Source organism: Azospirillum endophyticum (assembly GCF_016595245.1).
GTDB lineage: Bacteria > Pseudomonadota > Alphaproteobacteria > Azospirillales > Azospirillaceae > Azospirillum > Azospirillum endophyticum.
Window position 1 is genome coordinate 1 of the sequence record NZ_JAENHM010000049.1, and the last position, 55841, is coordinate 55841.

The window sequence follows — 55841 nt, forward strand, 5'->3', positions numbered from 1 at the left end:
CGGCAAAACGCCGTTGGCGTTTGGCCGATCCCGCCCCGCAAGGGGAGAAGGGCTATTCACCGCCAGAGGTTGTGCTTTCTTCGCGGATGCGAGATCTGTGCATGCCGTAGCCCCCTTGAGGAGAGGGTTGGGTGAGGGGGGTAGCGCGGTCGGAACGACCGCGCCAGGGGATTGCCAAGGGGCAGTATGCCCCTTGGCGGCGCGCAGAGCGCGCCGGCCCCCTCACCCTCCCCACGCCTTCGGCGCGGGTCCCCTCCCTCTCCCGGGGGGAGAGAGGGCGATCTGCATGCGACCGTGACCTGACTTCGTTGCCTTGGCCTAGCGGCGCCGCGAGAAGGGGCCGGCAGCGCGGCCGTTTGCCGGCCCGGCGGCGAGGCTGGGATAGGGATCGTCGGGGTTGACGGTCCAGGGATAGACGCCCTTCGGGCCTTCGGCTTCCGGCCGGGCGAGGATCGCGGCGACGGCGCGCGGATCGGGTGGCGTGCGCTCACGCAGGGCGCCGGGGAGGTCGTCGTCGAGTTCGGGGACGGTGACGGCGGGAGGATCTTCGGGCCTGGGTGCTTGCGGCTTGGCATCCGGTGCGATCCGGGCGTCGAGCCCGTCGAAAAGGCCGAGCCGGTCGGCCAGCCAGCGGACGATGGAGGGGTCGCCGGCGGCGACCAGCCGCTCGATCTGTTCGGCCACCAGGATCCGCAGCGAGGACAGCCGCAGCTCGGCCTCACGGTTCAGCGCCTGCCGCTCCCACCACACCCTATGACGAAAGTCCTTGGAGCCGTAATAGGCCCGCCACAGCGTGGTGCGGCTGCAGCCCATGGCGCGGGAGACCTGGAGGAAGGAACTGCCGCGGGACAGCATGCCGGCGGCCATGATCCACTGCTCCTCATGGAACTGGGAACCAGGGACCAGCGCGCCTTCGGCAGGCACCGGCGGCTCCTCTGCCCAGCAGGGGAAATGGTCGTTCTGGAGGGTACGGCTGTCGAGGGGCATGGCTTCGCTCCGCAGGATGATGGGACCCTTGCGGAGAGGTTATAGGATTTTAATCCTTGTTCGGTGGACTTTGTGCAAAACCGGGAGCGGGGCGGTTTCCCTCCGCCCCCCGGAGCGACGGTGTTCGGCCGTCATTCGCCGATCACGTGTTCCGGCCGATCAACCCGCCAGGGAATGGGGTGGAGGGTCGATCGCAGTTCCTCCAGGAACGTGGCAACGCGGGCCACCCGTCCGCTGCGTGACCCGGTCAACGCCACGATGTCGGCGTCCGGCAACTGCCAGCCGGGCAGCAAGGCGATCAGCCGGCCTAGCTTGAGATCGTCGGCGACATCCCATTCGGAGCGGACGATGATGCCCAGCCCGGCCAATCCCCAGTCCCGGATGACGGTACCGTCATTGCTGGCGAGGGCCGGCTGGAGCCGGAGAGTGACCTGTTCGCCATCGGAACCGGCAAAACGCCAGAGGGATTCGTCCGTCTTGTTCTCCCGGATCACGCCGCAGTCATGGCGACGCAGATCCTCCGGGCGCTCAGGCATGCCACAACGGGCCAGATAGGCCGGCGAAGCACAGAGGATCCGACGGTTTGCGGCCAGGCGGTGCAGCGTCAGCGCAGAGTCGCCCAATGCACCGACATGGATCAGCACGTCCCAGCCGTCAGCGCGCGGAAAGGCCGGGTCTTCGAACAGCATCAGGCTCAGCGTCACGTCGGGATGCCGGGTCCGCAGGGCCGCCATCGCCGGGGCGACGTAGCGCCGCCCGAAGCCGAAGGGGGCCGCGACGCGCAGATGACCGGTCACCTTCTTCCGCCGCGCGACCAGCGCGTCGGCCAGACCATCCAGCTCGGCCAGCAGTTCGGCCCCGCGGCCGGCCAGCAGCTCGCCTTCAACCGTCAGGTGCAGCTGCCGGCTGGATCGTTCCACCAACCGCACGCCCAGCCGCTGTTCGAGCTGCTGCAGCCGCTGGGTCACCGCCGGCGGCGTGACGTCGAGCGCACGGGCGGCTGCGGCCAGGGAGCGCGCGCCGCTGAGAACCGCGAAGAAGTGCAGATCGTTCGATGTGATCATTAAGTACCAGCTTAATTCAGAATACAGTTTCGTGAAATGGCGTCTGAAGGTCGCGGCAAGTAGTTTTGCGCATGCCCCACAAAACGGACCGAGCCATGACGATCGCCGACACCCTCGATGCCTTGCCCACCCCGGCCCTCGTCCTCGATGAACCCCGCATGCTGCGGAACATCGCCCGCCTCCGTGGCCGTCTGGACCCGCTGGGCGTGGCGCTGCGTCCCCATCTGAAGACGGTGAAATCGGTGGAGGCCGCACGCCGGCTGCTGACCGGCGGCAACGGTCCCGCGGCCGTCTCCACCTTGAAGGAGGCGGAAGCCTTCGCCGCCGCCGGGGTGCGGGACATTCTGTACGCGGTCGGCATCGCGCCCCGGAAGCTGGAGCGGGTGCTGGCCCTGCGCGCCGCGGGCTGCGATCTCAGCGTGGTGCTGGACTCGCCCGGGCAGGCCGCCGCCGTCGCGGACGCGTCGCGGAGGACGGGCGACCCGATCCCGGTCCTGATCGAGATCGATTGCGACGGCCATCGGTCCGGCCTGCGGCCCGACGATCCGGCCGCGGTCGCCATCGGCCGCGTCCTGGAACAGGGAGGGGCCGCCCTGCGTGGAGTCGTCACCCATGCCGGGGAGAGCTACGGCGCGGTGGGCGCCGATGCCCTGGCGGGCTTCGCCGAGCAGGAGCGGCTGGCCGCCGTCACCGCGGCAACGGCGTTGCGGGCCGCCGGCCTGCCCTGCCCGGTGGTCAGCGTCGGCTCCACCCCCACGGCCCATTTCGCCCGCGACCTCACCGGCGTCACCGAAATGCGGGCCGGCGTCTTCGCCCTGTTCGATCTGGTGATGGCGGGAATCGGCGTCTGTTCGCTCGACGACATCGCCTTGTCGGTGCTGACCACGGTGATCGGGCATCGGCGCGACCGCGGCTGGATCATCGTCGATGCGGGCTGGATGGCGCTGTCGCGCGACCGCGGAACGGCGGCGCAGGCGGTCGACCAGGGTTACGGCGTCGTCTGCGACATCGACGGCCGGGTGCTCGACGGCCTGATCGTCACCGGCGTCAACCAGGAGCATGGCATCGTCGCCCGCCGCCCGGACAGCGCCGCCGTCCTGCCGGACCTGCCGGTCGGCACGCTGCTGCGCCTCCTGCCCAACCATGCCTGCGCCACGGCCGCCCAGTTCGACGGATTCTCGGTGCTGCCGGACGACGCCTCCCAACCGATGGCCCATTGGCCCCGCTTCCGCGGCTGGTGACGGAAGCAAGAAAGGAACCCGATCATGCTGTTCATGTCCGAAGCCACCTCCGCCGCCCTGGTGACCCACGAGATGGCGTTCGAGGCCGCGCGCGAAGCCCTGATCGCCGCCTGTGGCGATGGATCGACGTCCTTTCCGGTCGTGCTCGGCCATGGTTCGTCCTCCGCCAACCGCTTCACGGTCAAGGCGGCGGCGGCCGCGGAGCTTGCCGGGCTGAAAATCGGCTCCTACTGGCCGGGAAACCCCGATCGCGGCCTGGAGCGCCACAATTCGCTGATCCTGCTGTTCGACCAGGAGACCGGACGGATCGGCGTGGCGATCGAGGCCGGCGTGGTCAACGCCTACCGCACCGCCGCCGCCGATGCCGTCGCGGCGGACCGGCTGGCGCGTCCGGATGCCGGGATCCTGGCCGTCTTCGGCGCCGGCCATCAGGCCCGCTTCGAATGCCTGGCCCTGGCCCGGGTGCGGACGCTCCGCCGGGTGCTGGTGGTCACCCGCGATCCGGCGCGCGGCGAAGCGATGGCGGCCGAACTGCAGCGGCAGGGGCTGACGGCCGAGATTTCGGACGCCAAGGCCGCCTGCGCCGCTGCCGACATCATCGTCACCGCCACGCCGGCCAGAGCGCCTCTGTTCGACGCGGACTGGGTGCGGCCCGGCACCCATGTCGCCAGCATGGGGTCCGACGCGCGCGGCAAGCAGGAACTGCCCCCGGAATTGCTCGGCCGGGCCGGATTGTTCTGTGATCTGCCGGAGCAGTCGCATGCCATCGGCGAGTTTCAGCACGCCCCGCCCAATGCGGCCGTGACGGCGATCGGCGAGGTGTTGCTTGGGCGGCACCCCGGCCGGCGGTCACGCGACGAGATCACGGTCTTCGACAGTTCCGGGCTGTCGCTGCAGGACCTGTACATCGCCCGGTCGCTTCTTGCGAAGCATCGGGATGCAGATGGTGCCTGATGGCGTCGGTTGAGCTTGGGTCGGAAGCTCCCGGACTTCGTAGACTTCGACAAGGGCTACGGTACGGCGGATTTGGTGGCCGAACGGCGGGCCTTGAAGGCGACGCCGCAGGTGGAACAGAACATGTCGGGGCGGCATTCGCGCATCGGTGCGCCCGCCACGCGGTATCGGGGTCACAACGCGAAAGTGATCTTATCGTCCGGGATGTGGGAACACGGTGAGACCGCGGGCGCACCCGCACTGACCAAGGTTCGTTTTGCCGGCTTCAGCCGGGCCAAGCCAAGTTTCAATCTGCAGGGGCTGGCTGAGAGGCGGTCGCACACAAAATCTTGATCTGAGACGTCTCAACGATTGCTTCATAATTTCCCGTTGCGCGCGAAGCCTCGGCAGATCAAGGGCTTGCCCGGACACAACCAGCGCACTTCCTATAGGTAAATGGAATATGCACTTCTGCAACCGCGCTTAGGACCGGTTGACGTGATCCCGCTGCCACGCCTCCCACCACGCCCGGAGGTCCCGCAGACGCCGGACGGCCGCCGTCGCCATCGCCTCGCACCGCGTCAGTCGCGTCTTGGCCGCCGCCGACGCCTCGGCCGCCCGTCGCGCCCGCTCGCGCGCCATCCGGACCCGCTCATCTTCCGTGGGATCGTCCATCCCCATCGCAACAGGTCCGACCGCCCCCCGTTGCGCGCCGCCCCCTCAGGGAGCCGGCACCGTCCGGCGGGCAAGAAGAGCTTTGATCGTCGGGGCCAGGGCGGACACCGCATAAGGCTTGCGCAGGACCGTCAGGCGCCCCGGCTCCTCGGCCGGAAGATGCTCGCTGTAGCCGGTCATGACGACGATCGGCAGGTCGGGCCGCCGCTGCCGGATCATCCGGATCAGCGCCTCGCCGCCCATCACCGGCATGCGCATGTCCGTGAGCAGGATGTCGGCCGGATCGGCGGCGTCGGCCTCGATGGCCTCCAGCCCGTTGTGCGTGACGGTGACCCGGAACCCTTCGGCCTCCAGAATTTCGGCCACCACCATGGCAACAAGATCCTCGTCCTCGGCGAGCAGAACATGAAACGAGCCGGACATGGATCGCACCATAGGGTTTTAAGTCCCCTGGAAATACCTGAACAAACACAAATTTGATATCGGAAAATAATTTCGACACTACACTTAATTAGTGACCATCCTAAATAAAATATAATTTTCTGTTATTGCCAAGGCAGATTAATTCGCGATTTGGTGCGATTCTCTCTTTCGCCCAGCCCGCCGGGCATGCCTCAAGAACACGCCGGCCGAGAAAGCAAACACGGGGCAATTTGGAAAACCGCCCTCCACAACCGAAAGCGAGGGGGTGGGAGGACCCTTGGAACAGCTCCCTCTGCTGTCCGGCGCAACCGCATTCTGCCCAGCACCTCCAGTTTTGCGAGGCAACCTGCAATGATTGCAGGGACCGATCAGGGTTCCCCCGCGCCTATCTGAACCTTCCGCTCCGGTATGCTCCTTGCACAAGAGTTCACGTTCTTATCATCTCGCTGTTGCAGCGGAGTAGACATGCCCAGACACCAGAGCGCTCTGCTCGCCGCCGCAATGGCTTTGATCGTCGTCATCGGCATGACGGCCCACGTCGTCTGGCGGGACCGGCAGACCACCGTCGCACAGATGGAGGCGCTTGCCGCCGACATGGCCAAGGTCGTCGAATCCCATGTCCTGCATACCATCAGAGGCGCGGAAATCGCCTTGCACCAGGCTGCCACTGTGGTCGACGATGCCGGCAGCATCGAGGCCGTGCGAACTCCCCCTTACTGGTACCGACTGCGCGACGCACTCGCCAATGTGGACGGTGGCGACACTCTCTGGCTGTTCGACGCCCAGGGAAACAGCGTGGTCGGGACCGGCCGGCAGCAGGACCGGCCGATCAACGTTGCCGATCGCCCCTATTTCCGGGCGGTGATGGAGGGCGCCGACCTCGTGATCAGTCCGGCACTGCACAGTCGTTTGGATAACCGTATCATCTTCATCATCGCGCGGCCGATCCGCGACTGGACCGGCGAAATCATCGGCGTCGCAAGCACCGCAATGAAGACGGAATGGTTGGTCAACTTCTATGCCCTGATGTCCTTCGGGCTTGAGACCACCGTGACTGTCTTCCGCACCGACGGCGAGATCGTTGCCCGTAACCCCGATCTCTCCAGCCATCTCGGCAAGAACAACCGGCACGGACCGCTCTTTCAGGAACAACTCCCACGCTCACCGAGTGGCGTCTACTGGGCACGATCCATGCTGGACGGCAAGGAGCGGCTCGCAGCATACCGGCTCATTCCCAGTCTGAACTTGGTCGTCTATACCGGGATCGAGAGCGGGTCGACGTTTGCCGCCTGGCAGTCCCGCTCACTCTGGTTCATCGCCGAAGTGATCCTGACCACGACGCTTGTCCTGCTCCTGCTCGTGTGGGGGGCACGCATGATCCGCCGCGAGCACCGCAGCCAAATCCGCGCGATCGAAGCCGAGAGCGCCGCGCAGCAATTGGGCGCCGAACTCCATCAAGCCCGACGCGACCCTCTGACCGGTCTGCCCGCCCGCGGGTTGTTCATCGAACTGGCGGAGGGAATGCACCGGAGCGCAGGCCGGAGGGGATCGGTTCTCGCCTTTCTTTACATCGACCTTGACGGCTTCAAGGGGGTGAACGATCGGCACGGCCACGAACAAGGCGACAAGGTTCTGGTGGTGGTTGCCGAGATCATGCGCCGGACGATCCGGGACGGCGATCTGATCGGCCGGCTTGGCGGCGATGAATTCGTCATCTGCCTGTCCGGGCACGTTCCCAATATCCGGACGGTCGCCACCAGTGTCGCCGATCGCATCATCAAGGAGGTTCGCGATCTGGATATGGGCGTGGGATGCAGCATAGGAATTGCATTCACCGCAGGCGAATGCAGCGACCTGCCTTGTTCTCTGCGCGTGGCGGACGCCGCGATGTACCGCGCCAAGAAAATGGGCAAAGGCGCTTGGTCTATTCATGAGCCGATGCAGGAGCCCTGCCTGTCCTGCGCCGAGAAGTCCGCAGCCTGATTTCTTGCTCACTATGTCAGTGCGGCGTGACGCCGACGATCTTCGCTCGAACTCCCGGCACAGCTCCGGCCTCACCGCACTGTGGCTGTAAAGCAGCCTCCGGGCGTTATGACAAGCCGACCCTGCGAGAGGGTGGAATCCACAGTCTCACCGTGTTCCCACATCCCGGACAATCTGATCATTTTCGTGTAGTGCCCCCGTATTCCGGCTACGCGGTGAACCGACACGGCAGCAAGCCCATCGAGCAGGTGTTCGGCTGGATCAAGACGGTGGCCGGTCACCGGAAGAGTCGCTTCCGCGGCATCCCCCGGGCAGGCTGGGCCTTCCCCTTCGCCACGGCGGCCTTTAACCTGATCCGGCTGTCCAAGCTGGAGGAGGCGACGCCATGACGGCGGCACAACGTTGCAAGGTGTTCGGCAAATGGCGCCTCACCGAATCCGACCAGTGGGACCGCGCATATCTCGATCTGGTCGAGCCGGCCTGCATCCGCTTCGACGAGGACGGCCGCGGCGAAATGGTGTTCGGCGCCCTTCAGGCCAGCCTGGAGTGCAAAACCGGCGTCAGCATCATCTTCTTCGATTTCGATGGCAGCGACGAGATGACCCCCATCCGCGGCACCGGTACGGCCGAATTGGCTGAGGATGGGAGCATTGAGGTCGAAATCAGCATCGATCACGGCGACGAAATCCAGATCAAGGCTCGCCGCTGGTAGCTTTTCGGCAGCCTGTCAGGCATTCCCCTCCGGCGTCATTCCCGCCAGCCCTGCGCCGCCGCCAGCGGCGCGCACAGAGAGCCCGGCCCCGCCGGCGGTACGCACCGACGCCAGCGTCAGCGCATGCCAGTAGAGGTCCAGCAGGGCCGCCGGCATGCCGCCCTCCTCATGGCCCTCCATCGGCAGGATGGCGGCGGCATGGGCCAGCGCCGCTGTGGCGGCGTTCGCGCTGCGCGCCACGGCGTCGCCCAGCAGCCCCAGCGTCCGGCCCAGCGCCGCGGCATCGAAGCGCAGCAGGGCCGGCGGTACGGTGATCTGCGCCTCGCCGCCGCGCAGGCGGCCGACGGCGATGTAGACATGCAGCAGGTCGGGCCGGTCCTCCGGCCGCAGCAGGGCGGCGACGATGCGGTTGCCGGTCAGTGCGCCGGTGCCGTCGAACTCGTACATGGTGGCGCGCTCGCCCTGGTGCGTGGCGGCGAGACCGGCGAGGCGGGCCGTCAGCGGCTCCCCCGCCCGGCGGCTGGCCTCGTCGAACAGGGCGAGGTGGCTGCCGCCCTCGCTCAGCACCACCAGCGGCGCGTCGGTCGACGCGGCGGCGGCCAGCAGCCGGGCCAGCACGGCGAAGGGATCGGCGCCCGCCGAATCCGCGTCCGCCTCCAGCAGGCCGGCGCCACGGCGCAGCATGGCCTCGGCGAAGCTGATGTCGATGTCCATGGCGGCCCCTCCTCCCTTGAAACGGCCCCTCTTTTAGGCCGGGGCGCCCCGTCGGCTCAATGGTAACCGAAGGCGCCCGTCACCTTTCCGCGGAAGACCCAGTAGGAATAGGCGGTGTAGCCGAGGATCGACGGGATCAGGAAGGCCATGCCGACCAGCAGGAACACCTGCGTCTTGGGCGGGGCCGCCGCCTCCCACACGGTGACGCCGGGCGGGATCAGGTGCGGCCACAGGCTGATGGCGAGGCCGAGATAGGACAGGGCGAACAGCGCCATCGACAGCACGAAGGGCGCCACCTCCCGGCCGTTGTCGATGGCGCGCCACAGGGCGAAGGCCAGCAGCGCGGTGACGATCGGCACCGGCGACAGGAAGAGCAGGTTGGGCAGCGAGAACCAGCGCAGGGCGATCTGCGGCAGCAGGAAGGGCGTCCACAGGCTGACCGCCGCCACGCCGACGAGAACCACCAGCATCAGCCGCCGCGCCATGCGGAAGCACCAGTCCTGCAACGGCCCGATGGTGCGCCAGATCAGCCAGGTCGCCCCCAGCAGGGCATAGCCGACCACCAGCGCCGCCCCGCAGAACAGGGCGAAGGGGGAAAGCCAGTGCAGCATGCCGCCGACGAACTGCCGCTCATACACCGGGATGCCCTGGATGAAGGAACCGAGAACGACGCCCTGGGCGAAGGTCGCCAGCAGCGAGCCGAGGAAGAAGGAGCGGTTCCACCAGTGCCGGCCCGCCCGCGCCTTGAAGCGGAATTCGAAGGCAACGCCGCGGAAGATCAGGGCGATCAGCATGACCAGCAACGGCAGGTACATCGCCGGCAGCACCACGGCATAGGCGATGGGGAAGGCGGCGAACAGCCCCGCCCCGCCCAGCACCAGCCAAGTCTCGTTGAAGTCCCAGACCGGCGCCACCGTGTTCATCATGGTGTCGCGGTCCTCCTCCGTCGGGGCGAAGGGATAGAGGATGCCGATGCCGAGGTCGAAGCCGTCCATCAGCACATACATGAACACCGCGAAGCCGACGATCCCGACCCAGATCAGGGTCAGCAGGCTTCCTTCCGCAATCTCCTGCATGGGGCTCACTCCGCGGCTTCGATGGAAGAATCGGCGGCCGACAGCGGCCGTTTCGGGCTTTGCGCCTCCGGCGGCTGCTTGGCGTCGTGGATGTGCGTCGGGCCGGTGCGCAGCAGGCGGATCAGGTAATAGGTGCCGGCGCCGTAGATGATGGCGTAGGCGACGACGAAGGACAGCAGCGAGACCAGCGCCGCCTCGGTCGTCAGCGACGGCGTCACCGCGTCGGCGGTGCGCAGGTGGCCCTGGACGACCCAGGGCTGGCGGCCGATTTCGGTGGTGAACCAGCCGGCCAGGATGGCGACGAAGCCGATCGGCATGCAGCCGACCAGGATGCGGTTGAACCAGTCGCTGCTGTAGAGGCGGCCGCGGACCCTTAGCACCAGATGCACCGCCGCCACCGTCAGCATGAGCAGGCCGATGCCGACCATCAGGCGGAAGGTCCAGAAGATGATGCGTGGGTCGGGCCGCTCATCGGCCGGGAACTGCTTCAGGCCGGGGACGCTGCCGTCGAAGTCGTGGGTCAGGATCAGGCTGGACAGAGCGGGGATGCCGATCTCCAGCCGGTTGGTCTCCGCCTTCACGTCGGGGATGGCGAAGAGGACCAGCGGCGCCCGTGGGCCGCCCTCCCAGTTGCCTTCCATGGCGGCGATCTTGGCCGGCTGGTGTTCCAGCGTGTTCAGGCCGTGCTGGTCGCCGAGGAAGATCTGCAGGGGCGCCAGCACGGTGATCAGGCCGAGCGCCATGCCGAGCCCCAGCTTCGCATGGTCGGAATGGCGACGCTTCAGCAGGTAGAAGGCGCTGATGCCGGCGACGACGAAGCTGGTGGTCAGGAACATCGCCGTCACCATGTGGGTCAGGCGATAGGGGAAGGACGGGTTGAACACCACCTGCCACCAGTCGGTGACGAAGTAGCGGCCGTCCTTGATCTCGAAGCCGGCCGGGGTGTGCATCCAGCTGTTGGCCGACAGGATCCAGAAGGACGACAGCAGGGTGCCGAGCGCCACCAGACAGGCCGCCATCAGGTGGATGCCGCGCGGCACCCGGTCGCGCCCGAACAGCAGGATGCCGAGGAAGGCGGCTTCCAGGAAGAAGGCGGTCACCACCTCGTACTGGATCAGCGGCCCCAGGACGTTGCCCACCGTGTCGGACCAGCGGCTCCAGTTGGTGCCGAACTGGTAGGACATGACGATGCCCGACACCACGCCCAGCCCGAAGGACAGCGCGAAGATGCGGGTCCAGAACTCCGACAGGCTGCGGTAGATGCCCTTGCCGGTGCCGACCCACAGCGCTTCCAGGAGCGCGATCCAGCAGGCAAGTCCAACCGTGAAGCTGGGGAACAGGATGTGGAAGGAGATCGTGAACGCGAACTGGAGTCGCGACAGGATCAATGGATCGAGTTCCATGGCCGCCGCCTCTTCTGTTGGGCGCGTGGAAAGCCCGACGCCGGGCGGGTGCCGGGTGCCGGTGTGGCAGGAGGCGATTTAGGGTGGGCGGCAGCCGCGGAAAGGGGAACTAGTCTTTCAGTATCAAACCCGCCCGCACAAGGTATTATGGAGCCGCTATAGCGATCCGTCCGTCGATTTGCGTTCGACTGCAGGAACTGCTCGATGAGGTAGCCGTTCGCCCCGTGAAGCTCGACACCGTCGAACCCGGCGCCGAGCTTCAAAGGTGAAAAGGAAGCCGATCAGGCCACCGAAGATCCCCTGTCACACCACGTCGATGGTGAGGAAGTCGATTGCGACCGCCACGCGCTCACGCAGGGGCAGGTTGTTCTCCCCGATCGCGTATACGCGCCGCCTGGTCGGGAAGACGAAACCGCCGAACGTCTTGTGTTCCATCGCATAATTGGCGCTCGACGTCCCGCCCAGGACATCCGCGCTGTAGTCATGACGCCGAAGAATCCCCGAGGCATCGAAATAGAAGGTCTGCTCGGTCGAATGCGTCTCGATGCCCGACGGGAACATCACCTTCAGACGGCGCCACGTCTCTCCATCTTCCGTCAACCACGGTTCGATTTCCTCGCTCTCGACCCCTGGGAGCTTGAAGAGAAAGGGCGTGGTCAGATAGGTCCACATGGCGTAGCCGGTGAAGTAGATCAGATGCTGGGCATCCCACGGCGTCGTCAGGCTATGGCCCTCGAACGCCTTCCTCGGTTCCTCACGCTGCTCGACGACCTCCCCGCCATCGGTCACGACCGCCGTGCGCGCGGCGTCGAATACCGTGCGCCGGCCAGCCTGGACGAAGGGCGAATATTCGGTGTGCTGCTTGTGAGGGTCGATCGAGACCCGAGCGTCCTTGAACACGTCCGGCCAGCCCTTGAGGTGCCAGACGCCGCCGCCGATCGAGACATGCGCGCTCACCGTCCTGAGCGTCTGCCAGCGGTCCCAACCGCCATGCGCTGAAACAGCAAGTTCCAACAGGTCACTCATTCCATGCCTCCGTTTCCGACACCGGCATCCGCGGCGTTTGGTTTAACTTTGCAACCTCTCGACATCTGACCGAAATGGTTTAACTTTGCAACCCTATTGATCGCGACGAACGGAGAACCGAATGAAGGGCAAGCGCAAGGACCTGGGGCAGGCAAACTGCGGGATCGCGCGCGCCCTTCAGGTCATTGGCGATTGGTGGTCGCTGTTGATCGTGCGCGAAGCATTTGGAGGAAAGCAGAGATTCGGCGAGTTCCAGAAGAGCTTGGGGCTCGCGAAAAACATCCTTTCAAGTCGCCTGAAGAAGCTGGTCGACAATGGAATATTCGTCATCGAGCCGGACCCAGACTCCGCCCTCAGCCACCTTTACGTGCTCACTCCGAAGGGAGAGAAACTCCACCTCATCCTCATCGCACTCTGGCAATGGGGTGAGGAAAACTGCTTCGATCCCGGTGAACTCGACATCGCGATGGTCGACAAACCAAGCGGACAGCCACTCGCCAAACTACTGTTGATGGCGCAGGACGGTCGTGCTCTCGGCTCCCGCGATTTCCGGCTTGCCCCAAGACAGGAGCCTGGACTTTCTGCACGGCCTGCTCGACGGTAGCCTCCGTCCACAGGCGCCCTCCCGGAAGGCGGCGGCGACACCGCCCGGCGGTCAGTGGGGCGGATAGATCGCGGTGATGCCGGAAATCACCGTCTGCGCCGCCAGTGCCGCCAGCACGATGCCGAGCACCCGGCTGACCGTGTGGATCACCGTGCGGCCCAGCAACCGCCCAACCCGGTCGGCGCCCAGCAGGATCAGCGTCACCCCGCCGATCACCGTCGCCGCCGCGCCCAGCACGCTGACCTGTCCGGCCGCCGTCGTGCCGACGCGGTCCATCAGCAGCAGGATCGAGGTGATGGCGCCCGGCCCGGCAATCAGCGGCACCGCCAGCGGAAAGACGGCGATGTCGTGGGCGTCCTCGTCGGTCATCGCCTCGCCGGTCGCGCGCTCCTTGCGTTCGGAGCGCTTGGCGAACAGCATCTCGAAGGCGATCCAGAACAGCAGCGCCCCGCCGGCGATGCGGAAGGCCGGCATCTCGATGGACAGGGTCTGCAGCACGACCTTGCCGAAATAGGCGAAGAAGACCAGCACGACGAAGGCGATGGCGGTGCCGCGCAGCGCGATGATCCGCTTGTGCCGGTCGTCGAAGCCGCGGGTCAGCGCGATGAACAGCGGCACCAGCCCCGGCGGATCGACGACGACGAAGAAGACGACGAGGTTGCTGATGTAGTCCGACAAAGCCGGCTCCGGCGTTTTGCGGTCAGGGATGGGTGGCGGCGATCATAGGCTTGGCGGCGCGGGGTGTCACGCCTCCGGCCAAGTCATGACAATCGCCCTCTCCCGCCCCGGGAGAGGGCGTGTAGCCGACGGCCGGAGGCCGGACGAGCACCGAAGGTGATCGTAGGCGGAGCGCGGTCGCGAGACTTGCGAGCGACCTTGGACCCACGAAGTGGGGAGGGTGAGGGATTGGGCAAGAGTCCCGAACCGCATGGTTACTTGCATTACCCCTCACCCTTCCCATGCTCCGCATGGGCCCCTTCCCTCTCCCGGGACGGGAGAGGGAGCGATATGGGATCATCCTTTCCCGTCTCCGCCAGGGCATGGGCGAAGGCCTCGACCCCCTGCACGCCCGCCGGGGTCAGGCCGTAGGTGCCGCGCCCGACCCGCTCGAACCAGCCATAGACGTTGCGCAGCAGCATCGGCCCGACATCCTTCGGCGCCCCGGCCTTGCGCAGCGCCGCGACGCTCAAGGGGCCGCCGCGCAGCAGGCGGGCGATGCGCAGGGCGTCCTGGCGGTAGGCGGTGACGATGGCGACGCGGGTGGAGCCGCCGCGGTTGGGATCGCCGACCCGGCGGGCGTGCTCGCCCAGCAGGCGGTGGGTGCGCTTTTTGTCCTTGCGCGGGGTATAGGGGATGGGGTCGAGCAGCACGGTGACCTGTCGGCCCTCGGCCAACCCCGGATCGACCATCAGCAGGCCGAGGCCCAGCCGGCGGCACAGCTTCTTCACGTCGCCGTCCAGCGGCGACGCCCCGGTGGCCTTGCGCCCCGGCTGCGGCACGGCGAGATAGACACTGTCGCTGACCGCCAGCCGGTCCACCCCCTGGAGAACGAGGTCGAGGGTGAAGCGCTTCTTCAGCTCGACGATCACCGGCGGCTCGCCGTTGCGCGTGGCGACGAGATCGCAGCCGCGGATCTCCGCCTTCACGTCGTAGCCCTGGGCTTCGAGGAAGGCTTTGACAGGGGCGTAGAGGTCGGTTTCAGCGGTGATGGTCATCCGCTGAAGGCCCGCAAATCCCCCTCTCCCCCCCGCTCACGCGCAAACTTCGTTTGCGCTGAAGCGACAGGCGGATCGAAGATCCGCCGAAAGCGGGGAGAGGTCGGCCGGCACCGCCGGCCGGGTGAGGGGGGCGGACCCTCGCCCGCTTGCGGGAGAGGGTGGCTGCGCAGCAGCCAGGTGAGGGACTGCGCAATACTAGAGGGATCCTCGAAGTGCTTCCCCCTCACCCCGACCCTCTCCCCAGGGGGGAGAGGGGGACGGCCTTTAGAATAGGCGCTTACCGTCGCCGAAGAGGCCGTACTTGTCGACAAACTCATCGTAAGCCTTGAAGGCCTCACGGTTTTTCTCAGTCCAGCGTTGCTTCTCGGCTTCGGTCATACGCGCTCGCTTGCGGTATGCGCAAGCCTCCGAAGCTGAGAAGCCATGCCGATCGTCGGACGCCATCACGCCGCCGCCCGCTGCTTGCGCAGGATGCCCAGGATGTCCGACGCCGCCTTCGGGATGTTGGTGCCCGGCCCGTAGATCGCCGCGGCACCCGCCTTGTAGAGGAACTCGTAGTCCTGCGGCGGGATCACGCCGCCGCAGACCACCAGGATGTCGCCGGCGCCCTGGCGGCGCAGGTCCTCGATCAGCTGCGGCACCAGCGTCTTGTGACCGGCGGCCTGGGACGACACGCCGATGATGTGGACGTCGTTCTCCACCGCCTGCCGCGCCGCCTCGTCCGGGGTCTGGAACAGCGGGCCGATGTCGACGTCGAAGCCGATGTCGGCGAAGCTGGTGGCGATCACCTTGGCGCCGCGGTCGTGGCCGTCCTGGCCCATCTTCACCACCAGGATGCGCGGCCGGCGGCCCTCCTCGGCGGCGAAGGCCGCCACCTCCTCCTGGATCTTCCTGAAGCCCTCGTCGCCCTCATAGGCCGAGCCGTAGACGCCCGACACCGAGCGGATGACGGCGACATGGCGGGTGAAGGCCTTTTCCAGCGCGTCGGAGATCTCGCCGACGGTGGCGCGGGCGCGGGTGGCCTCGACCGACAGGGCCAGCAGATTGCCGGTCTTCGCCGCGGCGGCCTCGGTCAGCGCCGCCAGCGCCGCCTGGCATTTCGCCTCGTCGCGGCTGGCGCGGATTTGGTTGAGGCGGGCGATCTGCGCCTCGCGGACCGCGGTGTTGTCGATGTCCAGCACGTCCACCCCCTCAGGCGTCTCCGGGCGGTACTTGTTGACGCCGACGATCACCTCCTCGCCGCGGTCGATGGCGGCCTGGCGGCGGGCGGCGGCCTCCTCGATCAGCAGTTTGGGCATGCCGCTCTCGACCGCCTTGGTCATGCCGCCCATCTCCTCGACCCGGCCGATCAGCTCCAGCGCCGCATTGGCGAGGCTGTGGGTCAGATGCTCGATGTAATAGGAGCCGCCGAGCGGGTCGACCACCTTGGTGACGCCGGCCTCCTCGGCGATGATCAGCTGGGTGTTGCGGGCGATGCGGGCCGAGGTCTTGGTCGGCAGGCCCAGCGCCTCGTCGAAGGCGTTGGTGTGCAGCGACTGGGTGCCGCCCAGCACCGCCGCCATCGCCTCGATGGTGGTGCGGATGACGTTGTTGTAGGGGTCCTGCTCGGTCAGCGAGACGCCCGAGGTCTGGCAATGGGTGCGCAGAGCCAGCGAGCGGGCGTCCTTCGGCTGGAACTTCTCCTGCATCAGGGAGGACCACAGCAGGCGCGCGGCGCGCAGCTTGGCGATCTCCATGAAGAAATTCATGCCGATGGAGAAGAAGAAGGACAGGCGCGGCGCGAACTTGTCCACGGCCAACCCCTTCGACATCGCGGCGCGGACATATTCGAGGCCGTCGGCGATGGTGAAGGCCAGTTCCTGCACCGCCGTGGCGCCGGCCTCCTGCATGTGGTAGCCGGAGATCGAGATCGAGTTGAACTTCGGCATGTGCTGGGAGGTGTACTCGATGATGTCGGCGATGATCCGCATCGAGGGTTCGGGCGGGTAGATGTAGGTGTTGCGGACCATGAACTCCTTGAGGATGTCGTTCTGGATGGTGCCGCTCAGCTTGTCCTGGGAGACGCCCTGTTCTTCCGCCGCGACGATGTAGCCGGCGAGGATCGGCAGCACGGCGCCGTTCATCGTCATCGACACCGACATCCTGTCGAGCGGGATGTCGGCGAACAGGATCTTCATGTCCTCGACGCTGTCGATGGCGACGCCGGCCTTGCCGACATCGCCGACGACGCGGGGATGGTCGCTGTCATAGCCGCGGTGGGTGGCGAGGTCGAAGGCCACCGACAGGCCCATCTGGCCGGCCTTCAGGTTGGCCTTGTAGAAGGCGTTCGAGTCCTCGGCGGTGGAGAAGCCGGCATATTGGCGGATGGTCCAGGGCTTCACCGCGTACATCGTGGCGCGCGGGCCGCGGGTATAGGGCGGGAAACCCGGCAGCGTCTCCAGCTCCAGCCCTTCGAGGTCGGCTGCGGTGTAGAGCGCCTTGACGTCCAGCCCCTCCGGGGTCTTCCAGACCAGCTTGGCAAGGTCGCCGTCGGCGCCGAGATCCTTGGCGGCCAGCTTGTCCCAATCGGCAAGGGTCTTCTTCGGGAACTCGGTCATCGACGCCTCCTGAGGGCTTCTTATGGGCGTGGTGGAGCATTGCCCCCACCCCGACCCTCCCCCGCTGGACGGGGGAGGGAGAGATCCCCTCCCCTGCGATCGCGGGGGAGGGTTAGGGTGGGGGCAATGGGGCGCGCTTCCTCTCGATACGTTTCTTCTTATTATACGGTTACGCGAATTCCACGATCTTCTGATCGACCGCCAGGCTGCTGCCCGGGGCTGCGTGGATTTTCGCGACCGTCCCGTCCTGCGACGCGCGCAGGATGTTCTCCATCTTCATCGCCTCGACCACGGCCAGCACCTCGCCGGCCTTGACCTCCTGGCCTTCCGACACCGCCAGCGACACCAGCAGGCCCGGCATCGGCGACAGCAGGAACTTCGACATGTCCGGCGGCGCCTTGACCGGCATCAGGGCATCCAGCGCCGCCGCCTTCGGCGTCAGCACCTTGACGACGGCCTGGGAGCCGCTGTGGTGCAGGCGGTAGCCGATGCCGACGCGGTCGATCTGGACGCGGACGTCGGTGCCGTTCACCGTGCCATGGAACAGCGGCTCGCCGATCCGCCAGTCGCTCAGCACCGTGTGGCGCTGGCCGTCGACCTCGACGGCGTAGCCGATGCGTTGCGCCTTGCCTTCGGCGGCATGCAGGTGCACCGGATGCCGGGTGCCGTCCAGCACCACCACCCAGTCGTCGCGCACCGTCGCCTTGTTGCCGGCCATCTTGCCGGAGATCTGGATGTCGCGGTCGTTCAGGCTGCGGTGGATCACCGCGGCGACCGCGATCAGCACGGCGGGGTCTTCCGGCGGCAGGTCGGAGGCGTGGAAGCCGGTCGGATATTCCTCGGCGATGAAGTTGGTGGTCAGCCGCCCGTCGACGAAGCGCTGGTTCGCCATCAGCGAGGCCAGGAACGGGATGTTGTGGCTGACGCCGCGGATGTAATACTGGTCGAGCGCCTCGCGCATCTCGGCGATCGCCGCATCGCGCGTCGGACCCCAGGTGCAGAGCTTGGCGATCATCGGATCGTAGTACATCGAGATCTCGCCGCCCTCATACACGCCGGTGTCGACGCGGACATGGCTGTCGGCGGCCGGCGGCCGGTAATGGGTCAGGCGGCCGGTCGACGGCAGGAAGTTGCGGAAGGGATCCTCGGCATAGACTCGGGCCTCGACGGCCCAACCGTTCAGCTGCACGTCCTCCTGGCGGAGCGTCAGCTTCTCGCCGGCGGCGACGCGGATCATCAGCTCGACGAGGTCGAGGCCGGTGATCAGCTCGGTGACCGGATGCTCGACCTGGAGGCGGGTGTTCATCTCCAGGAAGTAGAAGTTGCGCTCGGCGTCGACGATGAACTCGACCGTGCCGGCCGACTTGTACTGCACCGCGTTGGCGAGCGCGACGGCCTGTTCGCCCATCGCCTTGCGGGTGGCGGCGTCGAGGAAGGGGCTCGGCGCCTCCTCGATGACCTTCTGGTGGCGGCGCTGGATCGAGCATTCGCGCTCGTGCAGGTACAGGCAGGTGCCCTGCCCGTCGGCGAGAAGCTGGATTTCGATGTGGCGCGGCTGCTGGATGTACTTCTCGACGAAGACGCGGTCGTCGGCGAAGCTGGAGCGCGCCTCGTTGGTCGCCGAGCGGAAGCCCTCGCGCGCCTCCTCGTCGTTCCAGGCGACGCGCATGCCCTTGCCGCCGCCGCCGGCCGAGGCCTTGATCATCACCGGATAGCCGATGTCGCGGGCGATGGTGACCGCTTCCGAATCGTCGGCGATGACGCCGAGATAGCCGGGGACGGTGGAGACGCCAGCCTTCTTGGCCAGCTTCTTGGACTCGATCTTGTCGCCCATCGCCTGGATGGCGAAGGCGTCGGGACCGATGAAGGCGATGCCGGCGGCCGCCAGCGCCTCCTGGAACTCGCGCTTCTCCGACAGGAAGCCGTAGCCGGGGTGGACGGCCTGGGCGCCGGTCGCCTTGCAGGCCTCCACGATCTTCTCGATCAGCAGATAGCTCTGGGCGGACGGGGCGGCGCCGATGTGGACGGCCTCGTCGGCCATCTCGACATGGAGCGCGTTCCTGTCGGCGTCGGAATAGACCGCGACGGTCTTGATGCCCATGCGGCGTGCCGTGCGGATGACGCGGCAGGCGATCTCGCCACGGTTGGCGATGAGGATCTTCTCGAACATGCTGCCGGCCCTCACAGCGGAATGTTGTCGTGCTTGCGCCAGGGGTTCTGGAGCTGCTTGTTCTTCAGCATGGACAGCGCCTTGGTGACGCGGCGGCGGGTGCCGTGCGGCATGATGACGTCGTCGATGTAGCCGCGCGAGGCGGCGACGAAGGGGTTGGCGAACTTCTGCTTGTACTCTTCGGTCCGCGCCTCGATCTTCGCCGCGTCGCCGATGTCGCCGCGGAAGATGATCTCCACCGCGCCCTTGGCGCCCATCACCGCGATCTCGGCCGACGGCCAGGCGTAATTCACGTCGCCGCGCAGATGCTTGGACGACATGACGTCGTACGCGCCGCCATACGCCTTGCGGGTGATGACGGTCACCTTCGGCACGGTGGCCTCGGCGTAGGCGTACAGCAGCTTGGCGCCATGCTTGATGATGCCGCCATACTCCTGGCTGGTGCCGGGCATGAAGCCGGGGACGTCGACCAGGGTCAGGATCGGGATTTCGAAGGCGTCGCAGAAGCGGACGAAGCGCGCCGCCTTCTTCGAGCTGTCGATGTCGAGGCAGCCGGCCAGCACCATCGGCTGGTTGGCGACGATGCCGACCGTGGAGCCGTTCATCCGGGCGAAGCCGATCAGGATGTTCTTGGCGTATTCCGGCTGAAGCTCGAAGAAATCGCCCTCGTCGACGATCTTGAGGATCAGCTCCTTCATGTCGTAGGGCTTGTTCGGGTTCTCCGGCACCAGCGTGTCGAGCGAGAAGTCCTCGCGGTCGAGCGGATCGCTGCAGGGGCGGACCGGCGCCTTCTCCCGGTTGGAGGAGGGCAGGAAATCGACGAAGCGGCGCAGTTGCAGCAGGGCCTCGACGTCGTTCTCGAAGGCCAGATCGGCGACGCCCGACTTGGTCGAGTGGGTGACGGCGCCGCCCAGCTCCTCGGCGGTCACCACCTCGTGGGTGACGGTCTTCACCACGTCAGGGCCGGTGACGAACATGTAGGAGCTGTCCTTCACCATGAAGATGAAGTCGGTCATCGCCGGGGAATAGACCGCGCCGCCGGCGCAGGGGCCCATGATCATCGAGATCTGCGGGATGACGCCGGACGCATCGACGTTGCGCTGGAACACCTCGGCATAGCCGCCGAGCGAGGCGACGCCTTCCTGGATGCGGGCACCGCCGCTGTCGTTCAGGCCGATCACGGGAGCACCGACCTTCAGCGCCTGATCCATGATCTTGCAGATCTTCTCGGCATGCGCTTCCGACAGCGCGCCGCCGAAGACCGTGAAGTCCTGGCTGAAGACGAAGACGAGGCGGCCGTTGACGGTGCCGTGGCCGGTCACCACGCCGTCGCCGGGGATTTTCTGGCCTTCCATGCCGAAGTCGACGCAGCGGTGTTCGACGAACATGTCGAACTCCTCGAACGAGCCCTCGTCGAGGAACAGGTCGATCCGCTCGCGCGCGGTCAGCTTGCCTTTGGCGTGCTGGCCGGCGATGCGCTTCTCACCGCCGCCCAGCCGCGCCGCGGCGCGCTTGGACTCCAACTTGGCCAGGATGTCTTGCATCGGGCGTTCCCATTCCTTGTCGTCTCAGTGACCGTCCCCGTTCCGGCGGCAAGCGACGTTCTCGTTCACCGGAACGCCGCCACTGGAACGACGCGGATTATTCACAAACTTCGCAGCGCTTCAAACAGCCTCTTCGCAAAAACGTGCGAAGTTGCGAAGCCCTTTGCAAAGGCCGGTTTGCGCTTGCTAAGATTGCGAAGAACGGCTGATTTCCGGGGCTGGCGCCGGTTGGGATTTTATACGCATGCAAAAGAAACTGTTCCTTGGCTACAAGCTGCGCCGCCTGCGCGAGCAGCGCGGCCTGACCCAGGCGTCACTGGCCAAGACGCTGGAGCTTTCTCCCAGCTATCTCAACCAGTTGGAGAACAACCAGCGCCCGTTGACCCTGCCGGTGCTGATGCGGATCGCCGCCACCTTCGAGCTGGAGCTGTCCGCCTTCCTGGAGGATGAGGACAGCCGGCTGGTGTCGGACCTGCGCGAGGCGCTGGCCGACCCGCTGTTCGCCGGGGCGCCGCTGACCGCCGGCGAACTGCGCAGCGTGGTGGGCTCCAGTCCCGAACTGGCCCGCCGGGTGCTCAGCCTGCATCAGGCCTATCAGAAGCTGCACGAGCGGGTGCAGTCGCTGACCGACAGCCTGTCCAGCAGCGAACCCAGCAATGACCAGGGCGACAGCTTCGCCGGGCCGCAGTTTCCCTATGAGGAGGTGCGGGACTATTTCCACTACTGCAACAATTACATCGACCCGCTGGACGAGGCGGCGGAGCGGCTGTGGGACTCCCAGAAGATCCATTCCGGATCGTTGCTGAACGAGCTGGCCGCCTATCTGAAGCGGCGCCACGACGTGCGGGTGAAGATCGTCGCCGACGAGGCCGGCGATACCGCCATGCGCAGCTACGACGCCACGACCGCCACGCTGCGGCTGTCGGCGCTGCTGACCAGTTCCAGCCGCGCCTTCCACATGGCGAACCAGATCGCGCTGCTGGAGTTCGGCGAGCAGATCGACGAGCTGGTGGATCAGGCGAAATTCTCCAGCGAGGATGCCCGCTCGATCTGCCGGGTCGGGCTGGCGAACTATTTCGCCGGCGCCCTGGTGCTGCCCTACCGCGCCTTCGCGGCCCAGGCCCGCGCGCTGCGCCACGACGTCGAGCAGTTGCAGAGCCGCTTCTCCGCCAGCTTCGAGCAGGTCTGCCACCGGCTGTCGACCCTGCAGCGGCCGGGGGCGCGCGGCCTGCCCTTCTACTTCGTGCGGGTCGACATGGCCGGCAACATCACCAAGCGCCATTCCGCCACCCGCTTCCACTTCGCCCGCTTCGGCGGTGCCTGCCCGCTGTGGAACGTGCACGAGGCCTTCGCCCAGCCCGGCAAGATCCTGGTGCAGTTCGCCCAGATGCCCGACCGCACCGCCTATATCAGCATCGCCCGCACCGTGACCAAGCGCGGCGGCGCCTATCTGAAGCCGTCGCGCCAGTTCGCCGTCGGGCTGGGCTGCGAAGCCAGCCATGCGCCGGAGCTGGTCTATGCCGCCGGCATCGACATCACCGACCTGAAGGCGGCGGTGCCGATCGGCGTCAACTGCCGCCTGTGCGAGCGCACCGACTGCCAGCAGCGCGCCTTCCCGCCGATCGGCAGCGAGCTGCGGGTGGACGAGCATCACCGCAGCTTCGTCCCTTACCTGTTCAACCCACCGGACGTCCCGCCCCGCTGAGCGTAGCATCCTTGCAAGGGACCGGTTGGCCCGCGACTTGCTGAGAACTGGTCGCAAGACCGGAAAGGCGGTGCCTTCGGGCATTTCCCGGCCCGGTCGCTGCAAGCTGCTTCGCATTTTGCCAATGGCGGGCCATGGACGGTGACAATCTGCATCACGCTTCCGACCGGCAGAGGACGGCCTTCGCTCCGGAAGCGCTGGCCCGCATGCTGTCGGTGTCGACCGCAACGCTGGCCCGGGGACGGGGCATCGCGCTGGACGTCAGCGTGCTGACCGGAACGCCGCCGCGGCTGGTCGGCGATGCGGAGACGGCGGGCGCGCTGTGCAACGCGCTCGCCGCCAGCGCCATCGCCAGTTCCGGTCCCGGGCGATTGGACATCCGCCTGTCGGCCCTGCCGGCGGGGGACGAACGCGTGACCCTGCGGGCGGAGCTGACCGGCCGGTTCGACACCCAGGGCGAAAGTGGCTTCGGGCAGGAACTCGCCGGCCGCCTGCTGGCGGCGCTGGGGTCGCGGATGACCGTGGAACAGGAAGCCGACGGCTTGCGGCGGGCGGTGCTGGACATGCCGGCCGCCCTGCCGTCGCGCGCCACTGACGCCGAGCGGCTGATGAACTGGGCGCGCGCGCGCGGCGGCCGGCTGCTGGTGGTGGACGACAGCGCCACCAACCGCCTTGTGGTGGCCGGGCTGCTGGCCAAGGCCGGCTTCTCCGTCGAGACGGCCAATGGCGGGGCGGAGGCGGTCGAAGCGGTTTCCCAGGCGCCGGTGCCGCCCGAAGCGGTGCTGATGGACGTCGCCATGCCGGACATGGACGGGCTGACCGCCACCGCCACCATCCGTCGGCTGGGCGATGAGCGGGCCCGCATCCCGATCATCGCCGTCACCGCCAACGCCCTGCCGGAGGACCGCGTCCGCTGTCTCGCCGCCGGGATGAACGACTATCTGACCAAGCCGGTCCGCCGCGCCGAGCTGCTGGGCGCCCTGGAGCGCTGGCTGGCGCCGCAGCCAGCCTGAAGGGTGCGACAAACGCCCTCTCCCGTCCCGGGAGAGGGAGGGGACCCGCGCCGAAGGCGTGGGGAGGGTGAGGGGTATAGCAAGAATCCGAAACCGCATGGTTCCTTGGATCACCCCTCACCCTTCCCAAGCTCCGCTTGGGCCCCTTCCCTCTCCCGGGGCGGGAGAGGGGATTATTTCATGGCCACGGAAGTAGAGAGCCAGTGGCGCCCTACGCTCCAAAACCGGTCCGGCGCTCCTCAAAAAGATGCGTCGGGCTCCGTCAGGAACGCCTCCTCCTCCGGCGTGCTCGGGCGGCCGAGGATGGCGTTGCGGTGGGGGAAGCGGCCGAAGCGCGCGATGATCTCGCGGTGGCGCCGGGCATAACGCAGCGTGGTCTCGTCAGCCACCCGTTCGGTGAAGAGGGCGACGGAGCGGTCCTGGCTCGCCATGTCCTCGTGATGCTCGTAGGGCAGGTAGAGGAAGATCCGCTCGTCCGTGGTGCATTCCAGATCGAATCCGCTGGCCACGGCATGGTCGCTGACGCCCCGCGCCATGCCGTCGGTGGCGAAGGCCCGCGGATCGTCGCGGAAGATGTTGCGCGGCACCTGATCCAGCAGCACGCAGAGCGCGATGCAGCCGTCGACATCCTCCCTCCAGTGATCGTACTCACCCCGCGCCGCCGCCTCGTAATGCGGTCCCAGCGTGTCGGCGACCGCCCGGTCGAAACTGACCGATTTGCGGAACCAGTAGGGTTTCATCGCCTCGTCGAACCAGAAATCGACGATCTCGTCGATCAGACTGTCCACCATCGTTCTCTCCGCCTCCTTGTGCGCCGCCCGACGACGAGTTCCCCAAAAAAGAACAGGGCGCCCGAAAGGGGCGCCCTGTCCATGTCCTAAATCGCCTCACCGGGCCATCGGGCTCAGTGCAGCGTGCTCCACATCTTGCGCTTCACGGCGTACATCAGGCCGGCCAGCACCAGCAGGAACAGGATGACCTTGACGCCCATCTGCTTGCGGGCATCCAGGTGCGGTTCCGCGACGAAGGTCAGGAAGGTCGCCACGTCGTGGGCCTGCTGCTCCACCGTCGCCTTGGTGCCGTCGGCGAAGGTGACGCCGTCGGGCTGCAGGATGTTCGGCATGCCGACCTGATGGCCGGGGAACACCTTGTTGTAGTTCATGCCCTCCATCACATGGACGTCGGGTGGCGGTTCCTCGAAGCCGGTGAGGAAGGCGTAGATGTAGTCCTCGCCGCCGACGCGGGCCTTCGCCATCAGCGACAGGTCGGGCGGCAGGGCGCCGCCGTTGGCCGCACGGGCCGCCTGGTCGTTGGGGAACGGCGACGGGAAGCGGTCGGCCGGAACGCCCGGACGCATGAACATCTCGCCGGCGTCGTTCGGACCGGCATGGACCTCATAGCCGGCGGCGATGCCCTTCAGCTCGTCTTCCTTGAAGCCGATGCCGGCCAGCGTGCGGATCGGCGCCAGATGCATGGAATGGCAGGCCGAGCAGACTTCCTTGTAGATCTGGAAGCCGCGCTGCGCCGCCGCCTTGTCGATGGTGCCGAAGATGCCCGCATGCGGCCAGCTCTGCTTGGGGATGTGCACGCCTTCGGCGGCCTGCGCGGCCCCGGCGATGCCGAGCGCCAGCGCCGCCGAGAGGATTGCAGTCTTCAACGCGCGCATCAGGCCTTCTCCATCGGCTTGGCATGGGCGCCGGCGGCGATGGCGCCCCCGCCCTTCAGAACGGACTCGGAGATGCTGTTGGGAAGCGGACGCGGACGCTCCAGCTTGCCCAGCACCGGCAGCAGGACCAGGAAGTGGAAGAAGTAATAGAAGGTGCCGATGCGCGCGATGATCAGCCAGGAGCCCTCGGCCGGCTGCGAACCGGCATAGCCCAGGATCAGGGCGTCGATGGCCAGGATCCAGAAGAACTGGCGGTAGACCGGGCGGAACTTGCAACTGCGGACCTTGGAGCGGTCGAGCCACGGCAGGAAGAACAGCAGCGCGATCGAGCCGAACATCGCCAGCACGCCGCCCAGCTTGTCCGGGATCGCGCGCAGCATGGCGTAGAAGGGCAGGAAGTACCATTCCGGCACGATGTGCGCCGGGGTCACCAGCGGGTTGGCCGGGATGTAGTTGTCCGGATGGCCCATGTAGTTCGGCATGAAGAACACGAACACCGCGAAGATGATCATGAAGATCACCACGGCGAAGCCGTCCTTGACCGTGACGTAGGGGTTGAACGGGACGGTGTCCTGCGGACCCTTGGGGTCGATGCCGAGCGGGTTGTTGGACCCGCAGACATGCAGCGCCGCCGTGTGCAGGATCACCAGGCCCAGCAGGACGAAGGGCAGCAGGAAGTGCAGCGCGAAGAAGCGGTTCAGCGTCGGGTTGTCGACCGAGAAGCCGCCCCACAGCAGCGTGACGATCGGGTCGCCGACGATCGGGAAGGCCGAGAACAGGTTCGTGATGACGGTGGCGCCCCAGAAGCTCATCTGGCCCCAGGGCAGCACGTAGCCCATGAAGGCGGTGCCCATCATGACGAGGAAGATGAGGACGCCCAGGATCCACAGGATCTCGCGCGGGGCCTTGTAGGAGCCGTAATAGAGCCCGCGGAACATGTGGATGTAGACGGCGATGAAGAACATCGACGCGCCGTTGGCGTGGACGTAGCGGATCAGCCAGCCGTAATTGACGTCGCGCATGATGCGCTCGACCGAATCGAAGGCCAGCGAGGTGTGCGACGAGTACTGCATCGCCAGGAACAGGCCGGTGGCGATCATGATGACCAGCATGATGCCGGCGATGGCACCGAACGCCCACAGATAGTTGACGTTCCGCGGCATCGGGTAGTGGTTGTACTCGTGATCCAGCATCGTGAAGATCGGCAGGCGGCTGTCGATCCAGTTCACGACCGGATTCTTGAACTTTGTGGCTTGAACCTGAGCCATCTCGGGGTCTCCAGAACCGTTGTGCCGCTTAACCGAGCCGGATCTTGGCATCGCCGGTGAAGGCGTAGGTCGGAAGGACGAGGTTGGCGGGGGCCGGGCCCTTGCGGATGCGGCCGGCGGTGTCGTAGTGCGAGCCGTGGCAGGGGCAGAACCACCCGCCGTAGTCGCCGCGCGGATCGGTGACCTTCTGCCCGAGCGGCACGCAGCCCAGATGCGTGCAGATGCCGATGACGATCAGCCATTCCGGCTTCTTCACGCGGGCATCGTCGGCAACCGGATCGCGCAGATCGCCCAGGTTGACCGTCTTGGCGGATTCGATCTCCTCGGCGGTGCGGTGGCGGACAAAGACAGGCTTTCCGCGCCAAGTGACCGTGATCGCCTGCCCCACGGCCACGGGGGCCAGATCGACGTCGATGGAGGCAAGCGCCAGGGTGTCGGCCGCCGGGTTCAGGCTGTCGATGAAGGGCCAGGCCGCGGAGGCCGCCCCGACGACGCCGACCGCACCGGTGGCAAGATACAGAAAATCGCGGCGGGAACCCCCCTCGCCGCCGGAGGCCGCGTGGCCACCCGTCCCGGGCGGATGCGTGGTCTGAGCCATAAGCCTGTTTCTCCTCAAGGCATGCCCGACGCCCTTTGCCCGCGCCGGACGACCGATGGACCGTATCTACTCTGTGGCGCGGCAAGCCCGCCCGCCGGAAGGAAAACCCCCAGGCACGCCGCGTCCTGCCGGAGTGGGTATCTCCAGCTTCAGACCTGCGGTATACCGTCGCGTCGGCATCTTGGAAAGTCCTTGGCCGGGAGACAATTTGTCGCGTGTGCGAAGGGCTTGAACATTTGTATGCAAAACAAACACTTCGAAGCAAGGCCCACGTTGCGCCTCGTGCTGTACGAACCCGACATTCCGCAGAACGCCGGGACCCTGATGCGACTCGCGGCGGGGCTGGGCGTGGCGCTCGACTTGATCGAGCCTTGCGGCTTCGTGCTGGATGACCGCCGGCTGCGGCGCGCCGGGATGGATTATCTGGACCATCTCGACTGGACCCGGCACAGCTCATGGTCCGCATACCGGGCGGCGCCGCAGTCCGGGCGGCTGGTGCTGCTGACCACGCGGGCGGCGATCCCCTACACCGACTTCCGCTTCGCCCCCGGCGACCGCCTGCTGGTCGGGCGCGAGAGCGCCGGGGTGCCGGACGAGGTGCATGACGCCGCCGACGCCCGGCTGGTGATCCCCATGGTGCCGCCCGCCCGGTCCTTGAACGTTGCGGTCAGCGCGGCGATGGTGTTGGGTGAGGCCTTGCGGCAGACTGCCGCAACAGGATAGGCGACAGACTGCCGCATTCGCCGCCGAAGCTCCCGCACAGCCGGAACCGCCATCGTCATGACCGCCGCCACGACCGTCGACGCCAGCATCATCGAAGACCGCAAGGCCCGCGCCGCCGCCTGGTTCCGGGAGCTGCGCGACCGTATCTGCGCCGCCTTCGAGACGCTGGAGGACGAGCTGACCGGCACCCATGCCGACCTGCCCCCCGGCCGGTTCGAGCGCAAGAGCTGGGACCGCCCCGACCATGGCGGCGGCGAGGGCGGCGGCGGCACGATGTCGGTGATGAAGGGCCGGGTGTTCGAGAAGGTCGGGGTCAACATCTCGACCGTCCACGGCACCTTCAGCCCGGAATTCCGCGCCAACATCCCCGGCGCCGCCGAAACCGGCGCGTTCTGGGCGGCCGGCATCAGCCTGGTCGCGCACATGCGCTCGCCGCTGGTGCCGGCGGCCCACATGAACACCCGCCACATCGTAACGACCAAGGGCTGGTTCGGCGGCGGCGCCGACCTGACGCCGATGGTGCAGGACGAGCGGGACACCGCCGATTTCCATGCCGGGCTGCAGGCTGCCTGCGACCGCCACGACCTGGACTATTACCCGCGCTACAAGGAGTGGTGCGACCGCTATTTCTTCCTGCCCCACCGGGGCGAGGCGCGCGGCGTCGGCGGCATCTTCTTCGACCAGCTCGATTCGGGGGACTGGGAGGCCGACTTCGCCTTCACCCGCGACGTCGGCACCGCCTTCCTGGAGACCTATGCGGACCTGGTCCGCCGCCACATGAACCGGCCCTGGACGGCGGAGCAGCGGGAGCACCAGCTGGTCCGCCGCGGCCGCTACGTCGAGTTCAACCTGCTCTACGACCGCGGCACCACTTTCGGCCTCAAGACCGGTGGCAACACCGAGGCGATCCTGATGAGCCTGCCGCCCGAGGTGAAGTGGCCCTGACGCGGCGGCAGATCCGACGCCCCTTCAGCTAGGCTGCCGGACGTGTTGCCCGGTCCGCAGCGGGATAGGCCCCGCCGGGATGGTCGACTCGGCCGGCCCCGGTGCGGAAGTAACCTGTCGGCGCCGTCCCCAGCGCCTTCTTGAACATCACGATGAAGGCGGTGACCTGTGACTTGGAGATGCCGGTCATGCCCAGAGCCTGGACAAGGTCGTCGACCTTGCGCGTCGAGATGCCTTGGATCCAGCCTTCCTGGATGACGGCCGTCAGCGCCTTCTCCGCCGTCTTGCGCGGTTCCAGAAAGCTCGGGAAATAGGACCCCTGGCGCAGCTTGGGGAGCTTCAGGTCGAGCGTGCCGAGCCGGGTGTCGAACTGGCGCGACCGCGAGCCGTTGCGGTAGGTGGTGAGGGTGTCGTTGCGCTCGTGCCGGCCGGCGCCGATCAGCGTGTCGACCTCGAAGGCCATCAGCCGGTGCAGCGCATGGAACACGTTCCAAACCTTCGCGAACCCGACAGACCCAACGTGCCATCACACCCTCCGGGGCAATCGCCTTTCAACGGGGCAACAGCCAGCAACGCTTGCCGACATAGAAAAAAAATGCACGAATTCGGGCCGGGGATTCGGACAACCGAGCCGCACCCCGCGCGCCTTCGCCGCCGCAAGAGCCGCGAGAATATGGATCGCGAACCGGGAAGCTTCCGGCATGTCCACGGCTCAGAAATCTACGCCGCTCTCCATCAGGTTCGCGATGAAAGCGACGTTGCGCGAGAATTGGTCAAGCCGGGCGATCAATAGGATCGCTCGGTGTCCTCGGTGTCGCCGACCGCACCGGTCACAAGTCGGGAAGCTGCACCACCCGTAACGCCTCCGTCGATCGGATGCCCCGGTCGTTCGTCACGAGCGCATCGCATTCGTCCTCGATGGCGGATGCCGCATGGATGGCGTCTATGAGCTCATCCCATGTGCCGCCCCGAGCTTCGCGGCTTGCTTCAAGGTTTCCGCTTCTACCGGCAGGAGGCGGAAGAGCTCCACATCATCGAACAGGCTTTCGAACCACCCGACGGAATCGGCCCGACCGCGCTTGTACGCTCCGTACAGGCATTCGCCGATGGCGACTTCGCTCGTGACGAGCTCGATACCCCGCGTTTCGGCATACTCGAACAGCGTCTCGGCAAGCCGTTGGCTCTCCTCTTCGCCTTCGATGAAATAGATGATGACGTTTGAATCGACGTAAATTTTCCGTGCCGCCGCGACGGTACTATTCATCCCCGCGGAACTCGCGCACGTCCGCCTCGATCTCTTCGGCCGAAAGCGGCCCGTGGCGCCGCGCGCCCGACCCTTTAAGGGCGCGGAGCTTCTCCATGCGGCTCGGCTCCCCGCCCTTCGCGGGAGGCGTGCCCGGCCGATCGAGCGCGGCTCCGGAACGGCGCCGCACGATTACCGTGACGCGTTCGCCCGGCCGCACGCCCGCGCCGATCAACTGCGCCCCGACGTTCTCCGGGGTTACGTCCACCAACACGGCATTCGGCATCGCCTTCGATCCTTCGGCGTTAAATACCTACAAATTATAGGAGGAGCGGACTGGAAGTCAAAAACGCATCCCCTCTACGTCTTGCGCGCCGATAGCTCGACGTTCCGTACCTGCACGGCCGTCCAATCCTTCCCCGTGCGCGTCCGCACATTCCGCTCGTTCATCTTGCGAGCGATAGCCCGATGGCTGCGCCCTTCGCTTCGAAGCCGTTCGATCAAGGGCCAATGCGTTTCGGCGAAGCGATCGGATGCGGCGACGTGCGCGACGCGCGCGAGCTCGGGCCGGTCGGCGCGCCGACCGCTCTCGACTTCCACCACCTCGGCCGCAAGCTCCGCGCCGATCCGCGCGGCGTAGCCCGCCACGGCCGCCGCTTGGGCTTCGAGACCGAGGCCGCTCGTACCCTGTCGGTCGGTGGAAACGCGATAGTATGCGACGAAACGGAGGATCGTAGGAGCAGTGTGAGGGTTTGAAACGGTCGTATCACTTGCATAGCGCAGCCCGTCCCGACGATACTGCGGGCGCGTGATTTCAGTCAGGTCATCAGCGGCTTCCGGTTTTGTATCGCAACTCAACCCAAGCACGGCCAACCGAAATCACGTAACTTTATTTCCGCTCAGCCTCCAAGGTCGCTTGCCGGGCGCCAGGAAACGAGACCTTCTTCACCTGGTGCGCTCGGGACTGACCGCACGGGCCGTCAGCGTTGCGACGCCGGGCCGCCCTGGCCCCAGGCCCGTCCACCCTGGAGCCAGGGCGCCCAGGCCTGCCGCACCATCTCGCCCCACAGCCGCATCGGCGCCATCCACAGATCGGCCATTCCGGCGCCCGAGGCCATCGGGTTGGCGCCGCCCTGCCCGGTCCGCGCCGCGAAGGCGGGGCCGCCCAGCAGCAGCGGGTTCATCATGGCAGGCGCCAGCATGCCGGCGACCACGTCGAAGGACGGCATGGCGCGCAGCTGGATGGCGATGACCTCCGCCCCATCCTCCCCGGCCTCGCGGTGCCGGATCTGGATTTCCAGGTTCGGCAGATGGGCGGTCAGAATCGTCTCGTCCGGCTTGCGGTCCATGCTCTGGCGCTCCAATCGGAATCTGGTCGGGGACTGATCGAGATCTTGCATCGCAACAATATGGCTTTTGCAACTGCGAAGAAACCCTCTCCGAAGGAGGTAGCGGAAACCAAAGCTCTTTCCGGCCGTTGTTGGCCATATGGATAGCCCCCTCCCCCCGCCCGATGCCGCCGCATCCGATGCCACATCCGATAAGGACGGCCCCTCCCCCGAACAGGAAGCCGCCTGCGCCGGGCTGACCTACAGCTGCGACGAGACGCCCGGCATCCGGCGACGACGCTATGGCAAGGGCTTCCGCTTCCTGTGGCCCGACAGCACGCCGGTGACGGAGGAGGACACGCTGGCGCGCATCCGGAAGCTTGCGATTCCCCCGGCCTACAAGGACGTCTGGATTTGTCCCGATCCCGACGGACATCTCCAGGCGACCGGCCGCGACGCCAAGGGGCGCAAGCAGTACCGCTACCACCGGCGCTGGACCGAGCTGCGCGAGGGCACCAAGTTCGGCCGCATGCTGGATTTCTGCCGCGCCCTGCCGCATCTGCGCGACCGGGTGAATGCCGATCTCGGCCATCGCGGCCTGCCGCGCGAGAAGGTGCTGGCCGCCGTGGTCCGGCTGCTGGAAACCACGTTGATCCGCGTCGGCAACGAGACCTACGCCCGCGAGAACCAGAGCTACGGCCTGACCACGCTGCGCGACGACCATGCCGAAATCGAGGGATCGGAGGTCCGCTTCTCCTTCAAGGGCAAGTCGGGGAAGAAATGGAACGTCGCGCTGCGCGACCGCAGGCTGGCCCGCGTCGTCGCCGCCTGCCGCGACGTGGCCGGCGACGAGCTGTTCCAGTATCTCGACCGCGACGGCCAACGCCACGCCGTCACCTCCGGCGACGTCAACGCCTATCTGCGCGAGGCGACCGGCGCCGACTTCACCGCCAAAGATTTCCGCACCTGGGCCGGCACCGTGCTGGCGGCGATGGCGCTCAGGGAATTCGAAAGCTTCGACAGCGCCAGCGCCGCCAAGCGCAACGTCACCCGCGCCATCGAACAGGTCGCCACCCGCCTGGGCAACACCCCCAGCGTCTGCCGCAAGAGCTACGTCCACCCCGAAGTGCTCGACGCCTATCTGGAAGGCGGGCTGCTGGACTCGCTGAAGCGCGAGGTGGAAGCGGAACTGCGCGACGAACTGGCCGGCCTCAGCGGCGAGGAGGCGGCGGTGCTGGCCTTCCTGCGCCAGAGGCTGGAACGCGAGACGGCGGCACGGGCGCGGGAGGGCGCGCGGGGGAGGAAGTAGCCTCGGCGTCAGGGCGTCGGCTGACGATGCCCCCACCCTAACCCTCCCCCGCTGGGCGGGGGAGGGAACAAGTGCTTGATCAGGGAAGCGGCGGCAGTCCCTCCCCCGCCCGGCTCTCGCACAAAGCTTCGCTTTGTGCTGACGCGGCAGGCGGACCGTAGGTCCGCTGAGAGCGGGGGAGGCTAGATGGGGGCATCGTCAACCGACACTCACCCCTCACACCGCCTCCGCCGCCTCCGTCACCGGCAGCAGCCGGCGCATGACCAGGCAGACCAGATCGCCGGCGATGACGCCGTCGGTGCCGGCATGGGCCTGGACCGAGCGCAGGACCATCTCGGTGCGGTCGCGGACGGACATGCCGCGGCTGTGCGCCAGGGCAGCGGCGAGGCGCTCCTCGCCGAAAGGCTCGCGCTGGCCGTCGACGGAGCGCAACACGCCGTCGGTGCACAGGAACAGCGTCTCGTCCTGGTTCAGCACCACCGTCGCTTCGGTATAGGGAGCGCCGCGGCGCACGCCGAGCGGCTGGCCGCCCGTCGCCGACAGGAACTCCACCCCGCCGTCGGCGGTGACGCGGCAGGCACCGCGGTGACCGGCGGCGGCATGGACCAGAGTCCCGGCGACGCGGTCGTAGACGGCGACGAAGGCGGTGGCGAAGCCGTCGAACGGACTTTCGCTGCACAACCGTTCGTTGGCGTTCGCCAGGATGGCAGCCGGGCCGACACCGGCGCGGGCGGTCTCGCGGATGGCGCCGCGCACCATCAGCATCAGGAAGGCCGCGGGCACCCCGCCGCCGGAGACGCCGGCGGCGACCAGCAGGCTGTAGCGCTCGTCCAGCTCGATCACGTCATAGAAGTCGCCGCTGACCGCATGGCCCGGCACCAGCGTGCCGTAGAACTGGCTGTCGCGGCCGACCGGCAGCTGGCGCGGCAGCAGGTTGGCCTGGACGTCGCGGGCGGCCCGCTGTTCCCCCTCGATCAGCTGTTCGGCGGCGGCCAGCTTCTCGCTCTTGGTCTCCAGCTCCGCCCCCCGCATGACCAGCTGGGCGTCGAGGGTTTCCTCGCGCGCCGTCGCCTCCATCGCCATGCGGCGGAAGACGCGCGACAGCCGGCCGAATTCGTCGTCGCGGTCGGCGGCCTCGTTCAGGGTGAAGGGGTTGAAGCGCCCGGCCTCCACCGCCTTGACCGCCTCGCTCAGCCGCTCCACCGGCGCCATCTGGTCGCGGGCAAAGCGCAGGCAGGCATAAACGCCCAGCGCCAGCACGAAAATGCCGACCAGCCCGCCGATCTTCAGCTGGCGGCTCAGCATCGCCCCGGGCTCGGTATAGGGAACGCGCACCATGGCGACGGCCGGCACGGCAGCGGCAGGGGCTGCGGCAGAAGTGGCGGCGGGACCGGCATACTTGACCGGTGCCAGCGCCAGCAGGCTGCCGTTCGACACCCGGAACGTCACGTCGCCGCCGGGAACCACCGCCTTTGCCGCGGCGGTGTCGGCGTCGGACAGCGGATTGCCGGCGCCGTCGGCCATCACGGCCCCCCGGGCCAGCACCCGGCCGTCGCGGTCGAGCAGCCAGGCCGCCTCCACCGCGCGGGTGGCAAGCAGCCCGTCGATCAGGCCGTCGGTGCCCGACTTGCGCACGATGTCGCCCAGCCGCCGCACGTCGGCACCGACCTGGACGATGCGCGGCTTGTCGACACCGGCCACGCCAGCGAACTTCATCAGCTTGCCGTTCTCCATCGCCGGTTCGGAGGCCAGCGAGGCGGGAGAGCGGTTCAGCAAGCCGGCATAGGCGCCGTGGCGCGGGCCGGCCTTGGCATCCTGGCCGAAGACCGGGTCGGGACCGGGCAGATTGTGCAGATAGGCCCGGCCGCGGTTGTCGGTGATCCACATCTCGTCCGGGCCGCCGGCCTCGGCGATCTGCTTCAGCCGGTCATTGAGGGCGCGCGGCGCCAGCTTCGCCGTTTCCGCCAGCGCCACCAGATGGGCGGTCAGGGTCGCTTCCGACAGAAGCCGTTCCGACAGCAGGGCGTCGACCTCCTGCGGGATGTCGCGGGCCTGGGCGGCCCCGCGGGCAAGCAGGCCGGCGGCCAGACGCGCCTCCGCCTCGATCCGGTCGGTCAGGGCGGCGCGCGTCGTCCAGGCCATCGCCGTGGTGACGGCCACGACCGCCAGCAGAACCAGGCCGGTGACCAGCAGGATCAAACGCTGTTGGAACGTCATGGGATTGCGCCCGCCCCCTGTGGCTGAATCATGCCACCGCTTCTACCGGTCCGGGGCGCGCAAGTCCAGGCACCGGGGCGATCCGGGCAAACGCATTCGGCGACGAGACCCCGTCCCGGGGCCATGCGCAAGATTCGACCGCAAGCGCGACATTATCTCTTTCGTAACCGATGGTCCGTAAGACGGAAGGACCCGCAGCCTTCCCGCCGGTGCACGCCCATGCCGATGAATGTCCTGGAAATCGCCGTCTACGCGATGGTCCTCACCGCCAGCCAGCCGCGCCCCTATGAATGCGTCGCGGTCCAGCCGGAGGGGGTGAACTGCACCAACGGCCTGTCGGCCAAGGCCGACGGGCCGAACCTGCTGTTCAACACCGGGATCCAGATCATCAAGGACCGTCAAGGCCGCGTGCAGCTGAGCAACGGGCTGCAGACCCGCTTCGACAGCTCCGCCTGGGTCGAATTCCAGGATGCGGGAAAGAAGCCGGTGGTCAGCGTCCGCAAGACCGGTCCGCTGCGCTTCAAATTCTCCAACGGCTTCCAGTGCGAGGCGATGGGCAACCCGGAAGACATGGCCCGCTGCTACAAGCCCTGACCGGGGCATTGGCTTATGGCGATGAACGGCCCTCTCCCGGGGCGGGAGAGGGCGGCGTATTGCCCTCAGCGGCTGATGCCGCGGCGGTCCATCTCGTCCTCGATGGCGCGGCGGTTCTGCCGGACTTGGCGCTGTTCCTCGCCCAGACGGTCGTACTGGCTGCGCAGGTCGCGGTCGGAATAGTCGCTGTAGGCGTTGCCACGGCGGTTCCCCGAGGAGCCCTCGTACCGGCGGCCGTCGCGGTTCGCGTCGCGGTCGTCCGCGGCGCGGCCATCGCGCTCCTGCGGATAGGTGTTGGGGTTGACGGCACGGTTCAACTGATCGAGCGCCCCGCCCCAGCCATTCTGGGATTGGCCGGTCTGGGCCAGCGCCGGCGACGAGATGGCCAGGACGGCCGCGGTGGCCAGGATGATCCTACGCATTGGACGTATTCCCTTCTGCGGTTGTCGTTCTCCTTCTGACAACCGCCGGGAACGCCATCCGTCACGCGTCACACCGGATCAGGTCCCAGATCCGCGCGCCCATGCGGCGCGTCGAGGTCCAGCGCCGGCCCCTTCGGCACGATGCCGGTCGGGTTGATGGTGGCGTGGCTGCCGTAGTAATGGCGTTTGATGTGGTCGAAATTCACCGTCTCCGCCACGCCCGGCACCTGATAGAGGTCGCGCAGATAGCCGGACAAATGCGGATAGTCGGCGATCCGCCGCTTGTTGCACTTGAAATGCCCGACATAGACGGCATCGAAGCGCACCAGCGTGGTGAACAGGCGCCAATCCGCCTCGGTCAGGCGGTTGCCGACCAGCCAGCGCCGGCCCGCGAGCCTGGCGTCGACGTCGTCCAGCGCCGCGAAGAGGGCGTCGAAGGCGGCCTCGTACTTGTCCTGGGAGGTGGCGAAGCCGGCCTTGTAGACGCCGTTGTTGATGCCGTCATAGACGAAGGCGTTGACGCGGTCGATCTCCTCCACCAGCTCCGGCGGGCAGAAGTCGGTGCGAACATCGGTGAAGGCGTCGAATTCGCGGTTGAGCATGCGGATGATCTCCGCCGACTCGTTGTTGACGATGCTGCCGGTCTTCCTGTCCCACAGCACCGGGACGGTCACCCGGCCGCTGTAGCCGGGCTTGGCCTGCAGATAGACCTCGTAGAGCCGCCGGGCGCCGGTGACCGGCTCCGGTTCGGCGAAGGTCCAGCCGTCCGCCAGCATCAGCGGCTCGACGACGCTGACGCCGATCACCCCGTCCAGCCGCTTCAGCTTGCGGAGGATCAGCGTGCGGTGCGCCCAGGGGCAGGCCAGCGACACCATCAGGTGATAGCGCCCGGCCTCCGCCGGATAGGGGGTGGAGCCGTCGGCCGACACCCGGTCGCGGAACTGCGCTTCGGTGCGGACGAAGGCGCCGCCGGTCTTCTTGGTGTCGTACCACTGGTCGCGCCACTGTCCATCGATCAGCAGGCCCACGGCTCCCTCCTCTTCTTCACAATTCCGGCCGGTCGTTCAATGTCGCCCGGCCGGCCGTCATCAACCGTGCAGCTTCGTCGTGATCTCGGCGACATGGCGGCCCTGGAAGCGGGCGCCGTCCAGCTCGACCGCGCTCGGGCGGCGGGAGCCGTCGCCGTCGGCGATGGTGCTGGCGCCGTAGGGCGAGTTGCCCATCACTTCCGAAACGCCCATCTGGCCCTGGAAGGAATAGGGCAGTCCGACGATCACCAGCCCGAGATGCAGCAGGACGGTGTGGGTGCTGAGGATGGTGCTCTCCTGCCCGCCATGCTGGGTGGCGGTGGAGGTGAAGACGCTGCCGACCTTGCCGTTCAGCGCGCCCTTGGCCCACAGCCCGCCGGTCTGGTCGAGGAAGTTCTTCATCTGCGAGGCCATGTTGCCGTAGCGCGTCGGCGTGCCGATGATGATGGCGTCGTACTGGGTCAGCTCGTCCACCGTGGCGACGGGGATGTTGCTCTCGTCCTTGTAATGGGCGGACTGGCGGACGGCCTCCGGCACCAGTTCGGGCACGCGCTTCACCGCGACCTCGGTCCCGGCGACGGAGCGGGCGCCTTCGGCCACCGCCTGCGCCATCTCCGACACGTGACCCCAGCTGCTGTAATAGAGCACCAGAACCTTCGCCATCGTCGCCACTCCCTGTTTGGTTGCCAAAAATTCGACCGCCGCGGCCGGACGACCGGCCCGGCGGTGACACCAGAGATAGGGCGCGGCGGCGCTTCCGGTAATACCGGATCTTGGCACCTCATTGTTTCTGGGTGTACAACAATGCCATGGATCGCCTCGACGACATGCTCGCCTTCATCAAGGTGGTGGACACCAAGAGCTTCACCGCCGCCGCCGACCGGCTCAACCTGTCGAAGTCGGTGGTCTCCCGCCGCATCGGCGAGCTGGAGAACCGCCTCGGCGCGCGGCTGCTGAACCGCACCACCCGCAAGCTCAGCCTGACCGAGGTGGGGCAGGCCTATTACGAGCGCTGCACCCGCATCCTCGCCGATTTGGAGGAGGCGGAGCAGGCGGTGGCCGACCTGCATGCCGCCCCGCGCGGCCGGCTGCGGCTGAACGCGCCGGTCAGCTTCGGCACTCTCCATCTCGCCCCCGTCGTGGCGGATTTCCTCGAGCGCTACCCGTCGGTCGAGATCGACATGGACCTGAACGACCGCACCGTCGATCTGGTCGACGAAGGGTACGACCTGGCGATCCGCATCGGCCGGCTGCGCGACAGCTCGCTGATCGCCCGCCGGCTCGCCCCGGCGCGGATGGCGCTCTGCGCCAGCCCGGCCTATCTGCAGAAGCACGGGGTGCCGGAAACGCCGGACGACCTCGGCAGGCACAGCTGCCTGATCTACACCAACGTCCCGTCCCCCGACCTCTGGCAGTTCACCGTCGATGGAGAGCCCCGCAACGTCCGGGTCTCGGGCCCGATCCGCAGCAACAACGGCGACCTGCTGCGCGAAGCGGCGGCGGCCGGCGTCGGCTTCGTCATGTCGCCGACCTTCCTGTGCGGGCAGGCGCTGACGCGCGGCGAACTGGTCAGCGTCCTGCATCGCCACATCCCGTCGGAACTGGCGGTCAACGCGGTCTATCCGCAGAACCGCCACCTGTCGCCGAAGGTGCGGGTCTTCGTGGATTTCCTGGTGCAGCGCTTCGGCCCGCGCCCCTATTGGGACTGCGCGCTGCTCGACACGCTGCCGCAGGACGCCGGCTGAGGCGCTTCGGGAGGCCGGTCAGGACGGCTGGTTGGGCCGGCGGCGGGAGCGCAGGTTCAGCGCGGTGATGAAGTTCGGCTGCTGGCCGACCACCGATCCCTGGGGGGCCGGCTTCTTCGGGGCGGTGGACAGGAAGCCGCCGACACGGCCGCGCAACTCCACCGCATGGTGCGCCGCGTCATCCGCCGTCTCCGCCACCTGACGGCGGACCGACGGCTCCAGCGTGTTGAAGGCGCGCGAGGCGAATTCGAAGGCCGGCTGGGATTTGGTGGCGATCACCTGACGCAGCGCCTTGGACACCAGCACCGTGTCGAGACCGCCCGGGCCTTCGACGCCGTCCAGCACGTCGGCGAGGATGCCGATGGCCTGGAGCGTACGATTGTCGTCCAGCGAAAGGTCGTTAGCGTCCATGCGGGTCTTCCGATCGTCTCAAACGGCGCGGACCCCGCCATTGGGGAGGCCCGTGTTGCACCAGTGAAATCATAGTGTTTGCGCCCGCGTCTGGCAATGGACGCCGTCGGGCTTGACCGCATAGGCCTCAGCGTCCGGCGAGCCGGGTGGCGAAGGTGGGCGGCAGCAGGCGTTCGACGCAGTTGCCGGCGTCGCCGACGGAGAGCATGTCGACGAAGCGGGCCGCGGCGTCGCGGGCGCAGGGGCTGGCGCCGAGCACGTCATGGGCGAGGCCGCGGAAGGACAGCAGCGTCGCCCGCCGCAGGCTCCGCCCCATCGCCTCGGCCCGCGCCGGCACGGTGAAGGTGTCGTAGGCGCCGGTCAGGATCAGCGCCGGCACGTCCGATGCGGCCGGCCGGTAGAAGGCGTCGTCGACCGGCGGCAGCCCCAGGGCCGGACAGGCGGCGTCGTAATCGGTCTCCACCGCCTCCGCCACCACATAGGGGCGGAGGTCCGCCGCGGCGCGCCGGGCGGCCTCGGCGTCGATGTGCGGCCGGTTCTCGCGGCAGCCGACCGTCAGGTTGAGCCCGTAGGCGAGGCTGTCCAGCACCGTCCAGATCGCCGGCGGCATCACCAGCGACAGGATGGCGGGATCGTCCATTTTGCCCGCCCCGGCGGGCCGGGCCTCGACCACGCGGTCGAGATGGTCGAGCAGGGCCGGCACCGCCACCATCCCGTCGCCGCTGCCCAGCCGCAGCGCCAGGACCGAGGCCAGCATCGGCCAGTCGAGGCGGAGGTCGGTCTCCCGCCCGCTGACGGGATGGCGCAGCCGCAGATCGAGCGGACGGCGCTCCAGGGCCGCCGACAGCCGTTCGACCGCCTGTCCCAGGCGCGGGAAGGCGCGGGCGCAGCCGGGCTGGGCGGCGCAATCCTCCACCATGCGGCGGTGGGCCTGGCGGATGGCGGTCAGACGGTCGAGGTCGAGCCAGGTCGCATCCGGCGCCGCCGGGGAATTCAGCACGAGGCTGCGCACCGCCGCCCCGTCGATGCGCAGCAGCGCCTGCGCCAGCACCCCGCCATAGGAGGTGGCGACCACGTTCCAGCGCTCCACCCCCAGCGCGCGGCGCAGCGCCAGCAGGTCGGCGGCACTCCGCGCGCTGTCGAAATCCTCCAGGCGGTAGCCGGCATGGCGCAACGGCTCCAGGCAGGCGACGGCATCCGCCGCCGTCACGCCGCCGAACCAGTAGCGCAACGGGTCCAGCGCGGGACAGCGCAGCGACGGCTTCGACAGGCCGGTGCCGCGCTGGTCGACCAGGATGACGTCGCGGCCGGCCCGCATCGGCGCCAGGATCGCCGCGGTACCGCGCGGATCGTCGCTGCCGCCCTGCCCCGGCCCGCCGCTGAGCAGCACGACCGGATCGGCGGCCGGCGCGCCGTTCAGCGCCGGCAGGATCATCACGAACAGGTCGAGCGGCGGGCCGTCCGCAAGCTGCCGGCCGGACGGCACGCGCAGGCTGCGGCAGCGCGGCGCCGGCCCGGCCGGCAGGGCGTCCGGGCACCGGACCTCGGACAGCGCGGGAGGCGCCTCCTGGACGGGAACCGGAACGGCAGGGGGAGCCGGGGCCGGAGACGGGGGCGCGGCCGGCAGCGCGGCGGGAGGCGGTGCCGCAAGCGGCGCCGTCTGGAGCGGGGGCGGCGGCTCCGCCACGACAACCTGCGGAGGGGCCGGGGACGGGCCGGCCAGCCGGTCGATGCCGATCCCGAGCAGCCCGCCGGCCAGCACGCAGAGGGTCAGGACGCCGCCGATGACGGCGAGACGCCGGCCACCCGAAGCCATCGGGGCGGCCTATTCTGCGACGGTGGTGAAGAAGGCGGACTGGGCGACCACGCCGCCCTTCGCCTCCGCCTGCGCCAGCGCGGTGCGCAGGCTCGCCAGATAGGCGCCGGCCGGCTCCACCTCCTCCCGGTCGGCGGGGAACAGCGGGTCGCGCGTCACCAGCGCCAGGATCATCGCCGCGCCATAGGGCGGAGCGATGGTGTAGACGCGGTCGCTCGCCGATCTGGCGACGCCGAGCGTGACGGGGCGGCCGGCTTCCAGCCGGTCGTCGCGGCGCAGGCGCATCGGCACCATGTGGATCGCGTTGCCTTCCATGTCGATGTAGTCGACGGTCAGGTAGCCCGCCGTCCCGGCGGTCACCGTGACCTCCAGCTTCTCGCCCTTGCGGTAGACCATCGACGGCCGGTTGAAGCCGAGCCCCAGCGCATTCGCTCCCTGCCCCTCGGCCCGTGCCGGCAGCCCGGCGACGCCCAGCGCCTCGCACAGCGGCCAGGGACGCACGGCGACCTGGGCATCGACGTCGATGCCGGCCGGCAGGGCGGTCAGCGCCGCCTTCAGGACGCGGGCATCCTCGTCGCTGCCAACATAGCCGCCGACCTTCACCCCGTTGCCGGCCTCCGCCGCCTTGACCCCGGCGCAGGCGAAGCCGCCCGCCGCCGCCTCGACCGCCTTGCGCGCCTCGGCCGGCGTCAGGCGCGGCACCGGGGGGGCCGCGGGAACGGATGCCGGCACGACCTGCGCCTGCGGCTGCGGCTGGACGGGTGTGGGAACCGCGGTTTGAGGCGACGTGTTCTGGGGCGCCGTGTTCTGGGAGGGAGCGACCTGAACCGCGGGGGTGGCCGGCGGCGGGGAAGCCGGCTCGGACGGCGGCTTGACCGGGGCGGCATCGGCCTTGGCCGCAGCATCGGCGGCCGGTGTGGACGCCGGCACCGCCGTCGATGCGAGCTGGGTGGCGGGAGCCGAGGTGCCGAGCGGCGCCGTCGTCATGGCCGACGGCGGCGGGGCGACGGAAGCGGGGGTGGCCGGAGCCGTCGCCGTTCCGGTCATGGTGGCGGGAGCGGAGGCCTGCGTCGACGGCGCGGACGGCGCAGGCGGCTGGGACTGGCCGAACAGCAGGAAGCCGGCCACGCCGGCCGCCGCCAGACCGCCGACACCGCCGGCGATCAGGCCGACCGGCGCCTTCTTCGGCCGGTCCGCGGCCTTCCCGCCCGCAGCGGCCTCTTTCAAACCCGGCTGCGCAGCCGTGGTCGCGACGGGCTTCGCCCCGGCCTCCGGCTTCGCCGCCGGAAAGGACGTGATCTCGAAGGGCGTGATCTCGGCCGGACGCCGGGTGAGGGCACCGACCAGCTCCGCCATGGTCTTGACCCGGGTCTGCGGGTCCGGTTCGAGCATCGAGCAGAGGACGCCGCGCAGCGGCTCGTCCAGGGCCGACAGGTCCGGCACCGCCATGCGCCGCTCGATCATCGCCTGCGGCGTGCGGCCCATGTCGAGCGGATGGCCGAGCGCCGCCGCGGCCAGCACCAGGCCGGCGCTGTAGATGTCGGACTGCGGCCCGACCTGTCCGCCGAACAGCCCGAACTGCTCGGGCGAGGCATAGCCGTATTTGCCGGCGAAGGCGTCGCCGATGACGGTCCCCGCCCCGCCGGCGGTCTGCTTGGCGATGCCGAAATCGATGATCTTGGCGTTGGCGATCTCGCGGCCGGGCAGGATGACGTTGTCGGTCGACATGTCGCGGTGGACGATGCCGCGCTGGTGCGCCGCCGCCAGGCCGGAGGCGATGCGGTCGAGCAGGATGGCGACCGAGGCCGCGTCCAGCGCCCCGCCCTGCAGCACCGCCAGCAGCGACGGGCCGTCGAGGAATTCCATCGACAGCAGGAGGCGGCCGTATTCGTCGCGGAAGACGCCGTCGTAGGACACCACCGCCTCGTGCCGGATCTCGCGCAGCGCCGCCGCCTCGCGCCGCAGCAGCTCGACCATCTTGGCGTCCTGCGCCAGTTCCGGCCGGATCACCTTCACCGCATGCCAGGTGTCCATGTCGACATGGCGGGCGCGATGCACCTCGCCCATGCCGCCGCGGGCGATCAGTCCCTCGACCAGATAGGTGTGGCTCAGCAGCGTGCCCGGCCCGATCGGGTCCGGAACGCCCCGCGGTCCCGACGCCCCGACGCCCGAGACGGAAGAGGGGGGAACGGAGGATACCGGAGCCTGAGAGGCGGCGCCTTGAGAACCGGCGGCCGGCGGGGTCGTCAGGCGGGTGGCCTCCATGTCGGTCCCGCCGCCGGTCCCGGGATTCGCCAGACCGCCGTCGGCCGGCCCCGCGGTCGCGGCCGGCGGCAGGGCGGTGGGCTCGTGGCTGTCGCCGGGGAACTGGGTGGGGGGCTGGGCCATGGGATGAGGATCGGTCCGGTTCGGGGTTGGTGCGGCGGCGGGGCGGGTCAGTCGGGCTTCTGGCCGTCCGGACCGTCGCCGGCATCCCGGCGCACGAAGCGGTCATATTCGCGGGCGATGGCGTCGCCGACGACGCGGTCGAAATCCTCCTCCAGCTCGACCACCAGATCCTTGTAGAGGGCCTCGTACTGGTCCCAGTAGCGGGCCTTGCGCGCACCGGGGACGATGCTGTCGAGAAGCCGCGTCTCCAGCCGCTGGCTGAGCGCGCCGGGGTCGAACTTGGCGACCACCTGCTTCAGCGCGGTCTGCAGCGCGGCGGCATAGGCGAGGTGATGGACCTGCACGTCGTCCGCCGCTTCCCGCACCGCGTCGGCCATCGGCAGGAAGCCGCGCAGGCGCGGGTTGGCCAGAACCGAGACCGCCTCGTCCAGCGTCTCGCAGCGCTTCAGCGGGTTTTCCCCCGACGGCCGGAAGCTGGTCTGTTCCAGGTGGAACTCGTCCTTGAAGCGCGACCGCGCCCGCAGGGAGCCGTGCAGCGCCCCGAGGCTGACCCGCAGCGCCTCGCCCAGGCTACGCATCATGGCCGTGGGATCGGGCAATCCGTCGGGGGGCAGCGCCGCGCCGAAGCCCTCATAGAAGGCGGCGACGGCCGCACCGGCATCGGGCGCCGGCGCCGTGACGGGCGCGGCGAACGGCGGGGCGGCCGGTGCCGAAACCGGCATCGGCGGAACCGGGGCCGGCACCGGAGGAAGCGTCGCGACCGATACCGGACGCGGGGCGATGACCGAATCGTCCGGCAGCGGGACATGGTCGATCGGCCGAACGGGCTGCTGGAAAGCCGCATAGGACGGCTCGACGGGCAGCGGAGCGACAGCCGGCGGCATGGCCGGTAGAATGGCAGATGGGCGCTCGACCGGCGGCTCCGTCACCCCCGGATCGGGCAGGGTCTCGTCGATGTTCCAGTCGTCCGGCAACGGCTGGGCAGCGGACGGCTGGGCAGTGGGCTGCGGGGCGAAGGATGCCGGAGGAATCGGGGCGGCCGGAGAGGGGATCGCCGGGGATGCCGGCTGCGGCGTGCCGAACAGCTCGTCGTCCCAGTCGTCGGGGATGCCGCCGACGGCCTGACGCGGCGGTTCGGCGAGCGAGGGGGCCGGGGCCGAGAAGGACACCCCGATCGACAGCGCCTGGTTCAGCGGATCGGAATGATCGTCGACCGCGCCGAAACGCCAGTCGTCGGCCCGTTCGCGCGCTGCCGAACCGCTGCTGGACGCGGTCCAGGCATCGAACGGCTCCCTGTCCGCACGCAGGGGCAGATCCTCGAAGGGACGGGAGGCCGGCCCGTCGAACAGCTCGTCGAACTGGTCCGGAGCCGCGGCCTCGCGCGACGGCGATGGAGCGAAAAGATCGGAACCGCCCAGATCGGAACCGGCGGTTCTGCCGCCCAGCGCGAAGGAGCCGGTGATCTCGGTGAAGCTGGGCGCGCCCGGCGATTCCACCACCGCCTCGATGATGAAGCGGCCGACGCGAATGCGGTCGCCGGACTTCAGCGGCGCCGGGACGTTGCGGCCGAGCGGCTGGTCGGACCCGTTGAGGAAGACGCCGTTGGTGCTGGTGTCGATCACCCGGTAGCCGGAGCCGGCCTCTTCGAAGATGCAGTGCTGGCGCGACAGCAGCAGGTCGGGATCGGGCAGGATCCAGCCGTTCTCCCCGCCCCGCCCGACGGTGAGGTCGCCGCCATACAGCGTCTTCTCGGCATTGCCGCCCAGCGACGCCCGATGGTCCGACACGATCCTCAGCTTCAGCATTCCACGCTCTCCAGCCCCACCATCCCGACCCAATGCCCGGCTCGTCAGCCGCCGATCACCACCGTCGGCGCCCCGGTCACGATCACCCCGCCATGGGCGGTCTGGTCGCCCAGACGCGCCGCCGGCCGGCCGCCGACCATCACGTTCGCCGACCCCTTCACGATCACGTCCGGCGGGCCGGCGCAGACGCACATGTCGGTCACCACCGCCGCCGGCAGGAATTCGATGATGACCGTCGGCACGCCGGGGCTGACGATCGGCCCGCCGACATGCGGCACCGGGCCGGTCGTCATCGGACAGGTGTGCATGTCGGTCAGGCGGGCGGCGGGCGGCATCGGCGGTCTCCTCCGGCTTAGGGGGTCGGGGTCAGCGGGCGGCGGCCGGATCGGCACCCGCGACGGCGCCGAGGGGAACCTCGACGCGGCGCAGGTCGCCGTCCACCGCTTCGAACAGGACAAGCGCGTCGGCGCCCGCATCCTCCACCAGGAAGCGGATGCCGGGTCCGAACAGCGCGGCGCGCTGGGCGGCGTCGCTGATCGGCAGGAAGCTGCCGAGGACCACCGGGTCGTAGAAGCGGAACAGGTAGGTCGTCCCCTTCCCGTCATTGACGATGGTGAACTTGCGCAGGTGGCGGCGCACCGCGTCGATGTCGCCGTCGGCCTGCAGCAGGACGCCCCAGCCGCGGCCCCAGCCCTCCCCGACCAGCCAGTCGGCGACGGCGCTGCCGCGCGGCAGCTGGACCAGATAGGGCGCAACCTCCGCCAGGTCGCTCGCCGTGTCGCCCTGGTAGAGGGCGCGCATCTCGGTCTCCTCCTCCCGCGCCAGCAGGCCGGGATAGAGGCCGGGGTCGCGCGCGGCGTCGACGATCATGTAGAGCGCCCGCCCGTCCCGCTCCGGTCCCCCATAGGGGGCACCTTGCGGCCACAGGTGATGGGCGAGCCGGGCGATCACCTCCTGCGGGGCGCGGCGGGGGAAAGGGTCTGTCATCGCCGGGCTCATGTCTGGCAGATCTCGCAGAGCGTCGTGTTGGATGCGGCGGCGTTGCGCATCACCATGGCCTGGGACGCCACCTTCGGGGTGTGACTTTGCGCCGGGCGCGGCAGCTTCGCCTTCGGCGGCGCCGGGATCGTCCCGCCCTTGTCCTTGTCGGCCGGCGACGGCTTGGCCGGCGTGGCCGGCGAGGCACTCAGCCCGTTGGCCGCGCCGCCGCTGTTGATCAGCACCAGGGTGCCGTTCATGGCGATGCCGGCCGGGCTGAGGGTGATGAAGTTGCCGCCGACCTTCAGGGTCAGCGAGGCGCCGGCCTCCAGGCACAGGTTGGCTCCGGCATGGACGGCGTAGTTGGTGCCGATCTTGTCGTGCAGGTCGACGCCGACCGTGCGCGACACGCCGCCGCCGACGGATTCGACATGGTCGCCGTCCACCGTGGCGTGGTGGTTCTTGCCCACCCATTCCCACAGGCCGCCGGCGACGTTCACATGCTGCCCCGAGGCGACGGAAGTCCGGCTGTCATGGCCGATGCGCAGGTCGTAATCGCGCTGGGCATGGAGGAAGACCTGTTCCTTGCCGGCCTTGTCCTCGAAGCGGATCTCGTTGTAGCCGCGCCCGCCGGGCGAGCTGCGCGTCTTGATGCCGGAGCGGGTCTTGTGTTCGGGCAGGGCGTAGGTCGGCAGCGCGTCGGCGTTGTTGACGACGCCGATCACCATCGGCCGGTCGGGATCGCCGTCGACGAAATCGACCAGCACCTCCATGCCGACGCGCGGCACCGTCTGCATGCCCCACTGGTGCCCGGCCCAGCTCTGCGCCACCCGGATCCAGCAGGAGCTCTTCTCGTCCGACCGGCCGCGGCGGTCCCAATGGAACTGCACCATGATGCGGCCGAACTTGTCGGTGTAGATCTCCTCCCCCGCCGGGCCGACGACGAAGGCGGTCTGGATGCCGCGCACCGACGGCTTGGGCGTGCGCCGCGCCGGCCGCACCACCGACTTCGCCGGCAGGGCGTGGAAGCTGTTGCCGTAGGAGGCCTTGCGCTTGTCGCCGGGCAGGAAACCCTCGTTGCAGGCGTCGAACTCCAGCTCGGCCACCACGACGGGCTGGTTGTTCTCCGTCGCCGTCGGGTGGTCGGTCAGGGCGAAGGTCATGCCGGGATGCAGGCCGCGGCAGGCGCCGACGCCGCGCACCCCCTCCAGCCCGCGCTCCTCCGTCTCCATCCGGCGGCGGGCGAGCGCGGAGCCGGCGTCGCGCGCGGCATAGCGGCCGGGATATTCGAACAGCTCGTATTTGGTGGAGACCGGCACCTTGGCGACCGACGCCTCGCCGCTGTCGAGCGGGGTGCGCGGCGCCTGGAAATCGTAATCCTTGCTGGCCCAGCGCCCCGACGCGATGGAATAGACCCGCTCCCAGCGCTCGATCTGGTCGGCATACTGGCCGCTGGGGTTGAAGCGCAGGGTGGCCGGCGACAGCTTGGCATAGCCGGCGGCGCTGTCGGACAGGATCAGCTTGTGGCGGTCGCGCTCATGCGCGAAGTAGTAATAGATCCCTTCCTCTTCCAGCAGCCGGCTGATGAAGTCGAAATAGGTCTCGTTGTACTGCACGCAGTATTCGCGCGGCTGGTAATTGCCGGTGAGGCTGCGGAATTCGAAGTTGGAGAAGCCGAATTCCTGGAAGACCGTCTCGACGATCTTCGGCGCCGCCATCGGCCCGCCGCCGCCCAGGCTGTGGAAGATGCGGCAGTCGCTGGTGTAGGACAGCAGCGACAGCCAGGGCACCACCTCGATCGTGTAGTAGCGCTGGTCGCGTCCCACCGGAACGCCGACGCCGAGCGAGCGGGCGATGCCGTTGACGTAGAGCCGCTCGCCGTCGGGCTGGCGGAAGCCGATGTTGACGCCGTTGCCGACGATGACCTCCGGCGCCAGCGGCTCGATCGGCCCCAGCGCGTCGACGCGGTAGAGGAAGGGGCTGGACAGCGCCTCGCGCCCCTGCACCCGCTCCACCAGCAGCACATCGGGACCGGCCGGGGTTTCCAGCGACAGCAGGCGATCGTCCTGGACGAACTGCATCAGGCACTCTCCCCGGCATGGCCGGTCAGGAAATCGGCGAAGCGCGCGGCGGACGGCAGGGCGGCGGCGGCGAAGCCCTGCTCCGCCACGCCTTCGCCGCCCAGCGTCCACCAGCGGCAGCCGGAGGCGGCCTCCGCGCCGCCCCCCGGCGAAACGGGTTGCGGCACCGACAGGGCGGCGACGGAACCGACGAAGGCCTCGACGTCCAGCGTGTGGGTCAGGACGGACAGGGCCAGATCCTCGGCCGCCTCGAACCACGCACCGTCCGCCTCCAGGCCAGCGACACCGGAGCCGGGATCGAGCAGGGCGACCAGGGTCAGCGGGAAATGCCGTCCCGCCTTGTCGACGCTGGGCATCATCACGCCGGCCGCCGCCTGCGGCCCGCAGACCCCGGCTTCCAGCGCGAAGCGCCAGATCGGCGCGTTGAGGTAGCGGTCGAGCCAAGCCTCGCCGAGCGCGGCGCGGCTGGCCTGCAGCCCGTCGAGCAGCCACTCGTGCCAGGGATCGGCGAAGCTGCGCGGCAGCCCGCGCAGCAGGAAGTCGCCGCGCGCCGGCAGCTTGCCGAAACAGCCGGCGGTTCCCGTCACCGGCTGCGCCATCACAGGCTGTCCCATCACAGACTGTCCGGGCATCGGAAGTCCTTGATGTCGCGGATCGAGAAGGGATTGACGGCGCTGGTCATCCGCACGTCGAAACCGGCCGACTTGCCGGCGGCACCGAAGCTGAGCGGGATGCGGTCGGGCACCGCCCCCTTGCGGCCGCGGTTGGCGTCCAGCGTGCGGAACCACGCCCAGCTTCCGGTGCGCTGGGTCATCTCCGGCGGTTCGGTCGGCAGGCCGGTGAAGGTGACGCGCAGGTCGCCCGCCCCGCCCGGCTTCGGCCATTGCAGCCCCTGCGCCAGCGTGGCGTTGCGGGCGAAGGTCAGCCGCTGGCCGTCGATGTCGAGATCGACCTGCTCCACCCCCGGACCGAGATAGGTCGGGCGCAGTTCGAAGCGCAGCGAGGGGGCGCGGCCGCCATCGGGGAAGAAGGCGTCGCGGATCATCGCCGCATGCTGGAAGGCCGGCAGGACCGCGGCGGGAATGCCGAGCTCGGCGGCCGACGGCTGCCAGCGCCAGGGCTCCTTGGTCGTGTCGACGAAGGGGCGCAGCCGGTTGGCGAAGAAGCCGTCGATCAGCCCGCCGGGCGCGAAGAGCCGGGCGAAATCATCCATCCCGACATCGGCCGAGGCCCCCCGGACGAAGGGGTAGCGGTTGTCGAGCGCGCGGCGGCACCAGGGCAGCACCGTGCTCTGCCATTCGGCATTGATCTGCGAGCGCGCGCCGCTCAGCGTCCGCGCCGTCCCCTGCTCCACCAGCTCCTCGGTCCAGCGGCGCACCGGCTGCGGGTAATAGGCGACGTCGGTGGAGAGCTTCTGGAAGACCTCGCCGCCGCCGTTGGCCGCCAGATCGAACAGCTTCTGCCCGCCGCCCGAGCCCAGCGACAGCCGGGCCAGCACGGAATGCACGCCCTCGAGCTGGCGCAGCAGCTCCTCCAGCCGGGCGTTGCCGCTGTTGCGGGTGAAGTCGTTCAGCGGACGGAAGCGGTCGTCGACCATCTGGGTGACCAGCTTGGCGACGCCGCTGTCGGCCGCCGCCGCGGCGACGGCGGCGACGGCCGGCGGAGTGCCGGCCGGCGCCTCCGGCAGGCGCTGCAGAGTCGTCTCGGTCGCCACCGCGGCCAGCAGCTTCTGCAATGGGGAACTGCGGCCGGACAGGATGTTGACCTCTTCGGACAGCGCCTGCGGGTTGGCCGCCGGCACCAGGGTGATGTCGTTCAGCAACGCGTCCCAGCGCCCGGCATAGTCGCGCAGGTACAGCGTCAGCGCCGCCGTCTCCAGCTCCGGCCCGGCCTCCTCGCCGCGCGGCGGGCCGAGCAGCCAGCTGAGGTCGCGCACCGTCCGCGTCGCCGCCGGCAGCCCCGGCAGCATCACGGTGGTGAAGCCCTGCAACGTATAGAAACCCGGAACGCCGTCGCTGAACCGCGCGCCGGAGGAGCGGCGGAACACCCGGTCGCCTTCCGGCCCGGCCTGGTCCGACGGGCGCCAGTCCGGCAGCTTGCGCGCCGCCTCGCCGTCGCGGACGGCGGCATAGGCGCGGGCGGCCAGCGGCGTGCGCGCCAGCACCTCGCGCGACTGCCGGACCAGCTCGGCGTCCAGATTGGCCTTGGGCAGGCCGGCGGGGGCGCCCAGCCCGGCATCGATGTGGCCGAGGACCGCCTTGGTCTCGTCCTCGCCGGCCGGCGGCGAAACGCGGCGCAGCCAGCCGGCGGTCCAGGCCTTGACCTCGTCGCCGTTGACCGGACCGGCGCCGCCCAGCATGAGGTAGAGGCGCAGCAGCGCCTCCACCGCCGGGGCGTCGTCGGCGGTCAGCCGGTCGCGCAGGTCGCGCTGCACCCGCACCAGAAGCCGCGGCACCAGCAGCCCGTTGACCGCGCGGCGGTAGAGACCGTCGCCGGCCTCCTCCAGCTTGTCGCCCTGGTAGAGGCCGAAATCGAGGGCCAGCTTCTGCTTCAGCGCCAGCGTGTCGTGGCCGGCCGGCAGGGCACGCAGCTCGTTCAGCACCGGCAGGACGCGGCGGATGTCGTCGTCGGCGACGGTTCCGGCGGCCAGCGCCTCCGCCTTCGGACGATAGGCGTCGACCGCCTGCTGTTCGCGGTCGATCAGCCCGGCGTTGCCGAGATAGCTGGCGACCCAGACGGCGGTGGCGGCGACGGTGACCAGGCCGAACAGGCTGTAGGCGATGCGCGGGATCCAGACGCGGCGCCGCTCCGCCGCCGGGTCGAAGCCGACCATGTTGGCTTCGCGGAACACCAGGTCGTTCAGCAGGCCGCCGAGGAAATAGCTGCGCTGCTGCCCGGCGGCGACGGCGCCGCCGCGGAAGGGGGCCGCCGGCAGGCCGAAGCTCTCGGCCAGCCCGCCGATCAGCCGGTCGATCTGCGTGCCTTCCTGGGTGCCGCTGGTGAAATAGACGCCGCGCAGCCGCAGCGCCGGCTCGTAGCGGTTGGCCTTGAAGGCGGCGGCGACGAAGTCGAGCAGCGGTTCCTTCAGCGAGGCGAGCTGCGACGGGAAGGCGAAGATGGCGCCGCGGCGTTCCTGCGCATGTTCCTGCTGGATGCGGTCGACGGCGCGGGCCGAGAGCCGGCCGGCGATGCCGTCGAGTTCGCTGCCCAGCGTCGCCATGCCGGCGTCGCCCAGCTCGCTTTCGGCCGCCGGCAGGGTGACGCCGACGATCTGCCGGCGCTCGTCGCGGTTCAGGTCGTGGAAGAACTCGTTGAAGCCGGCGATCAAATCGGCCTTGGTCAGCAGCAGGTAGACCGGCGCCTTGACCTTCAGGGTCTCGTACAGCTCGCGCAGGCGGCGGCGGATGGCGGCGGCATGCTGCGCCCGCTCCTCCGGCCCGGCGGCGGCGAGGTCGGGGACGGCCATCGCCACCAGCACGCCGTTGATCGGCTGGCGCGAGCGCGCGTCCTTCAGCAGCTTCAGGAAAGCGCCCCAGCCGGTCTGGTCGACCGCCTCGTGGCTGTCCTGGGTGGTGTAGCGGCCGGCGGTGTCGAGGAAGATCGCCTCGTCGGCGAACCACCAGTCGCACTGGCGGGTGCCGCCGACGCCCTTCAGCGGCCTGCCGCCGGTCTGCTCGGCCAGCGGGAAGTTCAGGCCGCTCTTCAGCAGCGCCGTGGTCTTGCCGGCGCCGGGCGGGCCGATGATGACGTACCAGGGGGTGCCGTAGAGATAGCCGTCGCCCAGGCCGCGCTGCTTGCGCCCGGCCTTCAGCAGGGCGAGAGATTCGGCGAAGGTCTTGCGCAGGCCGGCGACCTCGTCGGCCTGGTCCATCGCCGCCATGCGGGCCGCGTCGGTGCCGCCGGTCAGTTCCGCCGTCATCCGCTCCTCGGCCTTGGCGTCACGCCGCTTCAGCAGCAGCAGCACGACGACCAGGATCGGGAAGGGAACCGCGGCGGCGACCGCCAGCCAGGGCATCTCCAGCCCGGCCAGCGGCGCCAGCAGCGCGATCAGCGCCGCCGCGATCACCGCACCGATGAAGCCCAGCACTGCGCGGGAGAGCAAGATGGCGGTCAGCCGACTCATTCCGATACCCCTGTCCCTGATCTTTCTTCGGCCGCGATCTCGTCTTCGGCCGCCGGCACCGCCCCCAAGGGGGCGGATCCGCTCACTTCTTGAGGATGATGTCGATCCGGCGGTTCGCCGCGCGGCCTTCGGCGGTGTCGTTGGGGGCGACCGGCTCGGTGTCGGCCTTGCCCTCCGCCTTCATGCGGGACTTGTCGGCGAACAGCGGATCGAATTCCGCCATCACCGATTCGGCGCGCGCCTTCGACAGGTGCCAGTTCGACGGGAAGCGCAGCCGCCCGCCGCCGGTCATCGGCACGTTGTCGGTGTGGCCGGTGATCAGCACCGCCCCCGGCTCCTCCGCCACGGCGCGGCCGACGCGCAGGACCGATGCCCGCACCTTGTCGTTCAGGCTGGCGCTGCCGCTGGCGAACAAGTTGTTGCCGCGCATGCGCACGGTGACCGACAGCGCGTCCTCCGTCACCTCGACCAGCCCTTCGGCGATCTCCGGCTCCAGGAACTTGCGCACGCGCTGGACCTGGGTGGTCTGCGGCGGGGGCGGCGGGGCGATCTGCGGCGGCGGCGGGGCGGCTTCGGCCAGCTTGACCGGCGGCGGCGTCTCGATCACCACGCCGCCATGCGGCGGCAGGCCGCCCATGCCGGCGAACAAACGGTCCGACGCGCCGTTCAGCAGGAAGCTGAGGCCCAGGAACAGCAGCAGCAGGAACAGCGCCGTGCCGGCCCCGGTCACCCAGACCGGCAGCGAGCTGCGCGGCGGACGGTAGTCCATCGCCAGCGCCGCGGCGTTCGGGCAGAGGATGCGGTCGGCGTAGCCGCGGTGCTTGACCAGGATGTTGTAGACGTCCTCGCGGATGCGGGCATGCTCGCTGTCCTGGCGGCCGGCGACGCGGTAGCGGCCGCGGAAGCCCAGCGACAGGCAGAGATACATCAGCTCCAGCAGGTCGCCGTATTTGCCCGGATCCTGGCGGGCCGAGGCGAGCCGGTCATAGAACTGATCGCCGCCGACCACGTTCTTGTGGAACATGCTGGTGACGTTCTGACGCGTCCAGGAGCTCTGGCTGCCCCAGGGCGAATTCAGCACGATGTCGTCGATCAGCGCGCAGAGCGCGTAATGCGCCGTCGCCTGGGTCGCCGAGTCCAGCCCGGACTTCGTCACCCAATGCTGGAAGTCGCGCAGGGCCGAGATCACCCGCTGGCGCAGCGATTCGAGGTCGGGCACCTCGGTCACGTCGTTCAGCCGGGCCGCCAGCAGCAGCACCGGCGAGGCGGCGGCGGCCAGCGGCGAGCGCGCGGCGAAGATGCCGGCGAGCGCCGGCCCGGGAACCCCGACCGCTTCCACCCGCGGCGCCGACGGATCCCCGCCGGCCGACCCTCCGGATGCGGCCGACCGCCGGCCGCCCGGCGTCGGCATCAGAACCGTGCGTTCCGTCTCCGGTCCGGGCTTGCCGCCGAACTCATCGCCGCCTTCCATGTCCACCCCAATCCACGCGCCGTTCCGGAAGCGGTCCGGCCGTCCTTTCCCAGCACTTTGAACGAACCAACCGACGTTAATCTAGCCATTTTTCGGCGAGGATTCCGGGGGATGAACCACGATAGGTCATATGCCCCGGCACCTCCGAACGCCGCCAAGCCGGCGTTATTGCTGTGCAGCCTGCGGCGCCGCCAGCGGGAAGGGGTTCAGCTCGTTGCCGCCGGTCTTGAAGATGGCGGACTGGTGCCACTTCTTCTCCCGCGCCAGACGCGGGACCGCGCGGTTCACGTATTGGCCGAGCGTCAGGTTGTAGATCGCCTCGTCCCCCGGCAGCAGGGCCTTGCCCTTCAGCCCCTCCAGCACCGCATGGGCGAAGATGCCGTTGCGGCCGTCGTAGCTGTCCAGCGCCTCCTCCTGCTCCGACGAGGCGGCCAGCAGGTAGCGCTGCCCCATGTCCTGGTACAGCTTGTCGACCGTGCCGGCCGACACCGCGCCCGAATGGCAGGTGTCGAGCATCACCAGCACGTTGCGGGCGGAAATGGCGCTGACCAGCCGGTTCAGGTCCTTCTCCGACAGCCCTTCGCGGAAGATCGCCTCGGGGGTGGCGGCGGTCACGTCCTGGGTGATGAAATGGTAGAGCTTGACCGACGGATCCTTCGGCGACGGCACGATCACGCCGTGACCGGCGAGGTAGAGGACGACGGTATCGTCCTCGCGCGCGTTGGCGGCCAGCGCCTCCAGCCCGGACACGACGGCGTCCCGGCTCGCCTGCTCGTCATAGAGCGTGGTGGACAGCGCCAGCGACTGTTCCCGGTCGTAGCCGACGGGAATGCGGCCGCGCAGCGCCTCGGCGAAGGAGGTGGCGTCGGCGCGGGCGAAGCGCAGCTGCGTCCCCGCCGGCCGGTACTTGTCGATGCCGACGACGAAGGTGATCAGCCGCGGCGCCGACGATGCGGCCCGCTGCCCCTTGTCCTGCGGCGCACCGTCGGCGACCTCGGCCGGCTTGGGCAGGACGAAATCGACCAGCGCCGAGCGTTCGTAGATCGCGTCGGACCCGTTGTAGGCGCGGATCTGCACGCGGTTGCTGCCGGGGTCGAGCCGGACGGTGCTGACGCGCTCCTCCGGGGGTGCCGGGGGCTGGTCCTTGGAACCGTCCGCCGGCGATTGCGGCTGCGGCTGTGCGGCGGCCTGCGCCGCCGGCTGGGGAGCCGGCGGCGTGACGGCCTGGGCGGCGGGCGCCGGCTCCTTGGCACGGGCAAAGGCGCGGGACTTGTCCTGGCCGCTGACGTTGCGGCCGTTACGGAACAGGTCGACCGACCCGATGCCGCCGCCGGTGTCGGCCAGGCGGTAGCGCAGGCGGACCGCGCCGATCCCCTCCGGCAGGGCGACGGTCAGGCGCGGCTCCTCCGCCGCGACATCCAGATCGGTCTGCTGCGGACCGCCCTTGCCGTCGGCCTGATTCGCGGCCTGCACGCCGCCCTGCGCCCCGCCCTGCGAGGCCGGCTTCGGCGGCGCCGGCACGGCCATTTTCGCCGGCGCCGGCTGCGGTGCGGGCTCCTTGGCCCGGGCAAAGGCGCGGCTGACCGGGGTCATGTCCAGCGGATGGCAGGTTTCGGCATCGGCCGAGACGGAAGCCGGTGCGGACGGCGTCGCGGGAGCCGGTGCCGGAACGGCGGCGGCAGGAGCGGCTGGAGCGGCCTGGCTCCCCGCCTGCGCCTCCGCGGCACCGGTGCCGAGCGCCAAGCCGCGGGATGCCGCGGGCACGGTGCAATAGTCCAGCAGGGTCACCTGCGGGCGGCGCTGGGTCAGCAGGCGGATGTCACCGATGGCGGACAGGCGTGCCGCGATCTCCGCTTGCCCGGTCTGGCGCAGCTTGTCGCGCACCAGTTCGGGGGCGTCGAACACGCGGTAGACCTGCTTGAACTCCACCCACTGGCTGCCCTTCTTCTTCGGGTCGTTCAGGTGGAAGCCGACCAGGGTCTCGCCGCCGCTCTCGGAATGGTCGAAGAAGGCCTCCGGCGTCCACAGCACCCAGCGGCGGCCGTCGCGGTGCGGGAACAGCGCCGCCAGCTCCTCCAGCGGGCGGGCGCCGCC

51 protein-coding genes and 2 pseudogenes (1 of these 53 running past the window's edge) are annotated in these 55841 nt (G+C 68.8%); 14 read left to right on the forward strand and 39 right to left on the reverse strand.

What is annotated here, in order from left to right:
• Window positions 1-318 precede the first annotated feature (318 nt).
• Together JHL17_RS16390 and JHL17_RS16395 are read right to left on the reverse strand one after the other, a co-directional pair.
• The gene (locus tag JHL17_RS16390; RefSeq protein ID WP_200194645.1) at window positions 319-987 is read right to left on the reverse strand and encodes a hypothetical protein; all 669 of its coding nucleotides are present in this window, start codon (window positions 985-987) and stop codon (window positions 319-321) included.
• A gap of 131 nt (window positions 988-1118) precedes the next feature.
• Entirely contained in the window at window positions 1119-2051 is a 933-nt protein-coding gene (locus JHL17_RS16395) for a LysR family transcriptional regulator (RefSeq protein ID WP_200194646.1), read from the reverse strand.
• Between the two features lie 95 nt (window positions 2052-2146).
• On the opposite strand from JHL17_RS16395, the gene JHL17_RS16400 reads away from it, so the two are divergent.
• Genes JHL17_RS16400 through JHL17_RS16410 form a run of 3 tightly spaced genes read left to right on the forward strand, consistent with a single transcriptional unit; the run spans window position 2147 to window position 4579 of the window.
• Window positions 2147-3292 carry a DSD1 family PLP-dependent enzyme gene (locus tag JHL17_RS16400; RefSeq protein WP_200194648.1) on the forward strand — a complete coding sequence of 382 codons (1146 nt, stop codon included), beginning with the start codon at window positions 2147-2149 and terminating at the stop codon, window positions 3290-3292.
• A 24-nt stretch (window positions 3293-3316) separates the two neighbouring features.
• Window positions 3317-4246, forward strand: coding sequence for an ornithine cyclodeaminase family protein (locus JHL17_RS16405; protein ID WP_200194650.1), 930 nt, complete (start codon window positions 3317-3319; stop codon window positions 4244-4246).
• Window positions 4247-4261: 15 nt separating this feature from the next.
• Window positions 4262-4579 (forward strand): hypothetical protein, encoded by a 318-nt coding sequence (locus tag JHL17_RS16410; protein WP_200194652.1) that lies wholly within the window; start codon window positions 4262-4264, stop codon window positions 4577-4579.
• 129 nt (window positions 4580-4708) lie between these two features.
• Here JHL17_RS16410 and JHL17_RS16415 read toward each other — a convergent pair whose 3' ends face one another.
• A complete protein-coding gene (locus JHL17_RS16415) occupies window positions 4709-4900 on the reverse strand; it encodes a hypothetical protein (protein ID WP_200194654.1) in 192 nt (63 codons plus the stop codon).
• A gap of 45 nt (window positions 4901-4945) precedes the next feature.
• Complete coding sequence (locus tag JHL17_RS16420) at window positions 4946-5323, reverse strand: response regulator (RefSeq protein WP_200194656.1); 378 nt, start codon at window positions 5321-5323, stop codon at window positions 4946-4948.
• A gap of 465 nt (window positions 5324-5788) precedes the next feature.
• On the opposite strand from JHL17_RS16420, the gene JHL17_RS16425 reads away from it, so the two are divergent.
• The 3 genes and pseudogenes from JHL17_RS16425 to JHL17_RS16435 all read left to right on the forward strand — a co-directional run bounded on the left by JHL17_RS16425 (window position 5789) and on the right by JHL17_RS16435 (window position 8018).
• A complete protein-coding gene (locus JHL17_RS16425) occupies window positions 5789-7306 on the forward strand; it encodes a sensor domain-containing diguanylate cyclase (RefSeq protein ID WP_200194658.1) in 1518 nt (505 codons plus the stop codon).
• A gap of 233 nt (window positions 7307-7539) precedes the next feature.
• Window positions 7540-7695 (forward strand): annotated as a pseudogene (locus JHL17_RS16430) (IS5/IS1182 family transposase); the annotation flags it as partial.
• A complete protein-coding gene (locus JHL17_RS16435; protein ID WP_200194662.1) occupies window positions 7692-8018 on the forward strand; it encodes a hypothetical protein in 327 nt (108 codons plus the stop codon). The pseudogene JHL17_RS16430 and the gene JHL17_RS16435, both read left to right, overlap by 4 nt.
• 15 nt (window positions 8019-8033) lie before the next feature.
• On the opposite strand, the gene JHL17_RS16440 is transcribed toward JHL17_RS16435, so the two are convergent.
• The 5 genes from JHL17_RS16440 to JHL17_RS16460 are packed head-to-tail and all read right to left on the reverse strand — an operon-like array spanning window position 8034 to window position 12237.
• Window positions 8034-8732, reverse strand: a complete 699-nt coding sequence (locus JHL17_RS16440) for a hypothetical protein (protein ID WP_200194664.1) — start codon at window positions 8730-8732, stop codon at window positions 8034-8036.
• A gap of 56 nt (window positions 8733-8788) precedes the next feature.
• Window positions 8789-9808: a cytochrome d ubiquinol oxidase subunit II gene (gene cydB / locus JHL17_RS16445; protein WP_200194666.1), complete on the reverse strand. Its 1020-nt coding sequence runs from the start codon at window positions 9806-9808 to the stop codon at window positions 8789-8791.
• Between the two features lie 5 nt (window positions 9809-9813).
• Window positions 9814-11211: a cytochrome ubiquinol oxidase subunit I gene (locus tag JHL17_RS16450; RefSeq protein ID WP_200194668.1), complete on the reverse strand. Its 1398-nt coding sequence runs from the start codon at window positions 11209-11211 to the stop codon at window positions 9814-9816.
• Window positions 11193-11474 carry an oxidoreductase gene (locus JHL17_RS37990; protein ID WP_425599626.1) on the reverse strand — a complete coding sequence of 94 codons (282 nt, stop codon included), beginning with the start codon at window positions 11472-11474 and terminating at the stop codon, window positions 11193-11195. The genes JHL17_RS16450 and JHL17_RS37990 overlap by 19 nt, the downstream gene beginning before the upstream one ends.
• A 40-nt stretch (window positions 11475-11514) precedes the next feature.
• A complete protein-coding gene (locus tag JHL17_RS16460) occupies window positions 11515-12237 on the reverse strand; it encodes a hypothetical protein (RefSeq protein WP_200194670.1) in 723 nt (240 codons plus the stop codon).
• 121 nt (window positions 12238-12358) lie between these two features.
• On the opposite strand from JHL17_RS16460, the gene JHL17_RS16465 reads away from it, so the two are divergent.
• Window positions 12359-12841, forward strand: a complete 483-nt coding sequence (locus tag JHL17_RS16465; protein ID WP_200194672.1) for a winged helix-turn-helix transcriptional regulator — start codon at window positions 12359-12361, stop codon at window positions 12839-12841.
• Window positions 12842-12892: 51 nt separating this feature from the next.
• Here the strand turns inward: JHL17_RS16465 and JHL17_RS16470 are convergent, their stop codons facing one another.
• The 6 genes from JHL17_RS16470 to JHL17_RS16495 all read right to left on the reverse strand — a co-directional run bounded on the left by JHL17_RS16470 (window position 12893) and on the right by JHL17_RS16495 (window position 20870).
• Entirely contained in the window at window positions 12893-13519 is a 627-nt protein-coding gene (locus JHL17_RS16470) for a MarC family protein (protein WP_211113442.1), read from the reverse strand.
• A gap of 263 nt (window positions 13520-13782) precedes the next feature.
• On the reverse strand, window positions 13783-14556 hold the full coding sequence (locus tag JHL17_RS16475) for a DUF2161 domain-containing phosphodiesterase (RefSeq protein ID WP_247893595.1): 774 nt from the start codon (window positions 14554-14556) through the stop codon (window positions 13783-13785).
• 267 nt (window positions 14557-14823) lie between these two features.
• Window positions 14824-14937, reverse strand: a complete 114-nt coding sequence (locus JHL17_RS37995; protein ID WP_200194674.1) for a type II toxin-antitoxin system CcdA family antitoxin — start codon at window positions 14935-14937, stop codon at window positions 14824-14826.
• Between the two features lie 65 nt (window positions 14938-15002).
• Complete coding sequence (gene scpA / locus JHL17_RS16485) at window positions 15003-17156, reverse strand: methylmalonyl-CoA mutase (protein WP_200194676.1); 2154 nt, start codon at window positions 17154-17156, stop codon at window positions 15003-15005.
• Between the two features lie 169 nt (window positions 17157-17325).
• On the reverse strand, window positions 17326-19326 hold the full coding sequence (locus JHL17_RS16490; RefSeq protein ID WP_200194678.1) for an acetyl-CoA carboxylase biotin carboxylase subunit: 2001 nt from the start codon (window positions 19324-19326) through the stop codon (window positions 17326-17328).
• Window positions 19327-19337: 11 nt separating this feature from the next.
• On the reverse strand, window positions 19338-20870 hold the full coding sequence (locus JHL17_RS16495) for an acyl-CoA carboxylase subunit beta (protein ID WP_200194680.1): 1533 nt from the start codon (window positions 20868-20870) through the stop codon (window positions 19338-19340).
• A gap of 244 nt (window positions 20871-21114) precedes the next feature.
• Between JHL17_RS16495 and JHL17_RS16500 the strand changes: the two genes are divergently transcribed.
• Window positions 21115-22575: a helix-turn-helix domain-containing protein gene (locus JHL17_RS16500; protein ID WP_200194682.1), complete on the forward strand. Its 1461-nt coding sequence runs from the start codon at window positions 21115-21117 to the stop codon at window positions 22573-22575.
• Window positions 22576-22709: 134 nt separating this feature from the next.
• The gene (locus JHL17_RS16505) at window positions 22710-23588 is read left to right on the forward strand and encodes a response regulator (RefSeq protein ID WP_200194684.1); all 879 of its coding nucleotides are present in this window, start codon (window positions 22710-22712) and stop codon (window positions 23586-23588) included.
• A 239-nt stretch (window positions 23589-23827) separates the two neighbouring features.
• On the opposite strand, the gene JHL17_RS16510 is transcribed toward JHL17_RS16505, so the two are convergent.
• The 4 genes from JHL17_RS16510 to petA all read right to left on the reverse strand — a co-directional run bounded on the left by JHL17_RS16510 (window position 23828) and on the right by petA (window position 27120).
• Complete coding sequence (locus tag JHL17_RS16510; protein WP_200194686.1) at window positions 23828-24379, reverse strand: DUF924 family protein; 552 nt, start codon at window positions 24377-24379, stop codon at window positions 23828-23830.
• A gap of 113 nt (window positions 24380-24492) precedes the next feature.
• Window positions 24493-25254 carry a cytochrome c1 gene (locus JHL17_RS16515; RefSeq protein ID WP_200194688.1) on the reverse strand — a complete coding sequence of 254 codons (762 nt, stop codon included), beginning with the start codon at window positions 25252-25254 and terminating at the stop codon, window positions 24493-24495.
• Window positions 25254-26522 carry a cytochrome b gene (locus JHL17_RS16520; RefSeq protein WP_200194690.1) on the reverse strand — a complete coding sequence of 423 codons (1269 nt, stop codon included), beginning with the start codon at window positions 26520-26522 and terminating at the stop codon, window positions 25254-25256. Before JHL17_RS16520 ends, JHL17_RS16515 begins: the two co-directional genes overlap by 1 nt.
• Window positions 26523-26550: 28 nt before the next feature.
• A complete protein-coding gene (petA, locus tag JHL17_RS16525; RefSeq protein WP_012977590.1) occupies window positions 26551-27120 on the reverse strand; it encodes a ubiquinol-cytochrome c reductase iron-sulfur subunit in 570 nt (189 codons plus the stop codon).
• 273 nt (window positions 27121-27393) lie between these two features.
• Between petA and JHL17_RS16530 the strand changes: the two genes are divergently transcribed.
• Window positions 27394-27843, forward strand: a complete 450-nt coding sequence (locus JHL17_RS16530; RefSeq protein ID WP_200194692.1) for a tRNA (cytidine(34)-2'-O)-methyltransferase — start codon at window positions 27394-27396, stop codon at window positions 27841-27843.
• A gap of 57 nt (window positions 27844-27900) precedes the next feature.
• Window positions 27901-28788 carry an oxygen-dependent coproporphyrinogen oxidase gene (gene hemF, locus JHL17_RS16535; RefSeq protein ID WP_200194693.1) on the forward strand — a complete coding sequence of 296 codons (888 nt, stop codon included), beginning with the start codon at window positions 27901-27903 and terminating at the stop codon, window positions 28786-28788.
• 160 nt (window positions 28789-28948) lie between these two features.
• On the opposite strand, the pseudogene JHL17_RS16540 reads toward hemF, so the two are convergent.
• From JHL17_RS16540 to JHL17_RS16560, 5 genes and pseudogenes are all read right to left on the reverse strand, one after another.
• Window positions 28949-29263: pseudogene (locus JHL17_RS16540) on the reverse strand (transposase); the annotation flags it as partial.
• 468 nt (window positions 29264-29731) lie between these two features.
• Window positions 29732-30052 carry a type II toxin-antitoxin system VapC family toxin gene (locus JHL17_RS16545; RefSeq protein ID WP_200194695.1) on the reverse strand — a complete coding sequence of 107 codons (321 nt, stop codon included), beginning with the start codon at window positions 30050-30052 and terminating at the stop codon, window positions 29732-29734.
• A complete protein-coding gene (locus JHL17_RS16550) occupies window positions 30045-30317 on the reverse strand; it encodes a hypothetical protein (protein WP_200194697.1) in 273 nt (90 codons plus the stop codon). The genes JHL17_RS16545 and JHL17_RS16550 overlap by 8 nt, the downstream gene beginning before the upstream one ends.
• 74 nt (window positions 30318-30391) lie before the next feature.
• On the reverse strand, window positions 30392-30898 hold the full coding sequence (locus tag JHL17_RS16555) for a recombinase family protein (RefSeq protein ID WP_345773826.1): 507 nt from the start codon (window positions 30896-30898) through the stop codon (window positions 30392-30394).
• A gap of 113 nt (window positions 30899-31011) precedes the next feature.
• Window positions 31012-31380 carry a hypothetical protein gene (locus JHL17_RS16560; RefSeq protein ID WP_200194699.1) on the reverse strand — a complete coding sequence of 123 codons (369 nt, stop codon included), beginning with the start codon at window positions 31378-31380 and terminating at the stop codon, window positions 31012-31014.
• A gap of 139 nt (window positions 31381-31519) precedes the next feature.
• Here JHL17_RS16560 and JHL17_RS16565 point away from each other — a divergent pair, with 139 nt between their 5' ends.
• Complete coding sequence (locus JHL17_RS16565; protein ID WP_247893597.1) at window positions 31520-32668, forward strand: DNA topoisomerase IB; 1149 nt, start codon at window positions 31520-31522, stop codon at window positions 32666-32668.
• Between the two features lie 216 nt (window positions 32669-32884).
• On the opposite strand, the gene JHL17_RS16570 is transcribed toward JHL17_RS16565, so the two are convergent.
• Window positions 32885-34885, reverse strand: coding sequence for a PP2C family protein-serine/threonine phosphatase (locus tag JHL17_RS16570; protein WP_200194702.1), 2001 nt, complete (start codon window positions 34883-34885; stop codon window positions 32885-32887).
• A 219-nt stretch (window positions 34886-35104) separates the two neighbouring features.
• Here JHL17_RS16570 and JHL17_RS16575 point away from each other — a divergent pair, with 219 nt between their 5' ends.
• Window positions 35105-35479, forward strand: coding sequence for a hypothetical protein (locus tag JHL17_RS16575; protein WP_200194704.1), 375 nt, complete (start codon window positions 35105-35107; stop codon window positions 35477-35479).
• A 65-nt stretch (window positions 35480-35544) separates the two neighbouring features.
• On the opposite strand, the gene JHL17_RS16580 is transcribed toward JHL17_RS16575, so the two are convergent.
• From JHL17_RS16580 to wrbA, 3 genes are all read right to left on the reverse strand, one after another.
• Window positions 35545-35901 (reverse strand): hypothetical protein, encoded by a 357-nt coding sequence (locus JHL17_RS16580; protein WP_200194706.1) that lies wholly within the window; start codon window positions 35899-35901, stop codon window positions 35545-35547.
• Window positions 35902-35969: 68 nt separating this feature from the next.
• Window positions 35970-36929, reverse strand: a complete 960-nt coding sequence (locus tag JHL17_RS16585; protein ID WP_200194708.1) for a glutathione S-transferase C-terminal domain-containing protein — start codon at window positions 36927-36929, stop codon at window positions 35970-35972.
• Window positions 36930-36989: 60 nt separating this feature from the next.
• Window positions 36990-37592: an NAD(P)H:quinone oxidoreductase gene (gene wrbA, locus JHL17_RS16590; protein WP_200194710.1), complete on the reverse strand. Its 603-nt coding sequence runs from the start codon at window positions 37590-37592 to the stop codon at window positions 36990-36992.
• Between the two features lie 146 nt (window positions 37593-37738).
• On the opposite strand from wrbA, the gene JHL17_RS16595 reads away from it, so the two are divergent.
• Window positions 37739-38674, forward strand: coding sequence for a LysR family transcriptional regulator (locus tag JHL17_RS16595; RefSeq protein ID WP_200194712.1), 936 nt, complete (start codon window positions 37739-37741; stop codon window positions 38672-38674).
• Window positions 38675-38692: 18 nt separating this feature from the next.
• On the opposite strand, the gene JHL17_RS16600 is transcribed toward JHL17_RS16595, so the two are convergent.
• The 11 genes from JHL17_RS16600 to JHL17_RS16650 all read right to left on the reverse strand — a co-directional run.
• A complete protein-coding gene (locus JHL17_RS16600; RefSeq protein WP_200194714.1) occupies window positions 38693-39085 on the reverse strand; it encodes a hypothetical protein in 393 nt (130 codons plus the stop codon).
• A gap of 127 nt (window positions 39086-39212) precedes the next feature.
• The gene (locus tag JHL17_RS16605) at window positions 39213-40901 is read right to left on the reverse strand and encodes an alpha/beta fold hydrolase (protein WP_200194716.1); all 1689 of its coding nucleotides are present in this window, start codon (window positions 40899-40901) and stop codon (window positions 39213-39215) included.
• A gap of 9 nt (window positions 40902-40910) precedes the next feature.
• The gene (locus JHL17_RS16610; RefSeq protein WP_200194718.1) at window positions 40911-43289 is read right to left on the reverse strand and encodes a serine/threonine-protein kinase; all 2379 of its coding nucleotides are present in this window, start codon (window positions 43287-43289) and stop codon (window positions 40911-40913) included.
• Between the two features lie 47 nt (window positions 43290-43336).
• Entirely contained in the window at window positions 43337-45094 is a 1758-nt protein-coding gene (gene tagH / locus JHL17_RS16615; protein ID WP_200194720.1) for a type VI secretion system-associated FHA domain protein TagH, read from the reverse strand.
• A 44-nt stretch (window positions 45095-45138) separates the two neighbouring features.
• On the reverse strand, window positions 45139-45429 hold the full coding sequence (locus tag JHL17_RS16620) for a PAAR domain-containing protein (RefSeq protein WP_200194722.1): 291 nt from the start codon (window positions 45427-45429) through the stop codon (window positions 45139-45141).
• Window positions 45430-45460: 31 nt separating this feature from the next.
• Entirely contained in the window at window positions 45461-46081 is a 621-nt protein-coding gene (locus tag JHL17_RS16625; RefSeq protein WP_247893598.1) for a DUF4123 domain-containing protein, read from the reverse strand.
• An 8-nt stretch (window positions 46082-46089) separates the two neighbouring features.
• Window positions 46090-48153 (reverse strand): type VI secretion system Vgr family protein, encoded by a 2064-nt coding sequence (locus JHL17_RS16630; RefSeq protein WP_200194725.1) that lies wholly within the window; start codon window positions 48151-48153, stop codon window positions 46090-46092.
• Window positions 48153-48785, reverse strand: coding sequence for a type VI secretion system-associated protein TagF (gene tagF / locus JHL17_RS16635; RefSeq protein WP_200194726.1), 633 nt, complete (start codon window positions 48783-48785; stop codon window positions 48153-48155). The genes JHL17_RS16630 and tagF overlap by 1 nt, the downstream gene beginning before the upstream one ends.
• Window positions 48767-52276, reverse strand: coding sequence for a type VI secretion system membrane subunit TssM (tssM, locus tag JHL17_RS16640; RefSeq protein WP_200194727.1), 3510 nt, complete (start codon window positions 52274-52276; stop codon window positions 48767-48769). The genes tagF and tssM overlap by 19 nt, the downstream gene beginning before the upstream one ends.
• Window positions 52277-52358: 82 nt before the next feature.
• On the reverse strand, window positions 52359-53747 hold the full coding sequence (tssL, locus tag JHL17_RS16645) for a type VI secretion system protein TssL, long form (RefSeq protein WP_200194728.1): 1389 nt from the start codon (window positions 53745-53747) through the stop codon (window positions 52359-52361).
• A gap of 165 nt (window positions 53748-53912) precedes the next feature.
• Window positions 53913-55841, reverse strand: the 3' portion of a protein-coding gene (locus JHL17_RS16650) for a caspase family protein (RefSeq protein ID WP_200194729.1). 1587 nt of this gene lie beyond the right edge of the window; only the last 1929 of its 3516 coding nucleotides appear in the window; its start codon lies off the right edge, out of view; it ends in the stop codon at window positions 53913-53915.

What these genes read in the sequence shown, in the direction of transcription:
- JHL17_RS16390 (WP_200194645.1), bottom strand. Translation starts at nt 987, where the DNA reads ATGCCCCTCGACAGCCGTACCCTCCAGAACGACCATTTCCCCTGCTGG.
- JHL17_RS16395 (WP_200194646.1), bottom strand. Translation starts at nt 2,051, where the DNA reads ATGATCACATCGAACGATCTGCACTTCTTCGCGGTTCTCAGCGGCGCG.
- JHL17_RS16400 (WP_200194648.1), top strand. Translation starts at nt 2,147, where the DNA reads ATGACGATCGCCGACACCCTCGATGCCTTGCCCACCCCGGCCCTCGTC.
- JHL17_RS16405 (WP_200194650.1), top strand. Translation starts at nt 3,317, where the DNA reads ATGCTGTTCATGTCCGAAGCCACCTCCGCCGCCCTGGTGACCCACGAG.
- JHL17_RS16415 (WP_200194654.1), bottom strand. Translation starts at nt 4,900, where the DNA reads ATGGACGATCCCACGGAAGATGAGCGGGTCCGGATGGCGCGCGAGCGG.
- JHL17_RS16420 (WP_200194656.1), bottom strand. Translation starts at nt 5,323, where the DNA reads ATGTCCGGCTCGTTTCATGTTCTGCTCGCCGAGGACGAGGATCTTGTT.
- JHL17_RS16425 (WP_200194658.1), top strand. Translation starts at nt 5,789, where the DNA reads ATGCCCAGACACCAGAGCGCTCTGCTCGCCGCCGCAATGGCTTTGATC.
- JHL17_RS16435 (WP_200194662.1), top strand. Translation starts at nt 7,692, where the DNA reads ATGACGGCGGCACAACGTTGCAAGGTGTTCGGCAAATGGCGCCTCACC.
- JHL17_RS16440 (WP_200194664.1), bottom strand. Translation starts at nt 8,732, where the DNA reads ATGGACATCGACATCAGCTTCGCCGAGGCCATGCTGCGCCGTGGCGCC.
- cydB (WP_200194666.1), bottom strand. Translation starts at nt 9,808, where the DNA reads ATGCAGGAGATTGCGGAAGGAAGCCTGCTGACCCTGATCTGGGTCGGG.
- JHL17_RS16450 (WP_200194668.1), bottom strand. Translation starts at nt 11,211, where the DNA reads ATGGAACTCGATCCATTGATCCTGTCGCGACTCCAGTTCGCGTTCACG.
- JHL17_RS16460 (WP_200194670.1), bottom strand. Translation starts at nt 12,237, where the DNA reads ATGAGTGACCTGTTGGAACTTGCTGTTTCAGCGCATGGCGGTTGGGAC.
- JHL17_RS16465 (WP_200194672.1), top strand. Translation starts at nt 12,359, where the DNA reads ATGAAGGGCAAGCGCAAGGACCTGGGGCAGGCAAACTGCGGGATCGCG.
- JHL17_RS16475 (WP_247893595.1), bottom strand. Translation starts at nt 14,556, where the DNA reads ATGACCATCACCGCTGAAACCGACCTCTACGCCCCTGTCAAAGCCTTC.
- JHL17_RS37995 (WP_200194674.1), bottom strand. Translation starts at nt 14,937, where the DNA reads ATGACCGAAGCCGAGAAGCAACGCTGGACTGAGAAAAACCGTGAGGCC.
- scpA (WP_200194676.1), bottom strand. Translation starts at nt 17,156, where the DNA reads ATGACCGAGTTCCCGAAGAAGACCCTTGCCGATTGGGACAAGCTGGCC.
- JHL17_RS16490 (WP_200194678.1), bottom strand. Translation starts at nt 19,326, where the DNA reads ATGTTCGAGAAGATCCTCATCGCCAACCGTGGCGAGATCGCCTGCCGC.
- JHL17_RS16495 (WP_200194680.1), bottom strand. Translation starts at nt 20,870, where the DNA reads ATGCAAGACATCCTGGCCAAGTTGGAGTCCAAGCGCGCCGCGGCGCGG.
- JHL17_RS16500 (WP_200194682.1), top strand. Translation starts at nt 21,115, where the DNA reads ATGCAAAAGAAACTGTTCCTTGGCTACAAGCTGCGCCGCCTGCGCGAG.
- JHL17_RS16505 (WP_200194684.1), top strand. Translation starts at nt 22,710, where the DNA reads ATGGACGGTGACAATCTGCATCACGCTTCCGACCGGCAGAGGACGGCC.
- JHL17_RS16510 (WP_200194686.1), bottom strand. Translation starts at nt 24,379, where the DNA reads ATGGTGGACAGTCTGATCGACGAGATCGTCGATTTCTGGTTCGACGAG.
- JHL17_RS16515 (WP_200194688.1), bottom strand. Translation starts at nt 25,254, where the DNA reads ATGCGCGCGTTGAAGACTGCAATCCTCTCGGCGGCGCTGGCGCTCGGC.
- JHL17_RS16520 (WP_200194690.1), bottom strand. Translation starts at nt 26,522, where the DNA reads ATGGCTCAGGTTCAAGCCACAAAGTTCAAGAATCCGGTCGTGAACTGG.
- petA (WP_012977590.1), bottom strand. Translation starts at nt 27,120, where the DNA reads ATGGCTCAGACCACGCATCCGCCCGGGACGGGTGGCCACGCGGCCTCC.
- hemF (WP_200194693.1), top strand. Translation starts at nt 27,901, where the DNA reads ATGACCGCCGCCACGACCGTCGACGCCAGCATCATCGAAGACCGCAAG.
- JHL17_RS16545 (WP_200194695.1), bottom strand. Translation starts at nt 30,052, where the DNA reads ATGAATAGTACCGTCGCGGCGGCACGGAAAATTTACGTCGATTCAAAC.
- JHL17_RS16550 (WP_200194697.1), bottom strand. Translation starts at nt 30,317, where the DNA reads ATGCCGAATGCCGTGTTGGTGGACGTAACCCCGGAGAACGTCGGGGCG.
- JHL17_RS16560 (WP_200194699.1), bottom strand. Translation starts at nt 31,380, where the DNA reads ATGGACCGCAAGCCGGACGAGACGATTCTGACCGCCCATCTGCCGAAC.
- JHL17_RS16565 (WP_247893597.1), top strand. Translation starts at nt 31,520, where the DNA reads ATGGATAGCCCCCTCCCCCCGCCCGATGCCGCCGCATCCGATGCCACA.
- JHL17_RS16570 (WP_200194702.1), bottom strand. Translation starts at nt 34,885, where the DNA reads ATGACGTTCCAACAGCGTTTGATCCTGCTGGTCACCGGCCTGGTTCTG.
- JHL17_RS16575 (WP_200194704.1), top strand. Translation starts at nt 35,105, where the DNA reads ATGCCGATGAATGTCCTGGAAATCGCCGTCTACGCGATGGTCCTCACC.
- JHL17_RS16580 (WP_200194706.1), bottom strand. Translation starts at nt 35,901, where the DNA reads ATGCGTAGGATCATCCTGGCCACCGCGGCCGTCCTGGCCATCTCGTCG.
- wrbA (WP_200194710.1), bottom strand. Translation starts at nt 37,592, where the DNA reads ATGGCGAAGGTTCTGGTGCTCTATTACAGCAGCTGGGGTCACGTGTCG.
- JHL17_RS16595 (WP_200194712.1), top strand. Translation starts at nt 37,739, where the DNA reads ATGGATCGCCTCGACGACATGCTCGCCTTCATCAAGGTGGTGGACACC.
- JHL17_RS16600 (WP_200194714.1), bottom strand. Translation starts at nt 39,085, where the DNA reads ATGGACGCTAACGACCTTTCGCTGGACGACAATCGTACGCTCCAGGCC.
- JHL17_RS16605 (WP_200194716.1), bottom strand. Translation starts at nt 40,901, where the DNA reads ATGGCTTCGGGTGGCCGGCGTCTCGCCGTCATCGGCGGCGTCCTGACC.
- JHL17_RS16610 (WP_200194718.1), bottom strand. Translation starts at nt 43,289, where the DNA reads ATGGCCCAGCCCCCCACCCAGTTCCCCGGCGACAGCCACGAGCCCACC.
- tagH (WP_200194720.1), bottom strand. Translation starts at nt 45,094, where the DNA reads ATGCTGAAGCTGAGGATCGTGTCGGACCATCGGGCGTCGCTGGGCGGC.
- JHL17_RS16620 (WP_200194722.1), bottom strand. Translation starts at nt 45,429, where the DNA reads ATGCCGCCCGCCGCCCGCCTGACCGACATGCACACCTGTCCGATGACG.
- JHL17_RS16625 (WP_247893598.1), bottom strand. Translation starts at nt 46,081, where the DNA reads ATGACAGACCCTTTCCCCCGCCGCGCCCCGCAGGAGGTGATCGCCCGG.
- JHL17_RS16630 (WP_200194725.1), bottom strand. Translation starts at nt 48,153, where the DNA reads ATGCAGTTCGTCCAGGACGATCGCCTGCTGTCGCTGGAAACCCCGGCC.
- tagF (WP_200194726.1), bottom strand. Translation starts at nt 48,785, where the DNA reads ATGCCCGGACAGTCTGTGATGGGACAGCCTGTGATGGCGCAGCCGGTG.
- tssM (WP_200194727.1), bottom strand. Translation starts at nt 52,276, where the DNA reads ATGAGTCGGCTGACCGCCATCTTGCTCTCCCGCGCAGTGCTGGGCTTC.
- tssL (WP_200194728.1), bottom strand. Translation starts at nt 53,747, where the DNA reads ATGGAAGGCGGCGATGAGTTCGGCGGCAAGCCCGGACCGGAGACGGAA.